The organism is Conexibacter stalactiti (assembly GCF_033542075.1).
GTDB classification, from domain to species: Bacteria; Actinomycetota; Thermoleophilia; order Solirubrobacterales; family Solirubrobacteraceae; genus Conexibacter; species Conexibacter stalactiti.
Genome location: NZ_JAWSTH010000048.1, coordinates 1 through 45,281, shown reverse-complemented (window position 1 = coordinate 45,281; position 45,281 = coordinate 1). Strand labels below are relative to the sequence as shown.

The following is a 45,281-nucleotide window of genomic DNA, read 5'->3' as shown; positions in this document are numbered from 1 at the left end:
CGACGCCAGCGCGGCGGAGGCGCCGCGGCCTCGGCCGCCGTCGCGGCCCGGAGGCGGTCGCGAGCGGCGGCGCGAGCGGCCTCGGATGGCGGCTCGGCCGGGCCGCCGAGATCGTGCAGCGCTCTCGTCAGCTCAGGCATGGTGCGCTCCGGGTCGGGCGGTGGCGGCGAGCGGCGTGTCCAGCGCGGCCGTCAGGCGGCGGCGGGCGCGATTGATCCGGGAGCGGACGGTGCCGAGCGGGATCGCGAGCGCAACCGCGACCTCCTCGTAGCTCAGCTCGCCCCAGGCGAGCAGCAGCAGCGCGTCGCGGTCGCGCGCCGGCAGCGTGGCGAGCGCTTCGGCGAGCCGGCCGTCAAGCTGCCCGTCGCCGGGCGATGCCTGCGCCGCGGCGCTCTGCGCACCCGCGGCGCGCGCCAGCGCGGCGAGGCGCCGCTGCTCGGCGCGGCGCTGCTCGGCGATCAGATTCGAGGCGATCCCGAGCAGCCACGGCAGCGCGCTGTCATGGCTGGCGACGAAGCGGCGGCGATGCGCGAAGGCGCGCGTGAAGGTCTCGGCCGCCAGCTCGTCGGCGAGGTCGCGACCGACACGGCGGCGGAGATAGCCGTGGACGGCGTCGAAGCGGCGTTCAAAGACCTGCTCGAACGCCTCCGGATGGTCCCCTGCGCGGCGGATCGCCTCCGCGTCGCTGTTCGTGTGCCCCATGCCCCTTCATCGTCGCGGGGGCGCGAGAAGTTCGCGCCCGCACGTCCGTCGGCGGCCGCGACCCGTGCGAACGCATCGCACAGGATGCGGCGCCGAGGGCGGCTACGACGCCGCGACCTGTGCGACCGCCTCCGCGACCGGCGTCTCGCCGCCGACGAGCAGGAAGGTTCTCCCGGCCGTCGCGGGCGTGTCGAGCACGGCGACGAGCGTCGCGGCGACGTCGTCGCGCGGGATCTCGCCGTCGCCGGTGTCGGTGCGGACGCGGCCCGTGCCGGGCTCGTTGACGAGCGCGCCGGGACGGACGATCGTCCACGCCAGGCCGCTCGCTCTGACGGCCTCGTCGGCCTCGCCCTTCGCGCGCAGGTAGGCGGCGAAGCCGTCGCCCTCGGCGTTCGCGTCGGCGCCGCGCGAGCTGACGATCACGTAGCGCTCGATCGCGTTCGCCTTCGCCGCCTCGATCAGTCTGACCGCGCCGTCGCGGTCCATCGTCTGCTTGCGCGCCTCGCCGCTGCCCGGCCCCGCGCCGGCCGCGAAGACGACCGCGTCGGCGCCGAGCACGGCGGCCGCGACCGCCTGCGGCTCCGCCTGTTCGAGGTCGACGACGACCGGCTCGATGCCGGCGGCGCGCAGGTCATCGGCGTGGTCGGGGTTGCGGATCAGGCCGCGCACGCTGTCACCGCGTGCCGCCAGCAGCTTGCCGAGGCGGAGGGCGATCTGCCCGTGCCCGCCCGCGATCGCGACGTTGAGAGGAGCCATGCGATCGAGGCTAGCGCGCTACTGCGCGGGGACGGGCAGCGGCTCGACCGCGATGCCCCGGCGATGGCGGCGCCAGGCGTCGCGCACGACGCCGCCGGCCTCGACGACCAGCAGCGCGAGTGCGACCGGCACGGTCGCCGGCAGCCGGTCGAAGGCGAGGAAGACGAGTCCGGCGGCGAGCGCGAAGCCGAGCGTCAGACCGGCCGCCCAGGTGCGTCTGCGCGCTCGCGCGGCCAGCAGCGCACCGACCAGCGCCGGCAGGAAGACGTCGCCGTAGCCCATCTCCAGCGGTCCTATCTCGACGCGCTGGAGCTGCGGCAGGTGATCGCCGACGCCGGCCGCGTTGAGCACGTCGCTGGCGGGGCCGAGCAGACCGCTGGCGACCAGGACGAGGTCGGCGGCCGCCATCGCGACGATGCCGGCGCCGAGCCACTTCGGCGGTGTCAGCTCGACCAGCAGCGAGCCGAGCAGCAGACAGCTGCCGCCGATCAGCGTCAGCGCGGCGAGCTGGCCGGGCAGCGAGTGGGTGTCGTGCAGCACGACGGCGAGCGCGGTGAGCGTCGCGAGCATCGCCAGCGGCCCGAAGCGGGCGGCTCCGATCAGCGCCAGCAGCGGCACGCAGACGAGCGCGACCGTCGCGAAGGTGTCGGCGTACTGCGGGTGGATCCGCAGCAGCACGACGACGCCGACGAGCGACAGCAGCGGCACGAGCGCGAAGATGCGATGGCGCAGCGCCTGCGTCCAGACCGGCGCGGCCGACGCGGTCGCGCCCGCGACGAGCGCGGCCTGCGCGACGGAGCTGCCGGCGTAGGCCGCGATGAACTCGACGCTCACGGCGCTCTGGGGCCCGGGGGGACAACCATGAATTCGACTGTTCCCGTGCTCGATGAGAGGGGGCTTAACGGAATCCGAACGTCTGCCCATAGAGGGTGTGAGGTGGCGCACGGATGGGCACCCGGCCGCTCTCGGGCCCGCTGCTGGTATTGTTGTGTGCGCAATCAATCTTCCTGCGAGCGTGCGCATGCCCCCTTCCCTCCCCTCCACCACCAGCCTCGGCCCGGTCCGCCTGACGGTCAACGACCTCGCGACGACGGCGAGCTTCTACGAGCAGGTGATCGGCCTCGTCCCGCTGACCCACGACGGCGACAGCGCGACGCTCGGCACCGCCGCCGGCGCGACGCTGCTGGAGCTGGTCGAGCGCGCCGACGCGCCGGCGCGCCCCCGCGGTTCAGCCGGCCTCTTCCACCTCGCGCTGCTGCTGCCGACGCGCGCCGACCTGGCGCTCGCGCTGCGGCGGCTGGCGACCGCGCGCTACCCGCTCGACGGTGCCTCCGACCACCTCGTCAGCGAGGCGCTCTACCTGACCGACCCGGAGGGCAACGGGATCGAGATCTACCGCGACCGCCCGCGCGGCGAGTGGGGCCGCGAGGCCGACGGCCAGATCAGAATGGCGACGCTGCCGCTCGACCTCGACTCCGTGATCGACGACATGCCGGCCGGCATCACCTCCGAGACGCCGAACGCGAGCGTCCCCGACGGCGCCGTGATGGGCCACGTCCACCTGCAGGTCTCCGACCTCGAACAGGCCGAGGCCTTCTACAACGGCGTGCTCGGCTTCGACGTCGTCGTGCGCGGCTACCCGGGCGCGCTGTTCGTCTCCGCCGGCGGCTACCACCACCACCTCGGCCTCAACACGTGGGCGAGCGCGGGCGGGGCGCCGAACACCCCCGCCACGCGCGGCCTCGACCGCTTCGAGATCGTGCTGCCCGACGACGCCGCCGTCGCCGAGGTGCGCGGCCGCCTCGACGCTGCCGGCACGCCGGCGCTGGAGAGCGACGGCGCGCTGTTCGCGACCGACCCGTTCGGCAACGGGCTGCGCTTCGTCGCGGCGGCGTAGCGGCCGCGCTCGGCGGCGAGGGCGAGCCGCCGCCGCAGTGGTAGCTTCGGTCGATGGCGACCTCCTGGACGAACCTGAACCTCTTCCCCCTCGCGCTCGGCGGCAACGTCTTCGGCTGGACCGCCGACGAGGCGCAGTCATTCGCGGTGCTCGATGCCTTCGCGGCCGCGGGCGGCAACCACGTCGACACCGCTGACTCCTACTCGGCGTGGGTGCCGGGCAACTCCGGCGGCGAGTCGGAGACGATCATCGGCAACTGGATCAAGGCGCGCGGCAACCGCGAGCAGATCCTCGTCGCGACGAAGGCCGGCAGATTCGGCAGACTGACCGCGCCCAACATCCGCACCTGGGCCGAGGACTCGCTGAGACGGCTGCAGACCGACTACATCGACCTCCTCTACCTGCACGAGGACCACAGGGACGTGCCGCTGGAGGAGTCGCTCGGCGCGCTCGACGCGCTCGTGAAGGAGGGCAAGGTGCGCGCGATCGGCGCCTCCAACTTCACGCCCGCGCGGCTCGCCGAGGCGCTCGAGGTCTCCGCGCGCGAAGGCTTCACGAAGTACGCGGCGCTGCAGCCCTACTACAACCTCGTCGAGCGCCGCCACGTCGAGGAGATCCCGTTCGAGGGCCCGCTGCAGGACCTCGCCGTCGCCGAGGGGATCGACGTCTTCCCCTTCTTCAGCCTCGCGATGGGCTTCCTCGCCGGCAAGTACCGGCCCGGCGGCGAGCAGGTCGACAGCGCCCGCGCGCAGGGCGCCGCCGCCTACCTGCAGACCGCGAGAGGCCCGGCCGTGCTCGCCGCGCTCGACGAGATCGCCGCCGCGCATTCGACCACCGTCGCCGCCGTCGCGCTCGCCTGGACGCTCGCGCAGCCGTCGATCAGCGCCCCGATCGCCAGCGCGCGCACGCCCGAGCAGCTCGCCGAGCTGCTGCCGGTCGCGACGCTGAGACTGAGCGACGACGAGCTGGCCGCGCTCACGCAGGCGTCGGAAGCGGAGTAGCGCGGCGGCTGAGCGCGTGGCGGGCGGTCGCGCCGGCGACCGTCACCCACGCCGCCAGCAGCAGCACGAAGAGGCCGGCGGCGACCCACGCCAGCGGCGGCGCGCCGAGCCGCAGCGACAGCGCCGAACCGCCGGTGACGCAGGTGCCGAGCGGGAAGATGAAGCTCCACCAGGTCGCGGCGAACGGCAGCCCCGGGCCGGCCGCGGCGCGCACCGTCAGCGTCGTGGCGACAGCCAGGTATGCCATCGCGAACAGGAAGACCGGTATCCCCCAGACGAGCGCGAGCAGGCCCATCCCGCGCGCCAGCGAGTCGCCGACGACGTCGGGCGCGACCGCCGCCAGCAGGCAGGCCGCCGTGACCGACTGACCGAGCGGCCCGAGCGCGATGAACAGCGTCGGGAGCATGTGGACGGGACCGGTGCCGTGCGCCAGCAGCCGCCGCCGCAGCAGCAGCCCGGTCGCCGCGACGGCGACGACGCTGAAGGCCAGCAGCGCCCAGCAGGCGAGCAGCAGCGCCGTCCGCAGCGGCCCGGCCGGCGCGTGCGCGATCAGCGCGGCGCCGCTGGTCGCGGAGACCATCGGCGGCACGACCGGCAGCAGCCAGGTCGCGAAGACGTGGTCGAGCCGTCTGTCGGGGTGCGTCAGCAGCCAGCGCGGGACGGCGAGCGCCGCGATCAGCCCGCCGAGCGTGCCGACGCTCCACAGCACGACCGCGGCGATCAGCGCCGCGCGCTCGCCGACGAGGTCGCGCCCGACCAGCAGCGTGCCGGCGGCGACCGTCGTCAGCGCCATCGGCGGCGCGCCCCAGAACGGCATCGTCGCCAGCGACCGTCGCGGCAGCGCGGCGACGTGGGCGGCGGCCGCGGCGTCGAGGCCGCCGGCCGCGTCGCGGCGGGCGCGACGGTCGCGACGGCGCTGCTCGACGGCCAGCGCCGCCAATCTCGCGAGCAGCAGCACCGCGGCGACCCATGCGGCCAGCGCGAGCGCGTGGAGGCCCGGCAGGTCGAGCGGCAGCAGCATCGCGGCGTTGGCGACGATCCCGGTGCCCATCGCGGCGGTGAACCAGTTGGGAGCGATTCGCACACCGTCAGGATCGTCGTTCCCGACCGCCCCAACCAGTCGGAATCGGCGCACACGTATTCCAACCTGGAATCGATCGAACGGCGCGATGCGCGATCATCCGGCGATCGGAGAACCAGTCGCCAACCCGCTTCCCAGCCCCGACCTCGCCGCCTTCGTCGCTGCCTGCGAGGCGGGCAGCATGCGCGGCGCCGCCGACACGCTCGACCTGACGCAGTCGGCCGTCACCAAGCGCGTGCTCGCGCTGGAGCGGCGCGTCGGCGTGACGCTGCTGGAGCGCGGCCGCTTCGGTGTGCGCCCGACCGCCGCCGGGCAGATCCTCTACCCGGAGGCCAAGCGCGTGATGGCGGCGCTGCGCGACGCCGAGGAGGCGCTCGACAGCCACCGCCGCGACGCCGGCGAGTCGCTCGCGCTCGCGGCCAGCCACACGATCGGCGAGTTCCTGCTGCCCGACTGGCTCGCGCGCTTCCGCCACGAGGCGCCGGCGGTCCACGCGCAGGTCGCGATCGTCAACTCGACCGGCGTGCTGGCGGCGCTGCGCGAGCGGCGTGCGCAGATCGGCTTCGTCGAGGGGCTCGACCCGCTCGACGGGCTCGACACGCTCGTCGTGCAGCGCGACGAGATCGCCGTCGTCGTCGCCGCCGGTCACCGCTGGGCGCGGCGCAGATCGCTGCGCGCGAGCGAGCTGCGCGGCGAGCCGTACGTCGCGCGCGAGGAGGGCTCCGGCACCCGCACCGTCGCGACCGCCGCGCTGGCCGAGCGCGGCGTCGAGATCGCGCCGCGGCTGGAGCTGGCGAGCGCCGAGAGCGTCAAGCGCGCGCTCGCCTCCGGCGGCTTCGGGCTGCTGTCGCGGCTGGCTGTCGAGACAGAGGAGCGCAACGGCCTGCTGCATGCGCTGCCGCTGCGCGACGTGCCGCTGGCGCGCGAGCTGCGCGCCGTGCGCGACCCGCGCCGCCCGCTCCCCCGCCCCGCCGAGCGCTTCTGGCGCTGGCTCGACGGCCTGCCCGCCTGAGCGCGGCGCGGGGTCGGGCAGTCGTCCAGCGGCGGCGGAATCGGCGCGCGCGTGGGATACGCTGGCGCGCCGCCGTCTCGCCACAGCTCGCTCCTTGAGGAAGGACCCTCACCGATGCCCCGCCCCACCGCCCGCGCGCTCGGCGCGCTGCTGCTGACCGGCGCGCTCGCCGCGCCCGCTCCCGCCGTCGCCGCGAAGGCGAAGAAGAAGCCGGCGCTGACGAAGGCGCAGAGAGCCGCCGTCGACAAGCAGGTGAAGAAGGCGATCGTGGCCTACATGAAGGCGAACCCGCCGAAGGCAGGGACACCGGGCCTGCCGGGCGCGCCGGGAGCGGTTGGCGCGACCGGCCCGGCCGGCGCACCGGGTGCGGGCGGAGCGACCGGTCCCGCCGGCGCGACCGGCCCGGCCGGCAGCGGTGAGCCGGGTCCGATCGGACCGCCCGGCCTGACCGGCCCGGTCGGGCTGCCGGGGATGACGGGACCAGCCGGACCGACGGGTGCCGACGGCCCGCAGGGCCCGACCGGTGCCATCGGTCCGCAGGGGCCGGCCGGTCCAGAAGGTCCCGAGGGTCCCGCCGGGCCCGAGGGTCCCGAGGGTCCGACCGGTCCGCAGGGCCCGACCGGCGCCAACGGCGCGACCGGCCCCCAGGGCCCGACCGGCGCCTCGGGTGTCTTCGGCGACGGCTCCGCCGGAACGCTCTCCGTGCCGAACGGCAACACGCTCGACCTGACGACCGTCAACGGCTACAACACGCTCGTCGCGCAGGGCAAGCAGACCCTCCAGTTCACCGACGTCTCGATCCAGGGCACGCTGATCGTGCCGAGCGGCACGACGCTGCGCGCGACCGGCATCGTCACGGTCGGCGGCATGGTGATCGTCGACCAGGGGGCCGTCGACGCCGGCAGCGGCCCGGCGAGCGCCGGCGTCGCCCGAGCGCTCGCGGGCACTCCGCAGGGCGGCCTCGGGCTGCTGCCGCTGCAGGCCAGCCAGCTGACTCGTCCGGGGCCGCTCGGCGGCGGCGCCGGCGACCGCGACGGCCTCCTCGCGACGAACAGCGGCGCGGGTGGCGGCTCGCTCGTGGTCGCCGCGCGCGGCGACGTGAGAGTTCAGAGCGGCGGCGCGATCAACGCCAACGGCGACGCCGGCACCAATCCCGGCGGCTCGTCTGACGTTCCCGGTCCCGGGGGCGGCGCCGGCGGCGTGATCGTGATCGGGACGCGCGGCAGCGTGACCGTCGGCGGCGCGATCCGCGCCGTCGGCGCCGCCGGCGCACCGGGTGTCAACGGCAACGGCGGCGCGACCGGCGCGGGTGGCGGCGGCGGCGGAGGCGGCGGGATCGTCAACATCCTCGCCGGCAGCACGTCCTCGATCACGGGCCTCGTGCAGGTGACCGGCGGCGCAGCCGGTGCCGACGCGTTCGCCGGCACCTCCAACGTGGCCGGCGGCGGCGGTGGCGCGAGCGGCGGCGACGGCGGCACGGGCGGCAACGGGGCCGCGACTGCCGGGACCCCCGGCGCCAGCGGCTACTTCTTCCAGCAGGTCGTCGCGAACGTCGAGAACCTGCTGCTCTGAGCGGTTCGCCGGCTGCCGCGCCGCCCCTGGGAAGGCGGGGGCGACGCGGCGCCTGGCGAACGGACTCCTGAGTGAGGGGGTGCTCAGAGCCCGACGATGACGGACTTCGTCTCCATGTAGTTGTTGAGGACCTCTTCGCCCATCTCGCGGCCCCAGCCGGACTGCTTGTAGCCGCCGAACGGCAGCTCGGCGCTGAACACGTGGTACGAGTTCACGTGCACCGTGCCGGCCTTGATCCGCTTCGCCAGCTTGTGCGCCTTCGAGATGTCGCGCGTCCAGACGCCGGCGGCGAGGCCGTAGGCGGAGTCGTTCGCCTGGCGGGCGAGGTCGTCGACGTCGCTGAACGGCAGCGCCGCGATCACCGGGCCGAAGACCTCCTCGCGGACGATCGTGCTGTCGGCGGTCGCGTCGACCAGGACGGTCGGCTGCACGAACCAGCCGTCGCCGTCGATCGCGGAGCCGCCGGCGGTCACGCGGTTGCCCTCCTGCTCGCCGATCGAGAGGTATCTCGTGACGCGGTCGAACTGCTCCTGCGAGACGAGCGGGCCCATCTCCGTGTTGGGATCGAGGCCGTGGCCGACTCTGATCGACGCGGCGGCGTTGGAGATCCCCTCGACGACGCGGTCGAACTGGTCCTCCTGCACGTACAGACGCGACCCGGCCGAGCAGACCTCGCCCTGGTTGAAGAAGATCCCCTGCGCGGCGCCGGCGATCGCGGCGTCGACGTCGGCGTCGGAGAAGACGATGTTCGGCGACTTGCCGCCGAGCTCCAGCGAGACCCGCTTGAGGTTGCCCGTCGCCTGCTGGGCGATCAGCTTGCCGACCTCGGTAGAGCCCGTGAAGGCGACCTTGTCGACGTCCGGGTGCTGGGCGAGCGCGGCGCCGGCGGTCTCACCGAAGCCGGGGATCACGTTGACGACGCCGTCGGGGACGCCGGCCTCCTGGATCAGCTCGGCGAGGCGCAGCGCGCTCAGCGGCGTCTGCTCGGCCGGCTTCAGCACGACCGTGCAGCCGGTCGTCAGCGCGGGGCCGAGCTTCCACGCCGCCATCAGCAGCGGGAAGTTCCACGGGATGATCTGGCCGACGACGCCGACCGGCTCACGCAGCGTGTAGGCGTGGAACTCAGCGCCCGGCATGTACGGCACCGACGGGCTGATCGTGCCGCCGTTGAGCTTCGTCGCCCAGCCGGACATGTACCAGAAGAGGTCGGCGGCGAGCGGTACGTCGGCGGCCGCGGCGACCGCCTTCGGCTTGCCGTTGTCGAGCGTCTCCAGCTCGGCCAGCTCGTCGGCGTGCTCCATGATCAGGTCGCCGATGCGGTGGACGATCCGACCGCGCTCGGACGGGTTCAGCTTCGACCACGGTCCGTCGAGCGCTCTGCGCGCCGCGGCGACCGCGAGGTCGACGTCCTGCTTGTCACCCTCGGCCACAGTGGCGAGAACCGCTCCCGTGGCGGGGTCGAAGGTCTCGAACGTCTTCCCGCTCACCGACTCGCGCCATTGACCGCCGATCAGCAGCTTGCGCGGTTCGGAGGTGAAGCGACGGGTTGCTTCGGCCATGGGAACAGCTACGGCCATGACGGCCTCCTCTGACGTTGTTGTCTCCTCGCGTCCGCGACTCTCTCTCCTGCCAACGGACTGCGATCGACCATACGCCGGTCCACGTTGCAGAACCGTTGCGTCGCAACGTTGCGGGGTGCAACGGGCGGCTCAGCCGGTGCGGAAGGCCCGCCGGTAGGCCGTCGGGCTGGTGCGCGTGGCGCGGGCGAAGTGGGTGCGCAGCGAGGCGGCGCTGCCGAAGCCGCAGTCGGCGGCGACCTGCTCGACCGGCGCGTCGGTGCCCTCCAGCAGGCGGCGGGCGGCGAGCACGCGCTGGTGCAGCAGCCACTGCGCGGGGGTCGTGCCGGTCTCGGCGCGGAAGCGGCGCGCGAAGGTGCGCGGGGAGACGTGCGCGTGGGCGGCGAGGCGCTCGACGGGGAGCGGCTCGTGCAGCCGTTCCAGCGCCCACGCGCGGGTCGTGTCGAGCGCCACGGACGCGACCTCCTCGACCGTCGTGACCGGCGCCTCGATGAACTGCGCCTGGCCGCCGTCGCGGTGCGGGGCGATCACGGTGCGGCGGGCGAAGTCGGCGGCGACCTCGGCGCCGTGGTCGCGGCGCACGACGTGGAGGCAGAGGTCGAGCCCCGCGGCGATGCCGGCGCTCGTCAGCACCTGGCCCTCGTCGACGTACAGCACGTCGGGATCGACCGTCACGCGCGGGAAGCGGGTCGCGAGCAGGTCGGCGTCGGCCCAGTGGGTCGTCGCGCGGCGGCCGTCGAGCAGGCCGGCGTGGGCGAGCGCGAAGGCGCCGGCGCAGACCGAGACGATCCGCGCCCCTCGCTCGGCGGCGGCGCGCAGCACGTCGAGCAGCGCCGGCGCCGGGGTCGTCTCCTCCGCGCCCACGCTGCCGGGCACGACGATCGTGTCGGCCCGCGCCAGCTCGTCAAGCCCGTGCTCGGCGACGATCGCGAAGCCGCTCGACGACATCACCGCTCCCGGCCGCTCGGCGGCGAGCGCGAACGAGTAGCGCGCCGGATCGACGAAGCCGAAGAGGTGCGCCGGCGCGGCGAGGTCGAGCACGATCACGCCCTCGCTCACGAGCGCGACGACGTGATGGGGAGTCCCAGCAGCCATTGGCAGGATCCTAGCGATCATTGTCTTTCCTGCCACTGGCGCGAGATGACCGCGGACGCGAGCATCTCCTGCATGCCCAGATCCGCACTCATCGTCGTCGACCTCCAGCAGGGCTTCGACGACCCCGTCCTCGGCCCGCGCGACAACCCCGACTGCGACCGCAACGTCGCCGCGCTCGTCGCTGCCGCCCAGCGCGCCGGCGACGCGATCGTGCTCGTCCGCCACGACTCCGTCGAGCCCGAATCCCCGCTCCACCCCGACCGCCCCGGCAACGCCTTCAAGGCCCAGCTGGACGGCGTCGAGGCCGACCTGCTCGTGCGCAAGCAGGTCCACTCGGCCTTCCACGGCGACGTCGACCTGCATGCGTGGCTCCAGCAGCACGACGTCGAGACGCTGACGATCTGCGGCATCCAGACCAACATGTGCTGCGAGACGACCGCGCGCCTGGCCGGCAACCTCGGCTACCGCGTCCGCTTCGCGATCGACGCGACCCACACCTTCGACGAGCCCTCCCCGTTCGGCGCGCCGCCGGTCACCGCCGCCGAGCTGAGCCGCGCCACGGCCGCGACGCTCGACGGCAACTTCGCCGAGGTCGTGAGAACGGCGTCGCTGCTCTGACAGTCCGTCGCGCGACGCGCTCAGGGGCGCGTGGGCGCCTCGACCGCCGGATCGCCATACCGCGGCAACAGCCCCGGCCGCTCGTGGAACCAGCTCGCCATCGCGGCGAGCCCGTCCGCGAGCGACCAGCGCGGCCGCCAGCCGAGCCGTTCGGAGGCCAGCCCGGCGTCGGCGACCCACACGTCCGTGTCCCAACTGCGTGCCGGGTAGTCGCCCCAGACCGGCTCAGCCGGGATGTCGAACACCGTGCGCGCGATCTCCGCCAGTTCGCCGAGCGTCGTCTGGCGGCCGGTGCCGATGTTGTATACCGCGCCCTCGCCGGGGACGGCGACATCGGCCGCCAGCAGGAAGGCGTCGATCACGTCCTCGACGTGGACGAAGTCACGCGCGACGCGCGGATCGACCAGCGGCGGCAGCCGCCGTTGCATCCCGTTCAGCACGAGCGCGGGGATCAGTCGGCGCGGCTCCTCCCACGGCCCGTAGACGGAGTACAGACGCAGCGTCGTGAGGGCTTGGCCGCGCTCGCGCGCCGACCAGCCGCAGTAGAGCGTCGCCGCCGCCTTCGTGAAGGCATAGGCGCTGTTGGGCTCCGGCAGCTCGGACTCCGGCGGAGCGTGGTCCTTCCAGCCGTACTCCGACGAGGAGCCGGCGTTCACGAGCGCGCGCACGTCGTAGCGCGCGGCGGCGTCGGCGAGGTGCGTGAGGCCGACGAGGTTGGTCGCGACCATCCGCTCCAGGCTCGTCTGCCACGAGTAGGCACCGTGAGCGGCGAGGTGGAGCATCAGCTCAGGACGAAAGCCGCCGACGACGGCGTCGACCGCCTCCGCGTCGCAGAGGTCGATCGCCGCGACCTGTGCGTCCGCGCGGAGGTCTTCCAGCCGCCAGCAGTCGGTCTCCGGACCACCCAGCAGCAGCGTCTCGTCACCGCGCGCCACGAGCCGGTGCGCGAGCGCCGCGCCGATGAAGCCGCCGGCGCCGGTCACGAGCACACGCGGCACGTCACGCCTCCCGAGCGGAGTCGAGCTCGGCGACCGCCTGCGCGTGCTGCGCGTCGTCGAGCGGAAGGTAATGCCACTCGATCCGGCTCTCCATGAACGACACGCCCTTGCCGAAGACGGTGCGCGCGAGCAGCACGTGCGGCGGCCCGCTCGACAGGTCGAGCTCTGCGACGACGGCGGCGATCCCATCGGGGTCGTGGCCGTCGACCTCGTGCACCTCCCAGCCGCATGCCTCCCAGCGCGCGCTCGCCGGCGGCCCCGGGTCGAGCACGTCACGCGTGTAGCCGAGCGCCTGCTGGCCGTTGACGTCGACGATCGCGACGAGGTTCGCCAGCTGTGCGTGCGCGGCGAACATCGCCGCCTCCCAGATCGAGCCCTCGTTGCACTCGGCGTCGCTGAGCAGCACGAACACGCGCCGGTCGGAGCCCTGCATGCGCGCGGCCAGCGCCGCGCCTGCACCGATCGAAAGGCCCTGTCCGAGCGACCCGGTCGAGAAGTCCACGCCGTCGAGCGCGTGCTCGGGGTGCGCGCCGAGCAGCGTGCCGTCGCCGCAGTAGGTGGCGAGCTGCTCCGACGGCATCCGTCCGGTCGCGACGAGCGCGGCGTAGAGCGCCAGCACCGCATGCCCCTTCGAAAGCACGAAGCGGTCGCGCTCAGGTCCCCCGTCGGCGCGCAGCACGCCGCCGTAGAGCGCGGCGACGAGATCGGCGATCGACAGCGCCGAGCCGATGTGGCCGACGCCCGCGCGCTTGGACTCGTCGACGATCGTGCGCTTGATCTCGTGTGCCAGGGCCGTCGTCATTTCTGGTCCACCCATTCCTCGATGTCTCCGTTGCTGCCGGCGAAGACGAACCCGTCGCGCTGCAGCGCGATCGGTAGCTCCGCGAGCGTGTCCCACTGCGACAGAAAGACCTTTCTGCCGCCCGCCTCGCGCAGCAGCGCGACCGTCTCGTCGAGCTGTTCCTGCGTCGGGATCGACTGGCTGCCCGTGTACGGCGCGACGTTGTCGACCCCGATCTGGTCGGCCATCCGGTGGCCGAGCTGCATCAGGATCAGGACCGGCTCGCCAGGCTCGACGCGCGCTCTCACCCACGCGGTCCCGTCGAGCTGCTCGAATATCCGCGGCAGGTCGGACTGCAGCCGCTCCGCCTCCTGCCACGGGCGCGGCCACTGGCCGAACGAGCAGGCCAGCAGCGCGAAGCCGCAGAGGCAGGCGACCTCCATCGCCAGCAGCCGCCCGCGCGGCCGCGCTGCCGCGGCGCGCAGCGCGACGAAGGTCAGCAGCGTCACCGCGAACGCCCACGCCGGGAAGATGTTCGTCAGCACCTCAGGGTGCGAGCGGCCGACGTAGTAGCTGGCCGATCCGAGCCCGAAGATCCCGCTCCACACGAGCATCGCCGTCAGCACACGGCCCTCGTCGCCGCGCAGCACCCGCACCGTCGCCAGCCCGATCACGGCGACGTACGTGAGGTAGATCACGACGTGGAAGCCGGTCGCCGGCATCGGCAGCATCGCGAAGCCGGCGACGGCGTACATTCTCGCGTAGCGGAACAGCAGGGATATGTCTGGCAGCGAGCCGGCGTAGGCGAGCGTGAGCGCACTCACGAGCAGGTACGCGCCGGCCAATCCGATCACGAGCTGCAGCGCCAGCGCGCGCAGCACCGGCCACGTCGGCCGGCCGCCGAGCCACAGCAGCGCGGCGATCGTCGCGCCGAGCGCCGGGATCCCGAAATCGCCGTTGTTGAGCACGACGAGGCCAGCGGCGAGGAAGACCGGCCACAGCCGCCGCGGCCGCGCGCCGTCGAGGTGGCGGGCGAACAGCCACGCCAGCAGCAACGGCCCCGAGTAGCGCAGCGGGAAGGTCGCGAAGTAGTTGCCGAGCGAGTAGCGCATCTCGAGCGGCCCGCGCATCATGTACATGCTCGTCGCCAGCAGCGGCAGAAACAGCAGCAGTGCCGCCAGCGAACTGCGCGAGATCCGCCGCAGCACGTCGTAGAGCCCCAGCAGCGACAGCCCGGTGACGGTCGCCATCAGGGCGGTGAAGACGCCGAGCGACGTGCCCAGCAGCGACATCCCGCCGGCCATCACGTAGGGCCACAGCGAGCCGTACTGCGCGGCGAAGTCGACCAGCGGCGCGCGGCCGTTGACGACCGCGAACGCCTCGTCGAACGTGAACCTGAGGTGGTAGTAGACGGCTTCGTGGGTGGCGGCGATCGTGCTGTCGAGGTTGACCGCGGGCACCAGCCACCAGATCGTCGCCGCGAGCGCCAGCAGCGCGTAGACGATCGCGCGAGCACGCGTCTCGCGCAGCCAACCGTGACCGACCTCGCGCACGCGGTCGCTGCGCAGGCCGAGCGCGATCGCTACGACGATCAGCGCCGCCACCAGCAACGTGCGATTGGTGAAGTAGACCGTCTGCGGCGCGGTAGCCGCCGACGTGTACATCTCGCCGAACGACTGCACGCGCTGCATCACGAAGAAGTAGGCGACGAGCACCAGCGCGACGATCTGCGCCACGGGCACGAGATCGGTCAGCAGCCCCGCCCAGGTCGGCCGCCGCTCGGGCAGGCTCTGCAGGCGGATCGTCAGCGCGGTGAGGATCAATGGCCCGGTCAGCGACAGCAGGAAGCGCGCCTGCTCGGTCGGCTCGGGGCGGATGCTCTCCTGGATCGAGAGCCAGAAGTGCGCCGTTCCCTCCGGGTAGATGACGGCGCCGAGCGGCGGACCGATCAGATAGATCAGCAGCGTCACCACGACCGCGGTCGGGACTATCGCCAGCCACGCCGCCTCGGCCGGCTCCAGCGGACGGACCTTGGCGGTGGCACGACCGGTCGTTCTGCGCTTCGCCGCCGTGCGACGCGGCGGCTGGGCGACCGCCGTGCCGCGAAAGGCGCGCGAGCTCGCCATCGCCGCGTCAGCCTCCGGCCCGGTTCAGCGTCCCGGCCTGCGGCGCCAGCTGCTGTGCCGCTGCGCCGACGGCGGCCGGCGCCGGCTCGGTCGCCTGCTTCGGCGCATAGACCTCGTCATGCAGTCTGTAGGCGCCCCACAGCATCCGCACCGCGGAGCGGTAGTTGGTCGTCGAGCGACCGCCGAAGCGCTCGGTCGCGAAGACGGGGATCTCGACGACGGGATAGCCGGCGTAGTGGCAGGCGCGCATCAGCTCGAGGTCGTACAGCTCGGCGTCGGCCTCGATCTGAAAGAGGTGACGGAAGGAGCGCGGGAACAGCTTCGGCGTTCCGTCGACGTCCCACGTCGCGAGGTCGAACAGACGGCGGCACTCGAAGTTGTAGAGCGCCGACCCGAGCTTGCGGCGGACGTTCTCGCGCACGCGCCGGCTCGCCTTGAGGACCGCGTTGGGATAGGCGATCGCGTAGGCGAGCATCAGCGTCGCCGTCTCCGGCGTCGTGCGCGCCGAGTTGGTGTAGCCGACGATCTCGCCGCGCGCGATCTCCAGCCCGGCGTTGATCGCCCGGCCCCAGCCACCTTCCTTCAGCTCGACCATCCGGACCGACTCCGGGAAGCGCGCGCACAGCTCGGCGCAGATCTCCGCGGAGGCGTCGCGACAGCCGTTGGGCAAGAGGATCAGCTCGCAGCGCCGTTCGAGCTTCTCGAAGTCCGCGAGGAAGCCGTGTACGACCAGGGCGATGTGATCGGCCTGGTTGTGGATCGGCAGGATCAGCGAGGCGTACGGCGGGGCGAGCTCGGTCCCCTGGTCGGTCAGCTCGGTCATGTCGGTCATGTGGCGGCTTCGTGTCGTGGGTGGGCCGGCGCGGTCGCGCCGGCATGGTCGAGCCGCGCCAGGACGAGCGCGGCGAGCGCCGCGGGCGACAGCCCATGGCGCTCGAACAAGTGGTCGCGGCTGCCGCTCTCGCCGGCCGGCGGACGGCGGAGCCCGGCACGCAGCAGACGGCAGCCGAGGCGTTCCTCGGCGATCGTCTCGGCAACGAGCGAACCGAGGCCCCCGTTGACGTAGTGGTCCTCGACCGTCAGCGCCAACTCGACGCCGTCGAGGACGGCCGCGAGGTCCGCGACCGGCGCCGGGTTGAGGCTGGAGACGACGACGGTGCGCGCGCTGAGCCCACGCTCCTGCAGCAGGGCGGCGGCCGCGGTCGCGACCACCGCGCCGCCGCCCGCAGCGATGAGCGCGACGTCCTCGCCGTGGCCGATCGTCTCCGCGCGCCCGAGGCGGAAGCGGCCGTCGAGCCCCGGGACGGGCGAGGACTCCTTGCCGAGCCGCAGGTAGACCGGCCCGTCGATCTGCTGCAGCGACGGCAGCGCGGCACGCGTCTGCGCTGGATCGGCCGGCACGACGATCCGCATGTTCGGCTGCACGCGCATGATCCCGATGTCCTCGACCGCGTAGTGGGTCATGCCGTTGTGGCCGTAGTCCATCCCGCCGCCGACGCCGACGACCCGCACCGGCAGGTCGTGCAGGATCGGGCCGTTGCGGATGAACTCGTAGCCGCGCATCGACGCGAAGGTCGCGATCGAGTACACGTACGGCGTCAAGCCCGCCTCCGCGAGGCCGGTCGCCATCCCCACCATGTTCTGCTCCGCGACCCCGGCGTTGAAGAAGCGCTCCGGAAAACGCCGCGCGAACGGCTCCAGCACCCCGAAACCGAGGTCGCCGGTGAGCAGAACAACCCGCTCGTCGGCTTCAGCCAGACGCACGAGCTCCGACGCGAATGCAGAGCGCATCGACAGTCCCCCCGGTACTAATTAATAGTTTTCACCAGCAGTCGAGCAGGGGACGACCACCCGACCGCTCACTGCCCCCATCGAGGACTCACAACGTGATCCATGTGCTGCCGCCAAGCCCTCCCCAAGGCACGTGCGGCAGTCCTACAGGACGATCGTAGCCGCAATCGACAAGCAGCGGTGGAAATTTTACAAACTGGCACGTCAACAATCATCGATCAGGACTCTCCGACGCGACCGGCGCCCCTCGCAAAGGAATTAACCCTCGGTCGTCTCAATTGTGCAAGCATGCGCGCATGAGCCGGAGCCGGAACCGCAACCGTGCTCAGCGCCAGGCGAGCACGGCTCCTTCCACGACGACCGAACGACCAAGCGCCGCGGAGTCACTGCGCAGCCGCCTGGGCGATGCGCGGCTCGATGGCGCACGCGCGCGGCTGCAACCGCTGACGCGTCTGCTTGCGCGTCATCCGCACGCGTCAGCGGCGGCGCTGTTCGGCCTGTTCGTGCTGATCTACCTGTGGCCGGTGCTGGTCGGCGGCGGGATGCTCGCGCCGCTGCACTGGTTGCAGACGGTCACCCCATGGCAGGCCGGCGCGCCGCTCGACGCCGCCGACCGCGGCAACTGGCTGCTGATGGACATCGGCAGCAGCCACTACCCGTGGAACGCCTTCGCGCGCGACGCGATCCGCGATGGCAACTTCCCCGCCTGGAACCCCCACGTCTTCGCCGGGGTGCCGTTCTTCTCCAACCCGCAGACGGTCGTGCTGTCGCCGTTCAGCGTGCCGCTGTGGATCCTGCCGCTCAACGGTGCGCTCGGGGTCTCGGCCGCGCTGAAGCTGTGGGCCGCCGGCTTCGGCACCTACCTGCTCGTGCGTGAGCTGCGGTTGGGGTGGCTGCCCGGGATGCTGGCAGGAGTCGCCTTCGCGCTCTGCTCGTTCAACGTCGTCTGGCTCAGCCACGAGACGCTGCCCGGCGTCGCGGTGATGCTGCCGTGGATGCTGTGGCTGATCGAGCGCGTGCTGCGCCGCGGCTTCGGGCCGGCGCTGCTCGGCCTCGCGCTCGTGACCGCCGTCGCCGTCGTCGGCGGTCACCCCGGCACGCAGGTCCATGTGCTCGTCGCCGCCGGCCTCTACGCGCTGCTGCGCGGCGCGACGCTCGGCGGGGTCGAGCCGCGGGCACGCGCCGTGCGCAGCGCACTCGCGGTTGGCGGCCTGGCGCTCGGCGGCCTGCTCGTGGCCGTGCTGCTGGTGCCCGAGCTGCTGTCCTCGAGAGGCACACTGGGAACGGTCGCGCGCGCCGGCGGCCACGGCGGCCAGCCCGGCGTCGACATGCCGTCGGCCGCGATCCGCACGACGCTGTTCCCCGACTGGTGGGGACGGCCGAACGCGGTCGACTTCGACATCGTTCCCGGCAGCGCGTTGACGCCCAGCGACCCTGAGAGCTTCTTCGCCAACTACAACGAGCGCACCTTCTACGCGGGCGTCATCGCGCTGCTGCTGGCGCTGCTGGCGCTGACCTCGACGGTCGCTTGGCGGCGCAAGCTGCCGTTCGCGGTGCTCGGCCTGCTGGCGCTCGCGATCCCGCTCGACGCGCCGCTGCTGGGGCCGCTGGCCGACGCTCTGCCGGTGCTGGAGTTCATCCAGAACCAGCGCGTGCACTTCGTCTTCGAGCTCGCAGTCGCGGTGCTCGCCGGCTTCGGGCTGCACGCGCTGCTGACCGAACCGGAGATGGAACGCTGGCGGCTCGGGGTGCCGCTCGGGTTCGCCGCGCTGATCGCGATCCTCGCCTTCTCCGATCTCGGGCCGAGCGGCGCCGACGTCGACGAGGCGCTGTCGAGCATCTTCTCGGGCGCGACGCTGGAGACGCCGACGGGGGCGGCGCTGGCAGCGGTCGGCTGGTTCGCGATCTTCGCGCTCGCGCTCGCGCTCGCGCTGCTGGCGTGGCACCGCTGGCCGCAGCGACGCGTCGCGATCGCGACGGCGCTCGTACTCGTGACGGCGCTCGACATGCTCCACTTCGCGCACGGCTACCAGCCGATGGACCCCGCCTCGGAGGTGATGCCGCCGAGCACGCCCGCAGTCGAGTACGCCGTCGCGCAACGCGACGAGGGCCGCTTCATCGGTCTCGACGGCGCGCTGCCGGCCGACTGGTCGATGCTCTACGGGCTCGACGACGTGCGCGGCTACGACCCGCCGCAACCGACGCTGCGGTACTACCGCCTGTGGCTGGAAGCGGCGCCCGACCAGCTGAACTGGTCGCAGTTCAACGTCGGCGACATGACGCCGGCGGCGCTGCGCGTTCTGAGTGTGCTCGGCGTGCGCACGGTGATGGCGGCGCCCGACTACCACCTGACCGACGACGTGGTGGCGATCAGAGCGCTCAGACGCGTCTATGGGGGCAGAGACGCGACGATCTTCGAGAACACCGCGGCGCTGCCGCGGACGCTGGTGGCGACACGCTTGACGGTGACGCCGAACGAGGCATTCACCCGCACCCGGATCACCGAGGGCGCCGCGACGGCGGACGGCGCCGTCGTCGTCGAGCGCGACGAGCCGGGCATCGCGCAGCTCGCTCGCGGCCAGCTCGGGCGCGGCAGCGCGCGGATCGTCGAGGACGAGGGCAGCCGCGTGACGATCGCGGCATCGCTCGACGACGACGGACTCGTCGTACTCAACGACCAGTTGACCGATGGCTGGAGCGTCCGGGTCGATGGCAGAGCGGCCGAGGTGGTGCGCGTCAACGACGTGATGCGCGGAGTGGTCGTCGGGTCCGGCGACCACGAGATCGAATGGAGCTACGCCGTCCCAGGTCTGAGCACGGGGCTGCTGCTGAGCCTGGTCGGCTGGCTGACGCTGCTCGGGCTCGGGATCTTGTTCGTCGTGCGACGCGTGCGCCGTTCGCCGACGCGCGACTGAGCGACGGCCAGAGCGCCGACGGCGCGCGGCGCCGCGTTCACCTCCCGGCCACACGATCTTCGCGTTCCCGTCACAAAAGACAGCGATTTGCACGCCATTTTGTAGGCATGCGCGACATGGGAGTGACGCGAGCCGACCTCCACTGCCACTCGACGGCGAGCCAGCTGTCGAAGCTCGGGGTCCAGCGGGCAGTCGGTCTGCCGGAGTGCGCGACGCCGCCGCGCGCGGTCCACGCGCTGGCGAAGCGGCGCGGGATGGACTTCGTGACGATCACCGACCACGACACGATCGCCGGCTGCCTGGAGCTGGTCGCCGCCGGCTACGAGGACGTCTTCATCTCCGAGGAGCTGACGACCTGGTTCCGCGGCGAGCCGCAGGCGGTGCACGTGCTCTGCTGGGGCATCACGCCCGCGGACCACGACTGGCTGCAGGCGCACGCGCGCGACGTCGAGACGGTCGCCGAGTACCTCCACGAGCACGAGATCGCCTGCGCGCTGGCGCATCCCTTCTACGCCGTCGAGGCGCCGCTGACGCCGCGCCACCGCCGCCGCCTCGCGCAGCTCTTCCCCGTCTGGGAGACGCGCAACGGGGCGCGCGCGCCCGAGCTGAACGCGCCCGCCGCGATCTACGTCGAGACGCACGGCGGGACCGGCGTCGGCGGCTCCGACGACCACGCCGGCGTCGACATCGGCCGCACCTGGACGCAGGCGCCGCCGGCCGGAACGCCGCGGGAGTTCCTCGCCCACATCCGCGCCGGGCGCGTCGCCGCGCACGGCAGACAGGGCAGCGCGGCGAAGTGGACGCATGCCGCGATCGCGCTCGCCGCGCGCTCGATCGGCGCCGACGAGGCGCAGGCGCCCGATCCCTTCGCCGTCCTGCGGATGTGCGAGCGGATGATGTCGGAGGCCGACAGACGCAGCGGCGAGGAGGGCGCCGGCCTCTGCCCTGACGACGGCCGCAAGCTGCTGCGCGCCTGGCTCGACGCGCTCGGACTGGAGCCCGACGCGGAGGCGCTGCTGGCGCGGATGCAGGACGACGGCTTCTCGCACGGCGACCTCGCGCGGCGCGCTCGCCGAATGCACGAGCGGCGGCTGGCGCGCGCGGTCTCGAGCGCCCTGGAGCACGCGTCGGGCGGCGACATCGATCGGATCGGCGCCGTCGGGGTCGAGCTGTTCGAGGCCTGCCTGCCGGCGATCCCGTACGTGCCGGCGCACGCCTTCCTCGCACGTGAGCGCGACAAGCTCTCCCCGCGCGAGCGCGACGTCGTGCGCGTCGCGCTGGTCGCCGACGGCGTCGGCGCGATGCACGGCGTCACGCACACGCTGGAGCAGATCCGCGAGCGCGGGCTGCCCGGCTTCGAGGTCGAGGTCGTCGGCACCGACCCCAACGTCGACCGGCGCCTCCCGGCGGTCGCGGAGGTCGATGTGCCGTTCTACCCCGGGCTGCGCGTCGGCGTGCCGAGCCTGCCGGACGTCGCGGAGGCGCTCAGTGACGGCGCCTACGACCTCGTCCATCTCGTCTCCCCCGGCCCGGCCGGCGTCGCCGCCGCGCTGCTGGCGAAGCTGCTGGGGCTGCCGGTCGTCGGCAGCTACCACACGGAGCTGGCGGCATACGCGCGCCTGCGCACCGCCGACCCGCGGATCGAGGCGACCGTGCAGATGGCGCTCGCCGTCTTCTACGGCCAGTGCGGGCAGGTGCTGTCACCGAGCGCCGCCGCCGACGAGTCGCTCGCCGCGCTCGGGATCGAGGCGGAGCGGATCGGCCGCTGGGATCGCGGCGTCGACCTCGACCGCTTCTCGCCCGGCCTCCGCACCCGTCCGCGACCGCGCGCGAACGACGAGCTGGTCGTCCTCTACGCCGGCCGCCTCACCCACGAGAAGGGCGCCGACCTGCTCGCGGAGGCGTTCCTGCGCGCGCACGCCGAGGATCCGCGGCTGCGGCTGCAGCTCGCCGGCGGCGGACCGGAGGAGGAGACGCTGCGGGCGAAGCTCGGCGACGCCGCGCAGTTCCTCGGCTGGCTCGACGGCGACGCGCTCGCGCGCGCCTACGCCGACGCCGACCTGTTCCTGTTCGCGAGCGAGACCGACACCTTCGGCCAGGTGATCCTGGAGGCGCAGGCGAGCGGCCTGCCGGTGATCGCGGTCGCCGCCGGCGGCCCGCGCGAGCTGATCGCGCACGGCCGCTCCGGCTGGCTCTGCCCGCCCGACGCGGCGGTGCTGGCGACCGCGCTCGGCGGCCTCGCACGACGTCAGTCGCTGCGCGAGCGACTGACCGCCGGCGGCCTCGACGCCGTCCGCGACCGCTCGTGGCCGGCCGCGCTGCGCCAGCTCGCCGACGGCTACACTCGCGCGCTGGCGCCCGCTGGCTCGGAGCAGCGCAGCTCTACTGCGGTTGGACAGCAGTAGAGCTGCACTGCTCAGGTCGCGGCGCGCCGGACGCGCGCCGCTTCGTCTACCGCCGCGCGAACAGATCCGCCTCGACGACCGCCACCGCGGTCGCGCGGCGCGGGTCACGGGCGGAGATCAGCGTCGTCAGGCGGCGCGCGACGGCGGCGTCGCGCGCGCCGTGCGGGGCGCGGATCCACTGGAACAGCGCGTCGGCGTCGTCGCTGGCCAGCAGCGCAGCGCGCAGCTCGTAGTGCAGCTGGTCGCGCAGGTCGACGATCCGCGGCGACTGCGACGCCGGCAGCACCGGCCCCGCGTACGCCTGCACCGCGGCGCGCAGGTCGCCGCTGTGCAGCAGCCGCTCGACGTGCTCGACGTCGGTCGCGACCGGCGCCGCGAAGCGATACGGCCGCGCCGCCAGCGCCGCGCCGAGCGTGCGCCGCAACCGCGACAGCTCCGAGCGGATCGTCACGTCGGCGACGTCGACCTCGCCGTACAGCAGCTCGCGCAGCTCGCCGCTGCCGAGGCCGTCGGGGTGGAGCGCCAGCAGCGCGCAGATCTCCAGCTGGCGCGGCGTCACCGTCAGCCGCCTGCCGTCGGCGACGAGCGCGTCGGCGGGCGTGCCGAGCAGGCGCAGGTCGAGCGTGCCGGCGGCGGCGAGCGCGCGGCCGCCGGCGCCGGTCTCCAACAGCGACGGCGCGCGACGGCGGCTGTGCGGGTGCAGCACCCAGTAGCCCGGCACGGCCGAGAGCTGCTCGGCCTCGACGACGGTCCGCCCTATCCGCAGGCGGCCGGCCTCGGTCGGCGGCGGCACGCGCCGGCGCCCGAGGTCGTCGCCGAGCAGGCGGCCGCCCGGCGAGACGACCGTCACCGTGGCGCCGGTGCCGAGGTGGCCGCGCGCCGCTTCCAGCGCCGCCGCGTCTCTCCACGCGGCGAGCGCCGCGAGGTGGGCCTCGACCGCTCTCGCGGTCGCGTTCGCGAGCGCCAGCGTCGAGGGATGGGCGGTGTCGAACGATCCCGTCAGGTCGACGGCGCCGAGCAGCGTGCCGTCCTCGGGGTCGTGGATCGGCGCCGCGGCGCACATCCACGAGGCGTGCGTGGCGTGGTAGTGCTCGGCGGCGAAGACCTGGATCGGATGGTCGGCCTCCAGCGCCGTGCCCGGCGCGTTGGTGCCGGTCGTGCCCTCCGACCAGTCCGATCCTGGCACGAAGCCGATCTCGATCGCTGCCCGCTGGGTCGCGCGGCTGCCCTCGACCCACAGCAGGTGGCCGGTCACGTCGCAGACGGCGACGACGTGGCGGGCGTCCTCGGCGACGTCGACCAGCAGCGAGCGGATCAGCGGCATCGCGACCGCCAGCGGATGGCGCGCGCGTCGCTCCTCCAGCTCCTCCGCCGTCAGCTGCGGCGGCAGCTCCTCCCGCTCCGCGTAGACGCCGGCCTTCGCCGAGCGCTGCCATGACTCCAGCACGACGGGGCGCAGCACCCGTGGTGGCGGATTGCCCTCCAGCACGCGCTCACGCGCGCGTGCGATCAGGCGAGCCTGCGACTGTGGCTCCACAGTCGATTCGATCGCGACCCATGGGTTCCGCATGGTGCTGCGCTCGCTCTCCTCGGTCCTGCTCGCCGGCGCCCGCTACCGGCCGATCGCGACTTCGAGCTCCACGGGCTTGCCGCTTCGCAAGAACTCCATCTCCTTATTGTGCAGCAATGCCGCCTTCGCCTGCCAGCGCGGCCGCGCCATGAAGTCGTTGCGGACCGGGACCGGCTGCGGCGTCTCACCCTTGGCGTAACGCGCCGCATTCCGGCCGATCGCGCGGAACGTCTCCAGGTCGAGCAGCGGCGCCTGCGGGAACAGCTCGAGGTTCGACAGCCGCGGCAGGTCGCGCTGGTGGATCACCGTCGTCCCGCGCGAGAGCAGGCCGACGCCGATCCCGGAGCCGCTCAGCTTGGCGCCCGTGAACGCTACGATCGCGAGATCGGCGCTGTGCGTCACGCGGATCACGCGCAGCGAGGCGCCCTCCTCCTCGACGCCGGCGAACAGCTCGCGCAGCACGCTGCCGTGCGGCACGTCGACGATCGTTCTCGTGAAGAAGTCGCCGAACGCCGGCGACAGCGCCACGACGACCTCGTCGTGGCGCGAGCCCTGCGCCGCCGGCCCCAGCTCGGTCAATCTGAGATCGTGCGCGGGCGGTGCGGTGGTGGTCATCGTCATCGGGTCTCCTCCGCCTCAGGCTTCCGGGTTGCTCGGGCTGACGGTGTGCCGCAGCCGCTTCATCTCTTCCCAGCGCGCCCCTTCCGGGCGATACCCGCTGCCGGGACCTGCGTAGTCGTTCGGTGCGTTCACCGCACTCACCGCCTCGCCATCGTGTCCGACGATCGCCGCTGTGTGCAGCAGGTCGCCGCCGATCCGCTGGCGCAGCAGCGCCAGCAGCGACTCGGCGACGTCGCGGAAGCCGCCGGCCTCCAGCGCGCGCACGACGTCGAGGCCGGTGATGCCCTCGTCCATCATCATCTGCGCGCCCTTGAGGTCCTCCAGCACGTCGCGCGGCGGGAGGTCGTTGGAGCCGTGCGCGTAGGTGACCGCCTCGACCTCGGCGTCGGTGATCGCCGGCAGGCCGAGCTGCTCGAAGACCGCCTGCATCGCGCGGGCCGCCTTGTCGCGCACCGCGAGGATCTCGCGCTCGTCGACGTGGCGCAAGCCGCCGTCGACCTGGAGGTCGCGCTGGATCGTGTTCCAGTCGTCGTAGTCCTCGCAGTCGACGTTGGAGCCGGCGAACATGTTGTCGTAGTTCGGACAGGCCGAGTAGCCGGAGCAGATCAGGTCGGTGCCCGGCAGGAACTGCATCAGCAGGCGCGCCGTGCGGCGCATGTCGGAGTGCGAGAAGGTCTGGTCGTTGCCAGAGGCGCACTCGAGGTCGACCATGCTGGCGACGAGGTTCTCGGCCAGCACCGCGCGGATGCCGGCGGGAACCGCGCCCGGGACGCCGATGCAGCTGATCGAGCCGTTCTGAAGCCCCTGCACGCCGGCGCCCTTCGCCATCAGGATGCAGCGGATCTCGAGGTACAGCATCGACTTGCCCTCGGCGCTGCCCATCTGCACCTCCGAGCCGGTGCCCGAGGTGAAGCGCATCTTGATGCCGCGGCTGGCGTAGGCGGAGGCGAGGAAGGCCTTCGACCACGGCGTGTCGTCGCCGTCCTTGAAGACTCTCTCGGTGCCGTAGATCGAGATCGTCTCGGCGTAGGTCGTGAGGCCGCGCAGGCCGAGCCGCAGCTCGGTCGCCTCCTCCAGCGCGCACTGCGTCAGCACGCCGCCGCGGCCGACCTGCGCGCCGACCTGGAGGCCGAGCGCGACCAGCGGCGCGTAGCGGACGATGCCGAGCGTCGTCTCGACCTCGTCGAAGCCGCGCAGCGCGCCCTCGGCGGCGTCGGCGGCGACCTGCAGCGGGTTGTCGCGCGCGCTCGTGCAGTGCGCCTGGTTGCTCGGCGTGCGCCGCGCGCGCATCTTCTGCATCGCCATCATCATCTCGACGACGTTCATCGTCTTCATGACGGCGAGGATCTTCGCCGGCGTCAGGCCGCGCACGACCCGCAGCACGTCGACGCGCGGCGTGCGCGGGTCGACCAGCATGTGCGCGATCTCGACGGCGTCGATCGCCATCGATCTCTCGGCGGTCGCGGCGTCGATCGCGGTGTCGGCGATGAACTGGTCGAGGAAGTCGAACTGCTCGCGCGTGCGGCCGTCCATCTCGACGACGCGGCCGTCCTGCACGCGGATGCTCGGCGTCGGGTCGTTCGGGCTGTCCATCGCGACGAGGCCGACCTCGGGCCATTCGTCGACGAAGCCGTCGAGGTTGACGGGGCGCGCCTCCAGCGCCTGGGTGCGCTTGGAGGTCTTGGTCTGCGGATCGGGTGCTCGCAAGGCGGACATGGCAGGTTCCTTCCGGGATCAGTCGTCGGCCGCGAGGCAGTCGCGGCGCTCGTAGACGTCGGCCGCCTCGCGCACGAGCGCGGCGTTGACCGGGGCCTGGAACTGCCCTTCCAGCTCCTCGGCGATGCTCAGCAGCTGCTCCTTGCTCGACGCGCCGGGGCGCAGCGAGTTGTAGATCTCCAGCAGCCGCTCGTCGGGTACGCGCGTCAGCTCGCCGGCGCGGCGCAGGTTCTCGGCCATCTGCGGCCGCTCGGTCTGCTCGGCGATCTGCGCCTGCAGCTCCAGCGTCTCCGGCGTGATGCGCAGATCGTCGTCGGTGACGGTCTTGTCGAGCACCGCCTCCAGCGTGATGTCGTCGAGCGTCTTGCCGCTCGGCGTGCGCAGCAGCTCCGGCCGGCGGCCGGAGAGCGGGTAGTCGGCGGCGGTGACGGTGCCGTTCGATGCGGGGCTCATCGTGATTCCTCTCGTGCTCGCGGAAGCGAGGTCATGCGAACGCGGCCGCGCCGGCTTCGGCGACCTCTTGGTCCTGCTCGACGCTGCCGGCGCTGACGCCGATCGCGCCGACCGGCTCGCCGCCTCTGCCGATCAGCGGCACTCCGCCGCCGAAGGTGACGAGGCCGCCGCTGGAGTGCTCGAGGCCGTAGAGCGGCTGGCCGGGCTGGGTGATCTCAGCGAGCGCGTGGGTCGGCAGCTTCATCATCATCGCCGTGTACGCCTTGCGCTGGCTGATGTCGATGCTCGCCATGATCGAGCCGTCCATGCGCGCGAAGGCGACGAGGCGCGCGCCGGCGTCGACGACGGCGATGTTCATCGGCTGACCGATCTCCTCGGCCTTCTCCTTCGCCGCGGCGATGACGGCCTCGGCGGCGGCGAGCGTCACCTTCGCCGGCTTGGTGCGGGATCGTGTCGCGCTCATGGCAGCTCCTTCAGCGGCGCGCCCTTGACGAGGCGCGCGGCGTTGTGCCCGAGCGCGCGCAGGCGCTCCGGGACGTGGACGGCGGGCAGGCGCAGCAGCGGCTCATCCGGCGGCAGCTGCGGCAGGTGGAGGCAGGCGAGGTCGGCGTCGAGTCCGATGCCGACGGAGACGGGCGAGGTGCACGCGGCGTTGTAGGCGATCGCGACGGCGTCGCCGACGGCGGCGATCACGCGGCAGGGGACGCCCTCCTCCTCGAGACCGGCGCGGACCTCGCGCAGGGCGGTGCCGTCGCCGGCGGCGACGTGCAGGAAGACAGCCGGGCCGCTCATGCGAGCACCCGCTCCCGCACATACGACTCGACCAGACCGGTCGCGACGGCGTTGCGCGGGCCCTCGACGGCGCGCACGTTGCCGGTGCCGCAGACGACGCCGTGGTCGGCGAGCGCCTCGGCGACCAGCTCGGGGATCTCGAAGTCGAGCGCCGAGCCGCCGATCAGCACGACGAAGTCGATCCCGCGCACGTTGCCGTGCTGGGCGACCTCGCGCAGCGCGCGCAGGGCGTTGACGGCGAAGACGCGACGCTTGGCGTCGCGGCGCACGCGGCGGATGCGGTCGAGCCCGTGGCTGACCGGGATCGGCACCATCCCGCCGTCCTCGGTCAGCGCGACGACGCGCGCGAAGGTCTCGGCCGGCAGCGCCGTCTCGAAGTACTGCACGGTGCCGTCCTCCAACCGCACGTGGAAGAGCGACTCGACCTTCGCCAGCGGGCAGGTCTTGACGTGCTCGGCCAGCTCGCGATCCTCGATCCCCAGCTCGGAGCCGATCAGCTTCGTGACGAGGTCGCCGGCGCCGGCGGCGTGGTAGGTCGAGACCTCGTCGTCGCCGAGCGCGAGCGCGGCGTCGGTCGAGCCGCCGCCGAGGTCGAGCACGGCGACGGGGGTCGCGGTGCCGGGGGTCGTGAGCGCGCCGCGCACCGCCATCTCGGCCTCGACGCCGCCGACGATCACCTCGACGCCGGTCGCCTCCGTCAGCGCGCGGGCGACCTGCTCGATCGGGCCGCGGCTGGTGCGCACCATCGCCGCCAGCGCGACCGCGTTCTCGAGCGCGAACTCGCCCGCGAGGCCGCCGCGCACCTCGCGCGGGACGAACGTGTCGGCGGCGAGCACGTCGCGGATCCGAACCGTGTCGACGGGGTCGCCGGTCAGGTCGGCCATCGTCTCGCGCACGCCGGCGAGCATCCCGCCGACGTGCGAGCCGGCCTCGCCGACGACGTCGGTCAGCGGCTGCACGCGCCGCAGCGCGTCCATGATCTCGGCCGCGCCGCCATTGACGTCGACGGCCTTCTTCGCCCGCTCGCCGTGCAGCTCGAGCGTGCCGGCGGGGATGCGGCGGTCGGTCACGTCGCCGCCGGGCGTGCGCACGACGACGGCCGAGCGCGTGCCCATCAACGCGCGGGCGACCGGCGCGACGACGCGCGTCTCCTCCGGTGTCAGCTCGAAGACCGTCGCGAGGCCGTAGGAGTTCGCGAGCGTGCGGACGGTGCGACCGGGCGCGGCGACCTCGACGGCGGCCGCCATCCCGAGCGGGACGCGCTCGACGAGCGTGACCTCGTCGACGATCGGGATCGGCTGGGCGAGGCGGTTGGCGATCAGGCGCGCGTCGTCGCGCTGCGCGATCGCGCCGCTGACGGCGACGCCGCGCGCGACGGCCGCGTTGAGCACGAGCGCCGCCTCCTCGAAGTCGACGCTCGCCGGGATCACGCAGATGACGGCGTCGTCGCCGGGCGCGACCGCCTGCCGCGCGAGCGCGTCGAAGGCGACCGTGACGCCGACGCCGAGCCCCTCGCCGCCGGGCGTCTGCGGGTTGTGGCCGATCATCGTCGACTCCGTGATGATCGTCTCGGTGATCGTCTCCATCGCGAGGCCGCTGATCACCGGCGTCGCCTCGTTGAGCAGGATCGCGTCGACCTCCTCCATGGCGCGCCCGGCCGCTCTCAGCGCATGGGCGATCGCGCGACCGGCGCCGGTGACGTTGGGCGCGGTGCCCTTGACGCCGGTCGTCGCGGCGAGGCCCGAGCCGAGGTAGGCGACATCGCCTCCCTCGACCATGGCAACGCATGCCTCAGTCGTCGAGTTCCCGATGTCGACACCGACGATCAGGTTCATATCTCTCTCTCCTCAGCGGGATGGAATTCACTCCACTCCGACTGCAGGCGATCCTTCCCTGTTCTTCACCGCTCGGCAAGCGCCGCTGCAACACATCCGCAACGTTTTCACTCGGCAGCCGTACTGCAACACCGTGCGCCGTAGCGTCGCCTTCCGGAGAGACGGGTCACCGTCAAAGAGGAGAGTGAACGATGGACTTCAGCCTGTCGATGCTGCTCGCTGCGTTCGCGGGTGGATGCTTCGGCGCGCTTTGCGGCGCCTTGATCGCCTTCGCGCTGACCGGCGCGATCGTGTTGCTCGGCGCAGCGGTCGCGCTCGCCGGGGGCAGAGTGGACGTGCTCGGCACGATGGCCTTCGGGCCGGTCTTCGGTCCCCACGTCGCCTTCGCGGGCGCCGTCGCCGCCGTCGCCTACGCGGCCCGCCGCGGCTATGTGGAGACGGGACGCGACATCGCGACCCCGTTGGCAAGTCTCGGCAAGCCCGACCCGATCGTCGTCGGCGGCCTCTTCGGCGTCGGCGGCTACGCGATCCAGCAGCTGCTCGTCGAGCTGCTCGCCAAGAGCGACGGGACCGGCTTCTACACCGACACCGTCGCGCTGTCGGTCGGCATCACCGCCGTCGTGGCGCGCTTCGCCTTCGGCGCCGGCGGCCTGCTCGGCGCCCGCCCGCAGCGCCGCGCGCGGCCGATCATGGCCGGCGGCTCGCAGGAGGCGGACGCACTCGGCGCCGAGGCGCTGCCCGCCGAGCCGGAACCGACGTGGGTTCCGTGGCAGAGAGCGTGGTCGCAGGCCGCGCTGCTGGGATTGATCTCCGGCATCGCCTCCGCGTGGGTGCTGGCCGAGCTGAACGCCGTCGACAGCGCCTATGTCGGCGCGGCGACGTTGATCGGCTTCGGCGTCTCGGCGAGCCTGCTGGCGCTGCTGGTCGTCGGCGCGTCGGTGCCGGTGACGCACCACATGACGTTGCCGGCGGCGGTCGCCGCGGGTTTCGTCGCCGCCGCCGGAGGCAGCGTATTGACGATCGTCGCGGTCGGCGCGCTCTGCGGAGTGCTCGGCGCGCTGCTCGGCGAGCTGTGCGCGCGCCTCTTCCTGATCCACGGTGACACGCACGTCGACCCGCCCGCGCTCGCGATCGCGCTCATGACGACCGCGATCGTGCTGACCGATCTGGCGCTGTGAGCCGTACTCGCACAGAGCGCCGCGTTGAAGGAGACGAGATGAGCACCCTCACCCAGACGAGCCCTCCCACGAAGACCTACGAGCAGGTCCGCGCCGAGCACCGCTGGAACGTGCCGGAGCGGTACAACATCGCGCACGACGTCTGCGACAAGCACCCGCGCGACGGACTCGCGATGATCTGGGAGCGCTACGACGGCGCCCGCCGTGACGTCAGCTGGGGCGAGCTGCAGGACCTTGCCAACCAGGCCGCGCACGTGCTGAAGGCGCACGGCGTCGGGCGCGGCGACCGCGTCGCCGTCGTGCTGCCGCCGACGCCGGAGACGGCCGCCGTCTTCCTCGCGACCTGGAAGCTCGGCGCGGTGCTGCTGTCGATGTCGGTGCTGTACGGCGACGAGGGGATCCGCCACCGCCTCGCCGACAGCGAGCCGCGGCTGCTGGTGACCGACGTCGCCAACGTCGAGCGGTTCGACGCGAGCCTCGTCGACGACGTCTTCGTGATCGACGGCGAGGCCGGCGCGAGGCTGCTGACGACCGCGCCGAAGGACCACATCGCGACCGACACCTCCGCCGACGATCCGGCGCAGCTCTACTACACGAGCGGCACGACCGGGCTGGCGAAGGGGATCGTCCACGCCCATCGCTACATCCTCGGCCACGAGGAGTTCACCTGGTCGCACGAGGTGCAGGAGGGCGAGCGCTTCCACGGCATGGGCGAGTGGGCGTGGGCGGCCGGGATCGCACCGCTGCTGGGTCCGTGGCGCCTCGGCGCCACGCAGGTCGTCTTCCAGCGCAGAGGCGGCTTCGACCCCGCCGACCAGCTCGCGTTCCTCTCGCGCCACGAGGTCACCAACGTCTTCACGACGCCGACGGCGATGCGGGCGATGATGACGCTGTCGGATGCGGGTGCGCGATACCCGCAGGTCTTTCGCCGCGTCTGCTCCGCCGGCGAGCCGCTGAACCCGGAGGCGATCCGCTGGTTCCGCGAGCAGTACGGCGTCACCGTGCTCGACTACTACGGGCTGACGGAGTCGTATCCGCTCGTCGGCAACGTGCCGTGGATGGAGGTGCGCGACGGCTCGATGGGCAAGCCGATGCCGGGCTGGGAGGTCGCGATCCTCGACGAGGACGAGAAGCCGGTCGCCCAGGGCGAGCGCGGCGAGATCTGCCTGCGCGCGCGGAGCAACCCGCACTACCCGCTCGGCTACTGGCGCCGCCCGGAGGAGAGCGAGGCGACCTTCGGCGGCGACTGGTTCCACACCAAGGACGCCGCCTCCGAGGACGAGGACGGCTACTACTGGTACGAGGGCCGCGCCGACGACGTGATCATCGCCGCCGGCTACCGGATCGGCCCGTTCGAGGTCGAGTCCGCGTGTCTGGAGCACCCGGCCGTGCGCGAGGCCGCCGCGGTCGCCTCGCCCGATCCGGTGAAGGGCAACGTCGTGAAGGCGTTCGTCGTGCTGGCGGACGGCTTCGAGGGCAACGACGCGCTCGCCGACTCGATCAGAACCCACGTGCGCGGCCGCCTGTCGGCGTACGCCTACCCGCGCAAGGTCGAGTTCGTCAGCGACCTGCCGAAGACGCTGACCGGCAAGATCCGCCGCATCGAGCTGCGTCAGGCGGAGCTGGAGAGGTAGCCTCGCGGGCGTGCTGCTGCCGCTGCTCGCCCTGCTCGCGACCGTCCCCGCGTCGCCCGGCGCCGCCGCCACCGCGGCGGCGCCGGCCACGACGTTGACGATCGACCTCGACCGCGCGCTCGTGCGCGGCTTCAACCGTGACGGCTTCATCGTCTCCGGTGTCTATCCGGCGACCCTGCGCGGCGACCGGCTGCGGCTGCCGGACGGCGACGCGCGCGGCGGGCTGTTCCTGCACGCGGGAATGCACCGCCTGACGCTCGATCGTTTCGCGCTGCGCGACGGCGGGCGGGCGCTGCGAGCACGGGTCGGCACCCGCTCCGTCGTGCTCGCGCGCGGCTCTACCAGCCGCTTCACGCTCACGCGCGCCGGCGCCCACGCACTGCGAGCGCAGCTGCACACGGCGCGCCCCGTCGCGGGCGCGCCGCTGGGCCGCGTCAGCGCGACGCGCCCGCGCTGACGAGCCGCCTACCCGCCCGACGCGCTGAACGTCTCGGCGTAGCGCTGCAGGAACCGCGCTTCCGCATGCGCCAGCCGCTCGATCTCGCGCGGGTCGACCGACTCGTTCGGGGCGTGGATCAGGCAGGTCGGCTCCTCCACGCCGAGCAGCAGGATCTCGGCGTCGGGGAAGGTCTCGGCGAGCGCGCTGCAGAGCGGGATCGAGCCGCCGGCGCCGGCGGTCGTCAGCTCGCGCCCGTACGCCTCGTGCATCGCCTCGGCGATCGCGTCGTAGGCCGGTCCCCCGGTCAAGCCGGCGAACGGCGGCGCCGCCTCGCCCGGCTCGACCGTCAGCTGCACGCCCCACGGCGCGACGCGCTCGACGTGCGCTACGAGCAGGTCGCGCGCGGTGACGGGATCTGTGCCGGGCGGGACGCGCAGGCTCAGCCGCGCACGCACCGCCGCCGGGACGGCGTTCGAGGAGCCGACGACCGGCGGGCAGTCGATCCCCAGCACCGTCAGCGCCGGCCGCGCCCACAGCATGTCGGCGGGCGCGCCGTCGCCGACCAGCTCGACGCCGTCGAGCACGTTCGCATCGGCGCGGAAGCGCTCCGGCGGGTAGTCGACGCCGCTCCAGCGCTGCGTCGCGTCGAGCCCTTCGACGGTCGTGTTGCCGTGCTCGTCGTGGAGCGTCGCGAGGATCTTCACGAGCGCGACGAGCGCGTCCGGCGCCGGGCCGCCGAACATGCCGGAGTGCATCGGCGTCGCCAGCGTTCTGACGGTCACGTCGACCGTCACGGTGCCGCGCAGCGCGGTCGTCAGCGTCGGCACGCCGGCGGCGACGTTGCCGGTGTCGGCGACGATCACCGCGTCGGCGCGCAGCAGCTCGGGGTTGTCGCGTACGAGCCGCTCCATCCCGTCGGTCCCCTGCTCCTCGGCGCCCTCGGAGATCAGCTTCAGGTTGACCGGGTACGCGCCGTCGCCGGTCCCCCTGAGCGCGCGCAGGGCGGTCAGGTGCAGCGCGATGTTGCCCTTGCAGTCGGCCGCGCCGCGCCCGTACCAGCGGCCGTCGCGCTCGGTCAGCTCGAAGACGGGCGACTCCCAGTCGTCGTCGCCGAGCGGCGGCTGCACGTCGTAGTGGCAGTAGAGCAGCACGGTCGGGGCGCCGAGCGGTCCGGCGGCGGTGCCGAAGACGGCCGGGTGACCGTCGGAGGTCTGCTCGAAGCGGGCGTCGTCGAAGCCCAGCGCCTTGAAGCGGTCGATCACGTACTGCCCGGCCGCGATGCACTCCTCGGCCGGGAACTGCTGCGGATCGGCGACAGATCTGAACGCGACCAGCGCCGCCAGATCGTCGCGCGCGCTCCCCATCAACCCTCTGATCGTCTCGGCCAGCATCCGGTCCTCCGTGCCTGTCGCGGTCGGTCGCGGCAGACGCTACGCGATGACCCGCGCGAGCGCCCGCCAGCGCGCCTGGCGCCAGCGGAAGAGGCCGTGGGCGAACAGCCACACGAGCGGCGTCGCGGGCCCGGCGTCGAGCGTCACCTCGTCGGTGTAGCGGCAGGCCGCGTCGCCGCGCGGCTCGAACGTGAGGCGGTGGTTCCAGCTGCGCAGCAGGCCGCCGCGCTCGTTCGTGAACAGCTCGCGCGGCTCGAGCGTGACGATCCGCAGGTGGTGGCGCCAGGCCGGGATCGCGCCGAACCACCACAGGCGGGCGCTCAGCTCGTCGCCGGGCGCCGCGCTCGCCTCGAAGTCACGGTCGCGCGGAAGGCCCGTGACGCGGAAGACCGGTTTGACGACGAAGGCGAACAGCGCCGGACGGCGCGCGAGCGCGCAGGCGCGCTCGGCGGAGAGCGGCAGGTCGGTGGAGACGCGGACGACGGCCATGCGGCCTCCTCTCGCCGGAGTTTCAGCGACCCGCGTGCGGCGGCCGCCCCAAGCGCGTAGTGTGAGCAATAGCTCGCGTTTGCGCTACTCGCGTTTCGCGGGCGCCTCCGCCGATGCCGACGAGATCCCTCAGAGCCCGCAGACAGCCGCGTCAGGCGCGCTCGCGCGAGACGGTCGAGGCGCTGCTGGAGGCGGCTGCTCAGGTCTTCGAGCGCCACGGCTACGCGGCCGGCACGACGAACCGGATCGCCGCGCGCGCCGGCGTCTCGATCGGTTCGCTCTACCAGTACTACCCGAGCAAGGACGCGATCCTGCTGGCGCTGGTCGAGCGCCATGTCGCGGAGGGAGAGGCGGCGCTGGCGCCGCTCGCGGGGTGGTTGGCGGGCGATTCGTCGCCGGGCCTCCGCGACGGCCTCCAAGCGCTCGTCGCGGCGATGGTCGCGCTGCACGCCGACCGCCCGGCGCTCCACCGCGTGCTGTTCGAGGAGGCACCGCGGCCACCGGCGCTGCGCCGCCGTCTCGACGGCCTCGCCACGCAGGCCGCCGACGCGATCGCCGCGTGGCTGCGCGCCTGCCCTGAGGTGCGCGTCGCCGATCCGGAGCTTGCCGCGCGCCTGGTCGTGCAGACGGTCGAGTCGATCACCCACACGCTCGTCATCCACCCCGCCGCCGACCGCCCGCCGGCCGCCTGGACGGCCGCGACGGTCGCCATGCTCGCCGCCTACCTGGCGGCGGTGCCGGTCGATGACCGTCATCCCGCACCCCGCTGAGGGGTGCCAGATGACGGTCCTCCGACGGTTCAGCGCACCTCGCCGCGCGTGAGCAGCGGCCAGACCTCTTCGACGACGCCGTTGCGGGCGGCGAGGATCGCGTCGTGGAGGTTGACGCAGGTGCAGGCGTGGTTGGGGACGAGCTGGTGGCGGTCGCCGACGCGGGCGGTCGCGGCCAGCTCAGGCGGCAGCTCGCAGACGGCGTGCTCCTCGTTGAGCGAGACGACCTCCGCGCCGGGCGCGGTCGTCAACCGGCCCCAGCCGGTCAGGCCGGCCGGCGCGCCGGCCTCGCCGAGCGTCTTGGAGCCGGTGTCGAGCACCATCCGCCCCGGGACGCTCGTGGAGATCACCGAGGCGTGCACCTGCAGCGCCGCGTCGTCCTCCTGCCAGGCGCCGCGCGCCTCGCTGCGGTCGAGGAAGACGTAGTTGCCGGCGCGCACCTCCGTCATCACCGTCTCGTGCGCGAGGAAGAGCGTCGCGGTCGAGCCGCCGGAGACGCGGTCGCAGCGGATGCCGGCGGCCGCGAAGGCGTCGCGGGTCGCGCGCAGCAGCTGTTCGACGCGCGCGAGTCCGTCGCGCACCTCGGCGAGCGTCCCGCGCACGTGGCCGGGGTAACAGGAGATGCCGGCGACGCGCAGTCCGCTCGCGCTCGCGCCGCTCGGCGCGCTGCTCATCGGCGCCCCGCCCGCGCTGTGCGAGGCCGCGCCACCGGCCGGCGCGAGTCGCTCGACCCCCTCCGCCAACGCCAGCGCCTCGGCGGCGCCGCCGACGCCGGTGCGGCGCATGCCGGCGTCCAGCTCGATCAGCACCTCCGCGCTCGTGCCGCGAGCGCGGAGGGCGCGGTCGAGGCCCTCGGCTGCGGCCAGCGAGTCGAGCGCGACGGTCAGCGGCACCTGACCCGCGACCTGCGCGAGCCGCTCCCACTTCGCCGTCCCCCACGCCGGATAGTGCAGCAGCAGCGGGCCAAAGCCGGCGGCCGCGAACAGCTCCGCCTCGCGCGTCTTGGCGACCGTGAAGCCGGCCGCGCCGGCGTCGCGCTGACGCGCGGCGAGCGCGACCGTCTTGTGCGTCTTCAGGTGCGGCCACAGCGCCAGCCCGCGCTCGCGCGCGTAGGCGGCGGCGCGCGCGACGTTGCGGTCGACCACATCGAGGTCGGCGACGACGACCGGCGTCTCCAGCTCCGAGACGTGACGGCCGATCGCGTCCTCCCAGCGAGCCGCGCGCGCGCCGGCGTCGCGCAGCCCGCCGGCGCCGCTCACGCGACACCTCCGCTGGAAGAACGAGCCCCCTGGGCGAGATCTTCCGACGCTGTCCGAGGCCGCAGGCCGAGCGACAGCGCATCGCCGCTCACCGGATCGAAGACGTGCAGCGCGCGATGGTCGACGGCCAGCTCGATGCGCTCCCCCGCCCGCACCGCGTGCCGGCCGTGAACAGCCGCCGTGAAGCGGGCGCGGCGGTCGTCGGCGAGCAGCGTGCCGTCATCGGGGTCGCGTTGGTCGGCGGCCTCCTGGACGGCCTCCGCCGTCACTCTCGGCGCCTCCAGCGCGAAGATCGCGTGCGTCTCCGCGCCCAGCTCCTCGACTGCCTCGACCGTCACCGCGATCCGCGGCCACGACGGGTCGACCGACGGCCCCGCCAGCTCCAGGTCGGTCGGCCGGATCCCCAGCACCACGCGTCGCTCAGCGCCGTCGGAGCCCGCCAGCCCGTACCCCTCCGGCAGCGCGATCGCGTGCTCGCCGAAGCGCACGACCCCGTCCCCCACCACCGCGTCGGCGAGGTTCATCGACGGCGAGCCGATGAAGGCCGCGACGAACAGGTTGACCGGCCGGCGGAACAGCTCCTGCGGCACGTCGCACTGCTGCAGCACGCCACCGCGCATCACCGCGACGCGCTGGCCGAGCGTCATCGCCTCGACCTGATCGTGGGTGACGTAGACCGTCGTCGTGCCGACGCGCTCGTGCAGCCGCGCGAGCTGGCCGCGCATCGAGGCGCGCAGCTTCGCGTCGAGGTTGGAGAGCGGCTCGTCCATCAGGAAGGCGGCCGGCTCGCGCACGAGCGCGCGCCCCATCGCGACGCGCTGACGCTGGCCGCCGGAGAGCGCGACCGGCTTGCGCGCCATCAGCTCCTCCAGCCCGAGCATCCCGGAGACCTCGTCGACGCGCCGCGCGACCTCCTCCTTCGGCGTGCGCCGCTGGCGCAGCCCGAAGGCGAGGTTCTCGGCGACCGTCATGTGCGGGTAGAGCGCATAGTTCTGGAAGACCATCGCGATGTCGCGGTCGGGCGGCTGCAAGCGTGTCACGTCGCGCCCGCCGATGCGGATCGCGCCGTGAGTCACCTCCTCCAGCCCGGCGATCATCCGCAGCAGCGTCGACTTGCCGCAGCCGGAGGGCCCGACGAGCACCATGAACTCGCCGTCGGCGACCTCCAGCTCGACCGCGTCGACAGCGCAGACGCCGCCGTCGTAGACCTTCGAGACGGCGTCGATCTCGATCGCGCCCACCGCTCAGCCCTCCCCGTCCCCGAGTCCGCCGAGCACCGCGACGCAGTCGATCTCGACCTTGATCCCGAGCAGCGCGGCGCCGATCGTGGTGCGCGCCGGCAGCGGCACGCCGTCGCCGCCGCGCGAACGGAAGAACTCCGAGTAGACGGCGTTCATCGCGGCGAAGTCGTCGAGGTCGGCGAGGTAGACGCCGACGCGCACGACGTCGGCGACCGTCGCGCCGCCGTCGCGCAGCACCGCCTCCACGTTCGAGAGCGTCAGCAGCGTCTCCGCTTCGATCGTGCCGGCGACGACGGCGCCGTCGCGCAGCGGGCCCTGCCCGGCGACCCACAGCATCGTGCCGCGCGCGAGGATGCCGGGCGAGTAGGGAGCGGCGGGGGTCGTGCCATGGACTGCTTGCTTCATCGGTCTAGCCCTTCACGGCGCTCGAGGTGAGCGATTGGATGAACGTGCGCTGCGCGAGCAGGAAGGCGATCAGCACCGGCAGCGTCGTCAGCACGTCGCCGGCCATCACGGCCGCCCACTCGGTGCGGTGCTGGCCCTGGAAGGTCGTCAGCCCCAGCTGGAGGGTGTAGTTCTCGTCGGAGGAGATCGCGATCAGCGGCCACGTCAGGTCGTTCCAGACGGTCAGGAACGTCAGCACCGCCAGCGTCGTCAGCGCCGGCCGCGCGAGCGGCAGCACGATCTTCACGAGCACCGTCAGGCGCGAGCAGCCGTCGATCCGCGCCGCCTCCTCCAGCTCTCTCGGCAGCGAGACGAAGAACTGCCGCAACAGGAAGATCCCGAACGCCGACACCAGCCCCGGCACGATCAGCGCGCCGAGCGAGTCGATCAGCCCCAGCTCCTTCATGATCAGGAAGGTCGGGATCATCGTCAGCTGGAACGGGATCACGAGCGTCGTCAGCATCAGCCCGAAGACGACGTTGGAGCCGCGGAAGCGCATCCGCGCGAAGGCGTAGGCCGCCAGCGAGCAGAGCACGAGGTTCGATGCGACGGCGGCCGCCGAGACGATCGCCGAGTTGAGGAACCAGCGCGGGAAGAGCCCGTTGGAGAGGACGTAGTCGTAGCCGGTCAGGTGCAGCGCGTCGGGGATGATCGTCGGCGGGAACTGGTTGATCTGCGCGTTGCTCATGAACGAGGTCAGGAACAGCCAGATCAGCGGCGCCGCGAACAGCAGCGCCAGCGGCGCCAGCACGAGATGCCAGGGGCTGAACGGCAGGCGGCGGAGCGTCATGCGACCGCCCTCCGGCGCCGCAGCGCCCGCACCGCCAGCTGCGTGCCGCCGAGCGCGAAGATCGCCAGCGCCAGCACGTACGCCGCGGCCGAGCCGTAGCCGGCGTGGAAGAACTGGAACGCCTGCTCGTAGACGTAGTAGACGACGACGGTCGTGGCGCCGAGCGGGCCGCCGCGCGAGGTCGCGTAGACGAGGTCGAACAGCTGCAACGCCTGGAAGGTCTGCCACACGAGCAGGAAGATCGTCACCGGCCGCAGCGATGGCAGCACGATCTTGCGCAGCGTCGCCCAGCGCCGCGCGCCGTCGATCGAGGCCGCTTCGAGCAGCTCTCTGGGGATGTCCTGGAGCGCGGCGAGGAAGACGATCACGCAGAAGCCGAGCCCGCCCCAGAGGCCGATCCCGACGAGCACGTAGAGCGCCTGCCCGGGATCCTGCAGGAAGCCCTGTCTGGCGATCCCGACGCCGTCGAGCGCCGCGTTGGCGAGCCCGTACTGCGGGTCGAGGATGAAGCTGAACAGCACCCCCTGCGCCGCCGCCGACATGATGAAGGGGACGAAGACGAGCGTCCGGTAGACGCCGATGAAGCGGATTCTGCGGTTCAGCATCAGCGCGATCGCGAGCCCGCCGATGACGCTCAGCGGCACGAACAGCGCCGTGTAGACCAACGTGTGCTGGACGGCGTCGCCGAAGGTCGGGTCTCTCAACAGCGCGCGGTAGTTGTCGAGGCCGATCCACTCGGCCGGGGTGACGAGGTCAGATCTCTGCAGCGACAGCAGGAAGGCCCACGCCATCGGCAGGAAGTTGAAGCCGAGGATCAGCAGCGTCGAGGGCAGGATGAACAGCCACGCGCTCGGGTGCTCGCCGAAGACGCGCCGGCGCCACGAGGGCGCCGGCGCGGCCGCTGCACGGCGAGCCGGGGGTGCGACAGGTGCGGCGGCGGCCATCGGTCAGCCTCCCGCCCCGGCTCCCGCGAGCAGCGCGTCGCTTCTCTGCGCGGCGGCCTCCAGCGCCTCCTGCGCGTCGGCACGGCCGAGCAGGACCGCGACCACTGCCTCCCCGACGTTCTTGGAGATCTCCGGGTAGACCTGCAGGGACGGGCGCGCGCGAGCGGTGTCGAGCGCGGCCGCGAAGACGTCGGTGCCGGGTATCTGCGCCGCCAGCCTTCTGTACTGCGGCGAGGCGGCGGTGCTGGCGCGCAGCGGCAGCGTCTGCAGCGCTCTGACGAGCGCGAGGTCCTGTCTTCTGGCGGTCAGCCACTGGACGAACTCCTGCGCCGCTCTGGCGCGCTCGTCGCCGTTGTCGAACAGCACCCAGTTGTCCGATCCGGAGATCGTCGTGTGGTCGCCGTCGAAGCCGGGCAGGCGCTGCGTGCCGTAGTCGACTCTCGCGTCGATCACGTCGGGCAGGATCCACGGGCCGGCCTCGACCATCGCCAGCTTGCCGCCCTGGAACAGTCTGATCGCGCGCTCGCCGTTGGGATCGGAGTCGACGAAGATCGACTTGTCCTCGGTCGCCATCTCGCCGACCAGCTCCAGCGCCGCGACGCCCTCGGGCGAGTCGAACGCGACCGTTCTACCGTCGGGCGAGAGGATCTCGCCGCCCTGCTGCCACAGCATCGGCCACAGCCGCCAGGTCGTGTCCTCGCCGCCGGCGCCGGGCCACGAGAAGCCGAACTGGCCCTTGTCCTCGTCGGTCAGCCGCTTCGCGGTCGCGCGGAAGTCGTCCCACGTCCAATCGGCGTCGGGGTACGGCTCGCCGGCGGCGTCGAACAGTCTCTTGTCGTAGATGATCCCGAGGTTGTCGGCGAGCGCCGGCACGGCGCGCACTCTGCCCTCGACGGTCGCCGCCTCGCGCTCGCCCGCGAAGAAGTCGTCCCACTGCCAGGCGGGGTCTCTGACCGCCTCGGTCAGGTCCTGGACCTTGTCCGAGCGCGCGATGTTCGCGAGGTCGGAGCCGAACACGTAGGCGACGTCGGGATAGGCGCCGCCGGCAAGGCCGGCGGTCAGCTTCGTCAGCATCTCGTCGGCCAGCACGCCGCCCGAGTTGGCGTCGACCTTCACGTCCGGGTGGGACGCGTTGAACTCGTCCACGAGCGTGTCGTATGCGTCTTTCATGATGTCGTTCTGGCCGTGCCAGAAGGTCACCTCGACGGGGCCGCCGTCGGCCCCGCTGCCCCCGTCGTCGTCGCTGCTTCCGCAGCCGGCGAAGGCGAGCAGCGCGGTCGCCGCCACGGCGATCAGCAGTCGTCTCATCGAATCCACCTCTCTCCAGCGCTTTGTCAGCGTCCGAGCAGCTCGCCGCCGTCGACGACGAGGTCCTGCAACGTGATGTGGCCGCTCTCGGGCGAGAGCAGGAAGGCGATCGCGTCAGCGACGTCGCCCGGCGTCGCGACGCGCCCGTCGGGGATGCGCGGCCGGAACGCCTCCGGGCTGCCGTCGGCCATCCGCTGCACGGCGGCGTGGTCGCCGGCGACCGTCCGCATCATCGGCGTGTCGGTCAGCCCGGGCGAGACCGTGTTGACGCGCACGCCGGCGGCGGCGTTCTCCATCCCGAGCACGCGCAGCGCCTGCACGATCGCGGCCTTCGAGGCGCAGTAGGCGACCTGCCGCATGCGCGGCATCGTCGCCGCGATCGAGGCGACGCCGACGATCGCGCCGCCGCCGGCGGCCGCCATCCGCCGCGCGTACGCCTGCGCGACGAAGTAGGCGCCGTGCAGGTTGACGTCGACGATCTGCGCGAACTGCGCGCGCGTCACCTCCAGCGTCGGCGTCGGGAAGAAGGTGCCGGCGACGACCGCGACTCGCAGCGCGTCGGCGCTCGCCGCCACGAGCGCGTCGACCTGCGCGGCGTCGGTCACGTCGACGCGCAGCGCGGTCGCGTCGTGACCGGCGGCGCGCAGCTCGGCGGCGACCTGCTCGACGCCGGCGCCGTCGAGGTCGGCGAGCACGACCCGCTCGCTCCACGCCTCGCGCGCGAGCCGCTGCGCGACGGTCGCGCCGATCCCCTGCGCGGCGCCGACGACGACGGTCGTGCCGGTCCGCACCTCGCGCGCGCTGCGCGCCAGCTCGCCGTTCTCGATCGCGCTCATCGCAGCGCCTCCGGGATCAGGTCGCCGTGCGCGGCGGTCAGCTCGTCGCAGAGCGCCCAGATCTCGTCGAGCGACAGCGTCGCCGCCGCGTTGGGGTCGAGCATCGCGGCGTGGCGGACGTGCTGCTTGTCGCCGTCGATCACCGCGCGCGCCGTCAGCTCGCAGACGTTGAGGAAGGTGCGGTTGAGCGCCGCCAGCTGCACCGGCAGCGCTCCGACGTGAGTCGGCTGCACGCCGCCGCCGTCGACCAGGCACGGCACCTCGACGGCCGCACCGTACGGCAGGTTGTCGATCAGCCCTCTGTTCTCGACCGTGCCGTAGACGACGCGCGGCCGCCCGGTCTCGATCGAGTGGATGATCTCGGGGGCGTACTCGATGCTCGGCTCGCCCGGCAGGTCCTCGCCGGCGGCGAGACGGCGGCGCGTCTCGTGGTACTCGTCGAGGTTCTCCTCGCTCATCGTCACGTAGGCGCCGACCTCGATCCGGTGGCGCTCGATCGCGGCGTCGTCGCGCATCAGCCACGGCAGGTACTCGGCGCTGTGCTCGCTGCTCTCGGTCGGGAAGTAGCCGAGGCGCGAGTACATCTGCATCCGCACTCTGCGCAGCAGCTCCGGGTCGGCGGCGATTCTCGCGTCGAGCAGCGGGTAGAGGTCCTCGCCGTCGCGCTCGAAGCGGAGGATGAACGCCTGGTGGTTGACGCCGGCGCCGCGGAAGGTGACCTCCTCGAACGGCACGCCGACCCACTCGGCCAGCTGGCGCGTCGTGTTCTGCACCGAGTGGCAGAGGCCGATCACGTTCTGCTGCGGCGAGCCGGCGTACGTCGCCCAGCAGAGCGTCGCCATCGGGTTGGTGTAGTTGAGCAGCAGGGCGCCGTCGCTGCTGCCGGCGGCCATGTCGGCCGCGATCCCGTGCATCACCGGGATCGTCCGCAGCGCGCGGAAGATGCCGCCGATCCCGAGCGTGTCGCCGATCGTCTGGCGCAGCCCGTACTTCAACGGGATCTCGTAGTCGGCGACGGTCGCTCTGTGACCGCCGACCTGGACCATGTTGATCACGTAGTCCGCGCCGTAGAGCGCCTCGGCGCGATCGGCGTGCGTCGTGATCCGCGCTCTGGCGCCGGCGTCGCGTGCCGTCCAGCGCGCGACGCCCTCGGCCGTCTCGAGCCGCTCGGGGTCGATGTCGTGCAGCGCGATCGAGACGTCGTGCAGCTCTGGGAAGGACAGGATGTCGCCGAGCAGCATGCGCGTGAAGGTCGCGCTGCCGGCGCCGATGAGGGTGATTCTCGGCATGGGCTCCGTCAGTCGTTCAGTTCACTGTTGTGAACAGTTTTTCTCTCCTCGGAACGCACAGTAACGGCCTGTCAAGCGCTTCGCAAGGTCGCTCGCGTGCTAGCGTGGTTTCGCTTCATGAACACGAGTTCGCAAACGCGAACGAAATCGGAGGGTTGGAGAGATGGCCGGACGGCTGCACGGAAAGGTCGCGATCGTGACGGGCGCGGGCTCGGGGATCGGCCGCGCGACGGCCGTCGCGTACGCCGCCGAGGGCGCCCGCGTCGTGCTCGCCGAGCTCGTGCCGGAGCGCGGCGAGACGGTCGCCGAGCAGATCCGCTGGGGCGGCGGAGAGGCGCTCGTGCTGCCGGTCGACGTGACCGACGGCAGCGCCGTGCAAGCGCTCGTCGCGCGCACCGTCGAGGCGTTCGGCAGCGCCGACGTGCTCGTCCACTCGGCCGCCAACGTGCCGCTCGTCAACGACCACGACGCGCGCCTGACCGAGCTGCCGGACGAGATCTGGGACCGCATCCTCGGCCTCTTCCTGACCGGCACCTTCAACGTCTGCAAGCACGTCGGCCGCCAGATGCTGAGACAGGGCTCCGGCTCGATCGTGCTCGTCTCGACGACCGACGCGCTCGTCGGCGTCGCCGGGCTCGACGCCTACACCGCGGCGAAGGGCGGCGTGACGGCGCTGACGCGCTCCTTCGCCGCCGGGATGGCGCCCGACGGCGTGCGCGTCAACGCGATCTGCCCCAGCTTCGTCTCCAGCGAGCCGCAGCAGGCGTGGCTCGCCGACGCCTCCTCGCATGACACCATCGATCGCTTGCACCTGCTGCCGATCGCCACGCCCGAGGACATCGCGCCGCTCGCCGTCTACCTCGGCGCCGACGAGTCGCGCGTCGTGACCGGCGGCGTCTTCCCGATCGACAGCGGCTACACCGCCTTCAAGGCGAGACTTGACGTGATGGGCGCGATGCGGGTCGAAGGCGAGGTGGGCTGATGGCAGCCACGCGCGAGAACGGCGGCGGCAGCGGCGGCGCGGTCAAGTCGGCCGACCGCGTGCTGACGATCCTCGACCTGCTGGCCGAGCGCGACGCGCTCACCTTCTCGGAGATCGTCAGCGCGCTGGCGCTGCCGAAGTCGTCGGTCCACAACCTGCTGGCGACGATGATCGACCGCGACTACGTCGCCTACGACGCCGCCGCGAAGACCTATGGGCTCGGCATCCGCGTCTGGCAGATCGGCCGCGCGCGGCGCGACGTCGAGCACCTGCGCACGGTGCTGAAGCCGCTGATGGACCAGCTGCGCGAGCAGACCGGCGAGACGGTCCAGCTCGCGCGCCTGGAGGGCGCCGACGCCGTCTACCTGGAGATCAGCGAGTCGCCCCACCCGATGAAGCTCTCCTCGACGCCCGGCGTGCGGCTGCCGGCGCACGCGAGCGGGATCGGCAAGGTGCTGCTCGCCGCGCTCGACCCGGCCGACGCGCGCAACCGCCTGGAGGGGGCGACGCTGCAGGCGTTCACGCCGCACACGCTGACCGACGTCGAGCAGATCGTCGGCGAGCTCGACCGCGTCCGTGTGCGCGGTTACGGCACCGACGACGAGGAGTTCGCGATCGGCTGCCGCTGCGTCGCGATGCCGGTGCTCGACGGCGCCGGCGAGGTCGTCGCCGCGATCTCCGTCTCGACGCCGACGCCGCGCTGGAGCCGCGAGTTCGCCGCCGCGGCGCGCAGATCGCTGGCCGCCGCGACCACCGCCGCGCACGAGCTGCTGACGCGGCGGGGGTAGCTCAGTCGCAACCGCCGAGCAGGTCAGTCGTCAGCATGATGCGCCCGAGCGCCGCCCACGCGGCGCCGTAGTACGACGGCGCGCGCGCCTCCAACGCGTCGGCGCGCGCCAGCAGCCGGTCGCTGGCGCCTGCGTCACCGGCGGCGCGCGCGGCCGCGGCGGCGCCGACCAGCGCGGCCGGGTGG

The 45,281-nt window shown here is 72.9% G+C and carries 41 protein-coding genes and 1 pseudogene; 13 read left to right on the top strand and 29 right to left on the bottom strand.

Annotated features, from left to right (window positions below; translation table 11 throughout):
• Positions 1-132: 132 nt before the first annotated feature.
• From R7226_RS17640 to R7226_RS17630, 3 genes are all read right to left on the bottom strand, one after another.
• Positions 133-702, bottom strand: a complete 570-nt coding sequence (locus tag R7226_RS17640) for an RNA polymerase sigma factor (RefSeq protein ID WP_318598552.1) — start codon at positions 700-702, stop codon at positions 133-135.
• A gap of 102 nt (positions 703-804) precedes the next feature.
• On the bottom strand, positions 805-1,458 hold the full coding sequence (locus tag R7226_RS17635) for an SDR family oxidoreductase (protein WP_318598551.1): 654 nt from the start codon (positions 1,456-1,458) through the stop codon (positions 805-807).
• An 18-nt stretch (positions 1,459-1,476) separates the two neighbouring features.
• Positions 1,477-2,292 carry a hypothetical protein gene (locus tag R7226_RS17630; protein WP_318598550.1) on the bottom strand — a complete coding sequence of 272 codons (816 nt, stop codon included), beginning with the start codon at positions 2,290-2,292 and terminating at the stop codon, positions 1,477-1,479.
• A gap of 187 nt (positions 2,293-2,479) precedes the next feature.
• Between R7226_RS17630 and R7226_RS17625 the strand changes: the two genes are divergently transcribed.
• Positions 2,480-3,355, top strand: coding sequence for a VOC family protein (locus R7226_RS17625; RefSeq protein ID WP_318598549.1), 876 nt, complete (start codon positions 2,480-2,482; stop codon positions 3,353-3,355).
• A 53-nt stretch (positions 3,356-3,408) separates the two neighbouring features.
• Positions 3,409-4,356, top strand: coding sequence for an aldo/keto reductase (locus R7226_RS17620; RefSeq protein ID WP_318598548.1), 948 nt, complete (start codon positions 3,409-3,411; stop codon positions 4,354-4,356).
• Here R7226_RS17620 and R7226_RS17615 read toward each other — a convergent pair.
• The gene (locus R7226_RS17615; RefSeq protein WP_318598547.1) at positions 4,331-5,440 is read right to left on the bottom strand and encodes an SLAC1 family transporter; all 1,110 of its coding nucleotides are present in this window, start codon (positions 5,438-5,440) and stop codon (positions 4,331-4,333) included. The genes R7226_RS17620 and R7226_RS17615 overlap by 26 nt on opposite strands.
• A gap of 85 nt (positions 5,441-5,525) precedes the next feature.
• Between R7226_RS17615 and R7226_RS17610 the strand changes: the two genes are divergently transcribed.
• Together R7226_RS17610 and R7226_RS17605 are read left to right on the top strand one after the other, a co-directional pair.
• The gene (locus R7226_RS17610; protein WP_318598546.1) at positions 5,526-6,449 is read left to right on the top strand and encodes a LysR family transcriptional regulator; all 924 of its coding nucleotides are present in this window, start codon (positions 5,526-5,528) and stop codon (positions 6,447-6,449) included.
• A 114-nt stretch (positions 6,450-6,563) separates the two neighbouring features.
• Positions 6,564-8,021, top strand: coding sequence for a hypothetical protein (locus R7226_RS17605; RefSeq protein WP_318598545.1), 1,458 nt, complete (start codon positions 6,564-6,566; stop codon positions 8,019-8,021).
• An 83-nt stretch (positions 8,022-8,104) separates the two neighbouring features.
• Here the strand turns inward: R7226_RS17605 and R7226_RS17600 are convergent, their stop codons facing one another.
• Entirely contained in the window at positions 8,105-9,580 is a 1,476-nt protein-coding gene (locus tag R7226_RS17600; RefSeq protein WP_318598544.1) for an aldehyde dehydrogenase family protein, read from the bottom strand.
• A gap of 150 nt (positions 9,581-9,730) precedes the next feature.
• Positions 9,731-10,693 carry a GlxA family transcriptional regulator gene (locus R7226_RS17595; RefSeq protein ID WP_318598543.1) on the bottom strand — a complete coding sequence of 321 codons (963 nt, stop codon included), beginning with the start codon at positions 10,691-10,693 and terminating at the stop codon, positions 9,731-9,733.
• A gap of 72 nt (positions 10,694-10,765) precedes the next feature.
• Here R7226_RS17595 and R7226_RS17590 point away from each other — a divergent pair, with 72 nt between their 5' ends.
• Positions 10,766-11,311: an isochorismatase family protein gene (locus R7226_RS17590; RefSeq protein ID WP_318598542.1), complete on the top strand. Its 546-nt coding sequence runs from the start codon at positions 10,766-10,768 to the stop codon at positions 11,309-11,311.
• A gap of 20 nt (positions 11,312-11,331) precedes the next feature.
• On the opposite strand, the gene R7226_RS17585 is transcribed toward R7226_RS17590, so the two are convergent.
• Genes R7226_RS17585 through R7226_RS17565 form a run of 5 tightly spaced genes read right to left on the bottom strand, consistent with a single transcriptional unit; the run spans position 11,332 to position 17,007 of the window.
• Positions 11,332-12,309, bottom strand: a complete 978-nt coding sequence (locus tag R7226_RS17585) for an NAD-dependent epimerase/dehydratase family protein (RefSeq protein ID WP_318598541.1) — start codon at positions 12,307-12,309, stop codon at positions 11,332-11,334.
• Position 12,310: 1 nt separating this feature from the next.
• Complete coding sequence (locus R7226_RS17580) at positions 12,311-13,111, bottom strand: transketolase (protein ID WP_318598540.1); 801 nt, start codon at positions 13,109-13,111, stop codon at positions 12,311-12,313.
• Positions 13,108-15,216 carry a hypothetical protein gene (locus tag R7226_RS17575; RefSeq protein WP_318598539.1) on the bottom strand — a complete coding sequence of 703 codons (2,109 nt, stop codon included), beginning with the start codon at positions 15,214-15,216 and terminating at the stop codon, positions 13,108-13,110. The genes R7226_RS17580 and R7226_RS17575 overlap by 4 nt, the downstream gene beginning before the upstream one ends.
• Positions 15,217-15,223: 7 nt before the next feature.
• Complete coding sequence (locus tag R7226_RS17570; RefSeq protein WP_318598538.1) at positions 15,224-16,048, bottom strand: glycosyltransferase family 2 protein; 825 nt, start codon at positions 16,046-16,048, stop codon at positions 15,224-15,226.
• Positions 16,045-17,007, bottom strand: coding sequence for a transketolase family protein (locus tag R7226_RS17565; RefSeq protein WP_318598537.1), 963 nt, complete (start codon positions 17,005-17,007; stop codon positions 16,045-16,047). Before R7226_RS17565 ends, R7226_RS17570 begins: the two co-directional genes overlap by 4 nt.
• 296 nt (positions 17,008-17,303) lie before the next feature.
• Between R7226_RS17565 and R7226_RS17560 the strand changes: the two genes are divergently transcribed.
• Both R7226_RS17560 and R7226_RS17555 read left to right on the top strand, forming a co-directional pair.
• Entirely contained in the window at positions 17,304-19,922 is a 2,619-nt protein-coding gene (locus R7226_RS17560; protein ID WP_318598536.1) for a YfhO family protein, read from the top strand.
• Positions 19,923-20,038: 116 nt separating this feature from the next.
• The gene (locus R7226_RS17555) at positions 20,039-22,327 is read left to right on the top strand and encodes a glycosyltransferase (RefSeq protein ID WP_318598535.1); all 2,289 of its coding nucleotides are present in this window, start codon (positions 20,039-20,041) and stop codon (positions 22,325-22,327) included.
• Positions 22,328-22,373: 46 nt separating this feature from the next.
• Here R7226_RS17555 and R7226_RS17550 read toward each other — a convergent pair whose 3' ends face one another.
• The 7 genes from R7226_RS17550 to R7226_RS17520 all read right to left on the bottom strand — a co-directional run bounded on the left by R7226_RS17550 (position 22,374) and on the right by R7226_RS17520 (position 29,314).
• Positions 22,374-23,864 carry a GAF domain-containing protein gene (locus R7226_RS17550; protein WP_318598534.1) on the bottom strand — a complete coding sequence of 497 codons (1,491 nt, stop codon included), beginning with the start codon at positions 23,862-23,864 and terminating at the stop codon, positions 22,374-22,376.
• Positions 23,865-23,939: 75 nt separating this feature from the next.
• The gene (locus R7226_RS17545) at positions 23,940-24,518 is read right to left on the bottom strand and encodes a propanediol/glycerol family dehydratase medium subunit (protein ID WP_404827871.1); all 579 of its coding nucleotides are present in this window, start codon (positions 24,516-24,518) and stop codon (positions 23,940-23,942) included.
• Positions 24,519-24,533: 15 nt separating this feature from the next.
• Positions 24,534-26,234, bottom strand: coding sequence for a propanediol/glycerol family dehydratase large subunit (locus R7226_RS17540; RefSeq protein ID WP_318598532.1), 1,701 nt, complete (start codon positions 26,232-26,234; stop codon positions 24,534-24,536).
• A gap of 18 nt (positions 26,235-26,252) precedes the next feature.
• A complete protein-coding gene (locus R7226_RS17535; RefSeq protein WP_318598531.1) occupies positions 26,253-26,687 on the bottom strand; it encodes a diol dehydratase small subunit in 435 nt (144 codons plus the stop codon).
• Positions 26,688-26,718: 31 nt separating this feature from the next.
• Positions 26,719-27,150 (bottom strand): GlcG/HbpS family heme-binding protein, encoded by a 432-nt coding sequence (locus tag R7226_RS17530; protein ID WP_318598530.1) that lies wholly within the window; start codon positions 27,148-27,150, stop codon positions 26,719-26,721.
• Positions 27,147-27,479 (bottom strand): glycerol dehydratase reactivase beta/small subunit family protein, encoded by a 333-nt coding sequence (locus R7226_RS17525; protein WP_318598529.1) that lies wholly within the window; start codon positions 27,477-27,479, stop codon positions 27,147-27,149. Before R7226_RS17525 ends, R7226_RS17530 begins: the two co-directional genes overlap by 4 nt.
• On the bottom strand, positions 27,476-29,314 hold the full coding sequence (locus tag R7226_RS17520) for a diol dehydratase reactivase subunit alpha (protein WP_318598528.1): 1,839 nt from the start codon (positions 29,312-29,314) through the stop codon (positions 27,476-27,478). Before R7226_RS17520 ends, R7226_RS17525 begins: the two co-directional genes overlap by 4 nt.
• A gap of 191 nt (positions 29,315-29,505) precedes the next feature.
• On the opposite strand from R7226_RS17520, the gene R7226_RS17515 reads away from it, so the two are divergent.
• From R7226_RS17515 to R7226_RS17505, 3 genes are read left to right on the top strand one after another with little or no spacing between them, the layout of a single operon-like run.
• Positions 29,506-30,492, top strand: coding sequence for a hypothetical protein (locus R7226_RS17515; protein ID WP_318598527.1), 987 nt, complete (start codon positions 29,506-29,508; stop codon positions 30,490-30,492).
• A gap of 38 nt (positions 30,493-30,530) precedes the next feature.
• Complete coding sequence (locus tag R7226_RS17510) at positions 30,531-32,126, top strand: acyl-CoA synthetase (protein ID WP_318598526.1); 1,596 nt, start codon at positions 30,531-30,533, stop codon at positions 32,124-32,126.
• Positions 32,127-32,136: 10 nt separating this feature from the next.
• On the top strand, positions 32,137-32,583 hold the full coding sequence (locus R7226_RS17505; protein WP_318598525.1) for a hypothetical protein: 447 nt from the start codon (positions 32,137-32,139) through the stop codon (positions 32,581-32,583).
• A gap of 8 nt (positions 32,584-32,591) precedes the next feature.
• On the opposite strand, the gene R7226_RS17500 is transcribed toward R7226_RS17505, so the two are convergent.
• Entirely contained in the window at positions 32,592-33,956 is a 1,365-nt protein-coding gene (locus tag R7226_RS17500; RefSeq protein ID WP_318598524.1) for a dipeptidase, read from the bottom strand.
• Between the two features lie 39 nt (positions 33,957-33,995).
• Positions 33,996-34,445 (bottom strand): hypothetical protein, encoded by a 450-nt coding sequence (locus R7226_RS17495; protein ID WP_318598523.1) that lies wholly within the window; start codon positions 34,443-34,445, stop codon positions 33,996-33,998.
• Between the two features lie 113 nt (positions 34,446-34,558).
• Here R7226_RS17495 and R7226_RS17490 point away from each other — a divergent pair, with 113 nt between their 5' ends.
• The gene (locus tag R7226_RS17490; protein ID WP_318598522.1) at positions 34,559-35,215 is read left to right on the top strand and encodes a TetR/AcrR family transcriptional regulator; all 657 of its coding nucleotides are present in this window, start codon (positions 34,559-34,561) and stop codon (positions 35,213-35,215) included.
• 29 nt (positions 35,216-35,244) lie between these two features.
• On the opposite strand, the gene R7226_RS17485 is transcribed toward R7226_RS17490, so the two are convergent.
• Genes R7226_RS17485 through melA form a run of 8 tightly spaced genes read right to left on the bottom strand, consistent with a single transcriptional unit; the run spans position 35,245 to position 43,326 of the window.
• A complete protein-coding gene (locus R7226_RS17485) occupies positions 35,245-36,474 on the bottom strand; it encodes an alanine racemase (RefSeq protein ID WP_318598521.1) in 1,230 nt (409 codons plus the stop codon).
• Positions 36,471-37,715, bottom strand: a complete 1,245-nt coding sequence (locus tag R7226_RS17480; RefSeq protein ID WP_318598520.1) for an ABC transporter ATP-binding protein — start codon at positions 37,713-37,715, stop codon at positions 36,471-36,473. Before R7226_RS17480 ends, R7226_RS17485 begins: the two co-directional genes overlap by 4 nt.
• A 3-nt stretch (positions 37,716-37,718) precedes the next feature.
• Positions 37,719-38,120 (bottom strand): RidA family protein, encoded by a 402-nt coding sequence (locus R7226_RS17475; protein ID WP_318598519.1) that lies wholly within the window; start codon positions 38,118-38,120, stop codon positions 37,719-37,721.
• Positions 38,121-38,124: 4 nt separating this feature from the next.
• Entirely contained in the window at positions 38,125-38,949 is an 825-nt protein-coding gene (locus tag R7226_RS17470; RefSeq protein WP_318598518.1) for a carbohydrate ABC transporter permease, read from the bottom strand.
• Complete coding sequence (locus tag R7226_RS17465) at positions 38,946-39,893, bottom strand: carbohydrate ABC transporter permease (protein WP_318598517.1); 948 nt, start codon at positions 39,891-39,893, stop codon at positions 38,946-38,948. The genes R7226_RS17470 and R7226_RS17465 overlap by 4 nt, the downstream gene beginning before the upstream one ends.
• A gap of 3 nt (positions 39,894-39,896) precedes the next feature.
• A complete protein-coding gene (locus R7226_RS17460) occupies positions 39,897-41,201 on the bottom strand; it encodes an ABC transporter substrate-binding protein (protein ID WP_318598516.1) in 1,305 nt (434 codons plus the stop codon).
• Between the two features lie 26 nt (positions 41,202-41,227).
• Positions 41,228-42,037 carry an SDR family NAD(P)-dependent oxidoreductase gene (locus R7226_RS17455; RefSeq protein ID WP_318598515.1) on the bottom strand — a complete coding sequence of 270 codons (810 nt, stop codon included), beginning with the start codon at positions 42,035-42,037 and terminating at the stop codon, positions 41,228-41,230.
• Positions 42,034-43,326 (bottom strand): alpha-glucosidase/alpha-galactosidase, encoded by a 1,293-nt coding sequence (gene melA, locus R7226_RS17450; RefSeq protein ID WP_318598514.1) that lies wholly within the window; start codon positions 43,324-43,326, stop codon positions 42,034-42,036. Before melA ends, R7226_RS17455 begins: the two co-directional genes overlap by 4 nt.
• A 163-nt stretch (positions 43,327-43,489) precedes the next feature.
• Between melA and R7226_RS17445 the strand changes: the two genes are divergently transcribed.
• Both R7226_RS17445 and R7226_RS17440 read left to right on the top strand, forming a co-directional pair.
• A complete protein-coding gene (locus tag R7226_RS17445; protein WP_318598513.1) occupies positions 43,490-44,308 on the top strand; it encodes an SDR family NAD(P)-dependent oxidoreductase in 819 nt (272 codons plus the stop codon).
• Positions 44,308-45,096: an IclR family transcriptional regulator gene (locus R7226_RS17440; protein WP_318598512.1), complete on the top strand. Its 789-nt coding sequence runs from the start codon at positions 44,308-44,310 to the stop codon at positions 45,094-45,096. Before R7226_RS17445 ends, R7226_RS17440 begins: the two co-directional genes overlap by 1 nt.
• Before the next feature lies 1 nt (position 45,097).
• On the opposite strand, the pseudogene R7226_RS17435 reads toward R7226_RS17440, so the two are convergent.
• Positions 45,098-45,281, bottom strand: a pseudogene (locus R7226_RS17435) (glycosyl hydrolase family 8); the annotation flags it as partial.

Excerpts from the sequence above, each read along its gene's own strand:
- R7226_RS17635 (WP_318598551.1), bottom strand. The coding sequence starts at position 1,458 with ATGGCTCCTCTCAACGTCGCGATCGCGGGCGGGCACGGGCAGATCGCC.
- R7226_RS17520 (WP_318598528.1), bottom strand. The coding sequence starts at position 29,314 with ATGAACCTGATCGTCGGTGTCGACATCGGGAACTCGACGACTGAGGCA.
- R7226_RS17490 (WP_318598522.1), top strand. The coding sequence starts at position 34,559 with ATGCCGACGAGATCCCTCAGAGCCCGCAGACAGCCGCGTCAGGCGCGC.
- R7226_RS17560 (WP_318598536.1), top strand. The coding sequence starts at position 17,304 with ATGAGCCGGAGCCGGAACCGCAACCGTGCTCAGCGCCAGGCGAGCACG.
- R7226_RS17460 (WP_318598516.1), bottom strand. The coding sequence starts at position 41,201 with ATGAGACGACTGCTGATCGCCGTGGCGGCGACCGCGCTGCTCGCCTTC.
- R7226_RS17535 (WP_318598531.1), bottom strand. The coding sequence starts at position 26,687 with ATGAGCCCCGCATCGAACGGCACCGTCACCGCCGCCGACTACCCGCTC.
- R7226_RS17575 (WP_318598539.1), bottom strand. The coding sequence starts at position 15,216 with ATGGCGAGCTCGCGCGCCTTTCGCGGCACGGCGGTCGCCCAGCCGCCG.
- melA (WP_318598514.1), bottom strand. The coding sequence starts at position 43,326 with ATGCCGAGAATCACCCTCATCGGCGCCGGCAGCGCGACCTTCACGCGC.
- R7226_RS17465 (WP_318598517.1), bottom strand. The coding sequence starts at position 39,893 with ATGGCCGCCGCCGCACCTGTCGCACCCCCGGCTCGCCGTGCAGCGGCC.
- R7226_RS17570 (WP_318598538.1), bottom strand. The coding sequence starts at position 16,048 with ATGACCGACATGACCGAGCTGACCGACCAGGGGACCGAGCTCGCCCCG.
- R7226_RS17610 (WP_318598546.1), top strand. The coding sequence starts at position 5,526 with ATGCGCGATCATCCGGCGATCGGAGAACCAGTCGCCAACCCGCTTCCC.
- R7226_RS17600 (WP_318598544.1), bottom strand. The coding sequence starts at position 9,580 with ATGGCCGAAGCAACCCGTCGCTTCACCTCCGAACCGCGCAAGCTGCTG.
- R7226_RS17540 (WP_318598532.1), bottom strand. The coding sequence starts at position 26,234 with ATGTCCGCCTTGCGAGCACCCGATCCGCAGACCAAGACCTCCAAGCGC.
- R7226_RS17525 (WP_318598529.1), bottom strand. The coding sequence starts at position 27,479 with ATGAGCGGCCCGGCTGTCTTCCTGCACGTCGCCGCCGGCGACGGCACC.
- R7226_RS17510 (WP_318598526.1), top strand. The coding sequence starts at position 30,531 with ATGAGCACCCTCACCCAGACGAGCCCTCCCACGAAGACCTACGAGCAG.
- R7226_RS17545 (WP_404827871.1), bottom strand. The coding sequence starts at position 24,518 with ATGACGATGACCACCACCGCACCGCCCGCGCACGATCTCAGATTGACC.
- R7226_RS17590 (WP_318598542.1), top strand. The coding sequence starts at position 10,766 with ATGCCCAGATCCGCACTCATCGTCGTCGACCTCCAGCAGGGCTTCGAC.
- R7226_RS17530 (WP_318598530.1), bottom strand. The coding sequence starts at position 27,150 with ATGAGCGCGACACGATCCCGCACCAAGCCGGCGAAGGTGACGCTCGCC.
- R7226_RS17500 (WP_318598524.1), bottom strand. The coding sequence starts at position 33,956 with ATGCTGGCCGAGACGATCAGAGGGTTGATGGGGAGCGCGCGCGACGAT.
- R7226_RS17640 (WP_318598552.1), bottom strand. The coding sequence starts at position 702 with ATGGGGCACACGAACAGCGACGCGGAGGCGATCCGCCGCGCAGGGGAC.
- R7226_RS17470 (WP_318598518.1), bottom strand. The coding sequence starts at position 38,949 with ATGACGCTCCGCCGCCTGCCGTTCAGCCCCTGGCATCTCGTGCTGGCG.
- R7226_RS17475 (WP_318598519.1), bottom strand. The coding sequence starts at position 38,120 with ATGAAGCAAGCAGTCCATGGCACGACCCCCGCCGCTCCCTACTCGCCC.
- R7226_RS17580 (WP_318598540.1), bottom strand. The coding sequence starts at position 13,111 with ATGACGACGGCCCTGGCACACGAGATCAAGCGCACGATCGTCGACGAG.
- R7226_RS17595 (WP_318598543.1), bottom strand. The coding sequence starts at position 10,693 with ATGGCTGCTGGGACTCCCCATCACGTCGTCGCGCTCGTGAGCGAGGGC.
- R7226_RS17605 (WP_318598545.1), top strand. The coding sequence starts at position 6,564 with ATGCCCCGCCCCACCGCCCGCGCGCTCGGCGCGCTGCTGCTGACCGGC.
- R7226_RS17515 (WP_318598527.1), top strand. The coding sequence starts at position 29,506 with ATGGACTTCAGCCTGTCGATGCTGCTCGCTGCGTTCGCGGGTGGATGC.
- R7226_RS17565 (WP_318598537.1), bottom strand. The coding sequence starts at position 17,007 with ATGCGCTCTGCATTCGCGTCGGAGCTCGTGCGTCTGGCTGAAGCCGAC.
- R7226_RS17440 (WP_318598512.1), top strand. The coding sequence starts at position 44,308 with ATGGCAGCCACGCGCGAGAACGGCGGCGGCAGCGGCGGCGCGGTCAAG.
- R7226_RS17620 (WP_318598548.1), top strand. The coding sequence starts at position 3,409 with ATGGCGACCTCCTGGACGAACCTGAACCTCTTCCCCCTCGCGCTCGGC.
- R7226_RS17445 (WP_318598513.1), top strand. The coding sequence starts at position 43,490 with ATGGCCGGACGGCTGCACGGAAAGGTCGCGATCGTGACGGGCGCGGGC.
- R7226_RS17555 (WP_318598535.1), top strand. The coding sequence starts at position 20,039 with ATGGGAGTGACGCGAGCCGACCTCCACTGCCACTCGACGGCGAGCCAG.
- R7226_RS17455 (WP_318598515.1), bottom strand. The coding sequence starts at position 42,037 with ATGAGCGCGATCGAGAACGGCGAGCTGGCGCGCAGCGCGCGCGAGGTG.
- R7226_RS17495 (WP_318598523.1), bottom strand. The coding sequence starts at position 34,445 with ATGGCCGTCGTCCGCGTCTCCACCGACCTGCCGCTCTCCGCCGAGCGC.
- R7226_RS17625 (WP_318598549.1), top strand. The coding sequence starts at position 2,480 with ATGCCCCCTTCCCTCCCCTCCACCACCAGCCTCGGCCCGGTCCGCCTG.